This window comes from Brevibacterium sp. Lmc1, assembly GCF_057654315.1.
Genome location: NZ_CM172803.1, coordinates 401,058 through 458,728 on the forward strand (window position 1 = coordinate 401,058; position 57,671 = coordinate 458,728).

Below are 57,671 nucleotides of genomic sequence, written 5' to 3' on the forward strand. Positions count from 1 at the left end.
CGCCGAGCATAAGGGCGAGGTGCCCTCGGCCGCGGCCGTCCGGAAGTTCTACGGAAGCTGGAATTCAGCGCTCGCCGCGGTTGAGTGAGGTGCGGATCAGCGACCGTGCATCTTCCCGCCGACCGCTCACGCTATGCGACGCGAGGTCGACGGTAACTTGAGCGGTCGGTGGTCCAACACTCCCGGCATCATCGTCCGGCGGCGAAGGCCTCCAGCCGGTCGCACGCGGTGTTGATGGTTTCGTCCGACACCGCGAAAGTCAGGCGCAGGTACCCCTCGCCGGCCGGGCCGAAAGCCGAACCTGGAATCGTCGCGAGGTTGTGCTTCTCAAGCAGCTGGGACGCCAGCTCCCAGGAGTCCAGCCCCCACTCGGACACGTTCACCCAGGCATAGAACGTCGCCGCCGGGCGCAGCAGACTCAAGCCCTCGATGGCGTTGATGCGCTCGACCATGAGCTCACGCCGCCTGGCATACGAGGCGACCATCTCCTCGACCGCGGTCTGCGGTCCCTCGATTGCGGCGACCGCTGCCTCCTGGACGAACCCGGGCAGGCTCGAGGTCAGGCCCTCCTGCAGCAGTGCCATCGGCGCGATGAAATCCTGCGAACCGATGACGAAACCGCACCGCCAGCCGGTCATGGCATAGGTCTTCGAGAAGCTGCCGATGGCCAGGAACCGATCGAATTCAGCCCCCGCCTCGGCGGTGGGTGGCTTCACCTCGGCGATGGAGGTGAAGACAGCATCGTCGAAGACCATCTCGTCATAGACCTCATCGGAGATGACGGTGAACTCATGCTCATCGGCCAGCGCAGCGATCTGCGCGAGGTCGGCCCGATCCATGACCGAGCCCAAAGGGTTCGACGGACTGTTGATGATCACGGCCGCGGTCCTGTCCGTGATAGCGGCGCGGACATCCTCGGCGCGGAGCTTGAAATCGTTGTCCTCGGTGACAGGAACGGACACGGCAACCCCGCCGAGGCGGTGCACCTGACCCATGTAATTGGGGAAGCTCGGGTCGGGGATGATGACCTCATCCCCTGGGGTGACAGTGACGTCGAGGGCGAAGGTGAGCGCCTCCATCGCGCCGAAGGAGACCATGACGTTCTCGGGCGTGATGGTGCGATTCCACCGAGTCGAGTACTTCCGGGCGATCGCCTGCCGTAGTTCGGGGATGCCTGCATTGGCGACGTAGCGGGTGTTGTCGTTCTCGATCGCGCGGATGCCGGCGGCCTTGATGTGCTCCGGAGTGGTGAAGTCCGGTTCGCCGACGGTGAGCTTCACAGCATCGGGGAAGTCGAGGGCGAGGTTGAACATCTTGCGGATGCTCGACGCCGGGTAGGAAGCGGCCATGGGGGAGATGCGGCTGTGCGAACTCGTCATGGCCTCAGTCTGCCCCCGATCCTGCGGAAGCGACAGGAGTAGGCCGAAGCGTAAGACCGCGGTAGGGCCGTCGCGCCCGCTCGCGTAGACAGCAATAACTCTTAAAGCGTCTGTCGCTGAAAGGTCTAGGGCCGGATTTGCGGCCTACCTCTCAGGCGCGCGAGGATCCCAGAGCAGCGTAGAGGCACCCGCCTCATAGGCCTTCCCTTCGGGGAAACTCACGAGTTCGAACTGCATGCCCCAGGGTGAGAGGAAATAGACCCAGCGTTGGCCCCTGCTGGCACCGCCGCTGGCCGTCGGGTCGCCGAGGACTCGCACTCCCTTGCCCTGCAGCCAATCGACAGCCTCGTCGAGATCGGAGACGTAGAAAGCGAGATGATGGCCCCCGACATCCGAGTTGCGGGGCTGGACCTGGTTCTGATCAGGAGAGTCGTAGGAGAATACCTCGAAATTCGCTCCTGTTCGACAGCGATAGAAGCGGATCTCCTGCATCACTGCGCCGGGGTGCACGTTGAGCCGATTGACCATGAGCCCGCGATCGGCTGGGAACGGACCGAGCGAATAGACGTGGATACACCCGAGTATCTCGGTGAAGAACGTGTGCGCCTGCTCCATGTTCGGGACGGTGAAACCGACATGATCGGTGCCGACGAGACCGGGGATGCCCGCTTCTGTGCTCATTGAGTTGTCCTTTCGATGATCATTTCGTCGTCGTCACGCAGTCGTGAATACTTCGGGATGATGCTCGAGTGCCAAGCGCGTGCGTCGAATGTGGACGGCCATGAGGTCCTCGGCCGAGCGCACATCGCGGTCGGAGATGGCTTTGACGAGCAGATCGTGCTCCATGTGGGTCTCCCTCAGACCGGAATCCCAGACCAATTCCATAAATGCCCGACGGTAGTGCTGTGTCGAGTTCCAGAGCCTGTCGACCATCGAACGCAGACTATTGACCGAAGGCCCCTCGAATGTCGCCAAATGGAACCGCCGATCGAGGTCGAGGAAATCTTCGACAGAGTCCGCCGCGTTCGCCTCGGCAGCCAGTTCGCTCAGGCGTGTCAGAGAGTCCGGCGAATGCAAGGGAACTGCAAGTCCGAGAAGCAGAGGCTCGAGCCGCTCCCTGATGAGATAGCTCTCCTGCAGCTCCGCCAGATTCATCGAAGCGACCCAGGCTCCAGAGGAGGCGACGATCGTCACGAGACCGGCCGACTCGAGGATACGCAGAGACTCCCGGATAGGGATGCGGCTCACTCCGAACTCTTCTGCGATCTCTTCTTGGAAGATCCGCGTGCCGGGACCTAGGGCGCCGCTGAGAATCCGATCGCGGAGCGCATCCGCGATGCGCGCGCTCGATGCCGAAGACGATGTGGCCATTGCTGGTTCCTCTGTGGGTCGTAGGAGTTTCGGACAGTCAGTCAAGACTATCGAGTTCTCTTCGCTCCACTGAGTGTATACATAAAAGGGGTTAAGTGCGCGAAAAGCAGCATTATTCCGCTTGAATGTATACGTAGACTGGGTTAACGTGGTCCGCAACACAGTCCTCGCACCTCTGGAGCATCGATGCCCGTCAACCAAGAAATGTCTGCGCCGAACGCGGTCGAAGTCGTATCCACCACAACTGCTGACTGGGACGCCGCCGACCCGGAGCTTCTCGAATCTATGCTCGTCCACTCACACACGATCCGGATCTTCGAAGAGATCGTCCTCGGACTCGCCGGCAGCGGACTGGTCCACGGCCCGGCGCATTCGAGCATCGGACAGGAGGGCGCGGCGGTCGGCTCCGTCCTCGCGCTCCGAGCGGCCGATGGGGTCAACGGCACCCACCGCGGCCACCACCAGTTCCTCGCGAAGGGACTCTCATACCTGCGGCCGGAGGGGCTGAAGACCGTCGACGGGATCAAAGCCGATGAACTCACGGAATTCGTCCACCGCACCCTCGGCGAGATCCTCGGACTCAGCGTCGGCTTCAGCGGAGGCCGCGGCGGATCCATGCACCTGCAGTGGACCGAAGCCGGTGCCCTCGGCACGAACGCGATTGTCGGGGGAGGCGTCCCCCTGGCCGCCGGCAATGCGTGGGCTCAGCGCCACGACGCGCTCAGTGAGGCCTCGGCGACTGACTGCGAGGCGAGTCCCGATATGGGAGTGACGGTCACATACTTCGGCGACGGGGCCTCGAACATCGGTTCCACGCTGGAGACCTTCAACCTCGCCGCCGCCTGGAAGCTGCCTCTGTGTTTCTTCCTCGAGAACAATCTCTACGCGGTCTCGACCTCCGTCGACGACGTCACCAGCGAAAGTAATCTCGCGCTGCGCGGCCCGGGATTCGGCATCCGATCCTGGCAAGTCGACGGTATGGACCCGCTGGCCGTCTACCTCGCTCAGCAGGCCGCCGTCGAGCACATGCGCGCCGGTCACGGACCGACTCTCATCGAAGCACGCACCTACCGCTTCTTCCACCAGAACGGCCCGTTCCCCGGCTCCGCATTCGGCTACCGCTCCAAAGCCGAAGAAAAGGAATGGCGGGAGAAGGACCCCGTCGACAAGGTCGCCGGCGAAATGATCCGCCGCGGTCTCCTTACGGACAAGGACAACGAGGATCTTGCGGAGCGCATTCGCGAGGTCATCAACCGGATCGTCGGCGAGCTGACCGAAACCGCCCCGGAATCGACGAAGGGCGCCCAGCGGATCCGGCAGGCCGAATGGCCCGACACTGCCGAGGTGGACGCTCACATCCGCTCGTCGGCTGCACTCGGCGAGCTGCCTCCGGGAACCCACGGACCCGCATCCGAAGAAACGATCGAGCGGCGTTTCGTCGACGCGATCGCCGACACCCTCGAGCACAGGATGAGCACGGATGAGTCCGTCGTCGTCATGGGCGAGGACGTCCACCGGCTCAAGGGCGGTACGAACGGAGCGACGCGCGGGCTCGCGGAGGCCTTCCCTGACCGGGTGCTCGGAACACCCATCAGTGAGAACGCGTTCACCGGCCTGGCCGGTGGACTCTCGATGACCGGTTGCTACAGTCCCGTCGTCGAATTCATGTACTCCGACTTCATGTGGGTCGCTGCCGATCAGGTGTTCAACCAGATCGGCAAGGCTCGTCACATGTTCGGCGGCCAGTCCTCGATGCCGGTGGTGCTGCGGTCGAAGGTCGCAATGGGAGCGGGATACGGTTCCCAGCACTCGATGGATCCGGCAGGAGTCTTCGCCACGAATCCGGGGTGGAGGATCATCGCTCCCTCGAACGCCGAAGACTACATCGGGCTGATGAATACCGCGCTCGACCTCGATGATCCGGTGCTCGTCCTCGAACATGTCGATCTCTATGCGCGCAAGGACCAGATCCCGTCCGGCACCCCCGACTACCGGCTGCCGTTGGGCAAGGCAGCCGTCCGTCGGGCTGGCACCGATGTCACAGTCCTCAGCTACCTGAACATGGTCTCCCTCGCCCTTGACGAGGCGGAGGCGCGCACGGATCTCGACGCCGAGGTCATCGACCTGCGCTGGCTCGACCGAGCCAGCCTCGACTGGCAGACGATCGGCGACTCCATCCGGCGGACGAACAGCGTCCTCATTGTCGAGCAGGGACCGATCGGCACCTCCTACGGATCCTGGCTGGCCGACGAAATCCAGCGCAGGTTCTTCGACTACCTCGACCAGCCGGTCCAACGCGTGACCGGGCGTGAGGCGAGCCCGTCCATCTCGAAGGTCCTCGAATCCGCAGCAAACGCCGGTCCCGCCGAAGTCACCCGCGGCTTCGACCTCGTCGCCGACGGCCTGGGCCGCAACTGAGAGCAAGGAACAACACCATGGCACAGCTAGTCACCCTCCCCGCCATCGTCGCGGATGCCACTGACGCCGTCATCGAATCCTGGTTGGTCGAAACGGGCGCGGATATCAGCCACGGTCAGGCTCTGGCCGATATCGAGACTGAGAAGGCCACAGTCGAGCTCGAGGCCGAATCCTCCGGCACGCTCGCCCAGATCCTCGTCGCAGCCGGCACCACCGTCGAGGTGGGAGCCCCGATCGCGGTGCTCGCCGAGCCGGGCGACGGCGAAGCCGAGATCGACAGTCTTCTCGCGGACGTGAACGCAGAGACCGCGACCAGTTCGACGCCAGGCAGCGGCTTATCAGCAGAGGTCGAAAAGGATCAGCCAGCAGTCGAGGGTCTCGAACGCTCGAACGCTTCGAAGGCCGGCACCGCAGACGCCGCTGCCGACACTCCTACCGACACCGCCGAGGCCGCGACCTCCGATATGACCCGGGTGTTCGCCTCGCCGCTGGCCCGCCGTCGTGCCCGCGAACTCGGCATCGACGTCACCGGACTGAACGGCAGCGGTCCGGGAGGCCGGATCATCCGCTCTGACGTCGAGACCGCGGCCGAGGCCGCTGACAGCGGCTCGGCAAGCACCCCGAGGTCCGCACAGTCGTCGACCGTTCCCGCGGGAGACGCTGCAGGCACTGGCTATACCGATGTGCCGCTGACCGGGATGCGACGGGCGATCGCTCGCCGACTCACAGAGTCCAAGACCACCGTTCCTCACTTCTACCTCACCGGGGACATCTGCATGGACGCCCTGCTCGACTTCCGGAAGCAGATCAACGTCTCGCTGGAAAGGCAGGGGATCAAGGCGACGATCAACGACCTCGTCCTCAAAGCTCTCGGTCATGCCCTGCGCGAAGTGCCCGAGGCGAATGCGATCTGGAACGAGAGCTCCATCCGGACGTTCGACTCCGTGGACATCTCCATGGCGATCGCCACCGAGGGCGGCCTGCTGACCCCAGTCGTCCGTGATGTCACCAACCTGTCGATGGCCGCCCTGTGCCGGACGACCCAGGACCTCAAGGTCCGTGCCGGTGAGAAGGCCATACGACAGCAGGAGCTCGAAGGCGGTTCCTTCAGCCTCTCCAATCTCGGGATGTTCGGCACTCGTGAGTTCTCCGCGATCCTCAACCCGCCGCAGGCAGGCATCCTCGCCGTGGGAGCCACCGAGCAGAGAGCCGTCGTCAGCGACGGCGAACTCGCCGTCGCTTCGATGATAACCGTGACCTTTTCCGCTGATCATCGGGTTATCGACGGCGCTGTTGCGGGCAGGCTCCTGACCTCACTTCGGGATGCCCTCGAAGACCCGATGAGTCTGGTGCTCTGACCTCACCGAGTTCAGAGACCGCATGCAAACACAGATCGAAGGAGATTGATGGAAATGAGTTCCACAGACAGCGCACCCGTGCTCGCCGTGACCGGAGGCGCCTCGGGAATCGGTTGGGCCACCGTCGAAGCATGGTGTCGCGACGGCGGCGCTGCAGTCATCCTCGACTTCTCCCGGGAGAAGCTCGACGCGGCACTGGCGGGGGCACCCTCGGACTGGTCCCTGCGGGGGATCATCGTCGATGTCACTGACCGAGCCGCTATCGATGACGCATTCGCATCGCTCGCGGAGACTGAACAGCGACTCGACGCACTCGTCAACTGCGCCGGCAACGCCAAGCCCGTGCCGAGCGCCGAGATGAGCGACTCGGACTGGGAAGCCCTGCTCGAAGTGCACCTCACCGGGACGATGCGTGCCTGCCGTGCCGCCCACTCGCTGCTCAAGGACGACGGCGGAGCGATCGTCAACATCTCCTCGGTGGCAGGAGTGGCGGGCATGCCCAAACGCGCCAGCTACAACACCGTCAAACACGGCCTGATCGGATTGACGAAGAGCCTGGCAGTGGAATGGGCGTCCGACGGCATCCGAGTCAACGCAGTCGGACCGGGATACACCTGGACTCCATTCAACGCCGGGCTCGAAGAGCAGGGCCTGCTCGACCCCGCTCCGATCACCAAGCGGATCCCGCTGAACCGGTGGGCACAGCCGGAGGAGATCGCTGCCGGCATCACTTTCCTCGCCGGGCCCAAAGCATCCTTCATCACCGGCCACACCCTCATGATCGACGGCGGAATGACGATCGACGGCAACTGGTACGAGTGACCGCAGTCCCGGGACGCGCTAGCTGAAGGCGACTCCGGCATCTTCTAAACGAAAGGTAACAACCATGAACCCATTCGCCCCAGACCTCTTCTCCGGACGACGCGTGCTCATCACCGGCGCCGGGGGAGGAATCGGTTCGAAGAGCGCCGAGTACTTCGCGGCCGCTGGAGCCGAACTCGTCCTCGTCGACCTCGCGCCCGAGATGGTCGAGACTATTGCCGCAAAGCTGCCTGAAGGCACCTCGGTCTCTCAGCTCAGCGGTGACCTCACCGATGCCGATACGCTCGAAGAGCTGCGCCGCCGCGTCGAATCTGCCGGCGGCATCGATCATCTCGTGCTCGCTGCCGGTATCTACACCGAGCACGCGGTCGAGGAGATGAGCGACGAAGACTGGGACCGGACGATGAAGATCAATCTCGATAGCAGCTTCAAGCTGATCCGCGCGCTGATCCCGCACATGCGCGAGGGCGGCTCCATCGTCAACTTCGGTTCGATGGCCGGTTCGCGCGGCAGCCGCAATCACGCGCACTACGCGGCCACCAAGGGAGCGATTGTCTCCTTCGGCAGAAGCCTGACCTGGGAACTCGGGGAGCGGAACATCCGTGTCAATGCCGTCGCCCCCGGAATCATCGCGACCCGAATGACCGAAGGGCTCGTCGCCGCCGGCGGTGACGCCCTCCTTGCAGCGACGCCGCTGCACCGTTTCGGACGACCGGAGGAAGTCGCCTCGGCGGTAGTGTTCCTCTGCTCTCCGGCGGCGTCGTTCATCAACGGTGACACCCTTCACGTCAACGGCGGACTGCACATGGCCGGCTGACAAATCCGATCCGGCCGCGTCATCGCCGGCTTCACCGGGCCATGCGGGAAGCCGTCCCGAAGCACACGAATCACATTCGAAGGAGAAGACATGAGTGATACGAACGTTCCAACGCTGGCCGAACTCTTCGGCCCCAACCCACCGACGAACTGGGGCAAATGGGGCGCCGAGGACGAAATCGGAACTCTCAACTACCTCGGCCCGAAGGAGGCGCTCAAGGGCGTCGAGGAGGTGAAGACCGGCGAGAGCTACACCCTGCAGATCCAGATGGGGTGGGACGACGAACGCGGAGACCCGGTGTGGCCCGGTCGTCCCCAGATCGAACGCAAGAACGTGCGCGATGCCGAAGTGTGGGCGAGGGGAGAGACGGGACTCGATCCCTACCCGGGAGGGCTGACAGACGCCGACGACGTCGCGACCATCGCGCTGCAGGGTTCGACTCAGTACGATGCACTCGGCCACACGTGGTACGACGACCAGATCTGGAACGGCTACGATTCGCAGACGACTGCCGGTGCTCTGTCCAAGGCCTCCATTCTCCCGATCGCTGAGCACGGCATCGTCGGGCGCGGCGTGCTCATCGACATGGCGCGTCATCGCGGCAAGGACGTCCTCGACAAAGGGGAGACCTTCACTCATGAAGACGTCCTCGCCGCGGCTGAAGCCCAAGGTGTCGAGATCAGGCCGCGCGACATTCTCGTCATCCGAACCGGCTTCATCGGCTCCTGGTATTCACGCCGGCCCGAGGAGTTCTTCGCCGACTTCATCGAGCCTGGTCTCACGTACTCGCGGGAGCTCGTCGAGTGGTTCCGGTCGATGGAGATCGCCAATCTGGTGACCGACACCATCGCGAACGAAGTGACCACCGATCCAGAATCCGGAGTGCTGCTGCCTCTGCATGCGGCGTTCCTGCGCAATCTCGGACTGCTCATGACGGAGATGACGATCCTCGACGAGCTAGCGGAGGCCTGCGCCGCGGACGGCCGCTGGTCGTTCCTCTACACGGCTGCTCCTCTCAAGGTCGTCGGAGGAACCGGGGCACCGGTCAATCCAGTCGTCATTCGGTGAATCCGCCCGCCGCCGCAGTGGCCTCGTGAGGCAGGCCGCCTCGCACACCGCAGACGCGATGCCGTTGCGGCGGCCCTCGAACTCCGCCTCGAGACCGGTTCCATCCCACCCGCTCTTCACGAAAGGCCCGCCTTGTCCTCATCAACCACCGCTGCCGCAGCACCCGATGCTGCGGCCCAGCGCAGGAACGCTCGCAACGCTGCGACTTCGGGGTTCGTCGGAACCGCGCTCGAATACTACGACTTCTACATCTTCGCCACTGCTGCCGCCCTCTACCTGCAGCCGCTCTTCTTCCCCAGCGAGGGAGGACTCGGGCAGATCATGGCGCTCGCCACTGTCGGCGTCTCCTACGTCGCTCGCCCAGCCGGGGCGATCATCTGGGGATGGCTCGGTGATGTGCTCGGGCGCAAGACCGCGCTGATGTCCTGCATTGTTCTCATGGGCACCGCGACGTTCGTCATCGGGCTGGTGCCCGCGTACTCGACCATTGGCGTCTGGGCGCCGATCCTCATCGTCCTCATGCGTCTTCTGCAGGGGCTGTCCGCCGGCGGAGAATCGCCCGGATCGGCCTCGCTGTCGATGGAGACCGCGCCGGAGAACCGTCGCGGCTTCTATACCAGTTGGACCATCGCGGGTGCGACTGCCGGGCTTGTCCTGTCCTCTGCCGTGTTTATCCCGCTGAACATGCTTTCGCAGGACTTCATGCTAAGCATCGGCTGGCGGATCCCGTTCCTGCTGAGCATCGTCGTCACCGTCATCACTATCTATATGCGAGCACGACTGCAGGAGCCTGAGATCTTTGAAGAAGCGAAGGAGAACGACGAAACAGTCAAAGTCCCGCTGTTCCACTTGGTCAAGCACTACCCGTTGCAGATGATCCGAGTGGCGGGGATGGCCCTGTTCCTCCTTATGGTCGGCCTATTCAGCACCTTCTCCCTGGCCTATGGCACACAGGTCGCGGGAATCTCCAGCAGTGAAATGCTGGCACTGATCACGGTGTCGAACCTCGGCACCCTGTTCATGATCCCGTTCCTCGGGCATCTGTCGGACAGGATCGGACGTAAGCCTGTGTTCATTGCAGGCTGCATCGGAATGATCGTGCTCACCTTCGCCTACCTCGGTGCGCTGTCCCATGCCTCTCCGGGGCAGACAGGAGTCGTCTGGGTGCTGGGAATCCTGCTCATGTCCTTCGCCTACGCCGCAGCGAACGGGATCTATCCCGTCTATTTCCCCGAGCAGTTTCCTGCGAACATCCGGTACAGCGGAATGGCGATCAGCCTCATGCTCGGCCTGGTCCTCGGCGGGTTCTCTCCGGCCATCGCTCAGGCGATCAACGGCAATGACAATAACTGGGTCGGAGTCGCTCTCTTCGCCGCCGCCGGTATCGCCGTCTCCGCGATCTGCGCAGCCTTCAGCCCTGAAACCGCGAAGACGCCGACAGCCGAACTCGGTCTGAAGCGCGACTGACGCACGAGTCTTCAGCTTGGTGAACCGGCATCAGCTTGGTGCAGGTTCACCAAGCTGGTGGTGCATGCCAGCCCCCGCCCCGCCTACTCGTGCAACCCGGCCAAGCGGGATCCGAATCGGGCGAGCAGGCTCGTCTTCTTTGCCCCAGTCGCTGACTCCCAGGCATCGGCGAGGCCGAAGATCTTGTACATCGACCGGATGCCCAACCACCGAATCGGTTCGGGCTCCCACTGCCCGGAGAAGTGGTCGTTCCACGGCAGCGCTGTAAGAGGACTCGATGCCCCGGCAGCCCGATCGAGCAGGGTCTTCGCCGCCAGATGAGTAGCCGTCACCCCGTGTCCGGCATAGCCGCGGGCCACTCCGATGCGCTGTGTCGGGTCGAAGAAGATGCCGGCGCACCAGTCTCTGGTCACCCCGAGCGCACCGCGCCAGGCATGCGCAACCTCGAACTCGAGGCCGGGAAAGAGTGAGGACAGACGCCCGGCTAAGAGGTCGACCACCTCGGCGGGGACCTCACCGTCCCCGGGCAGACCCGACCGGAAAGCATAGGGCGCCCCACGGCCGCCGAGCGCGATCCGGCCATCGGCCGTGCGCTGGGCATAGATGAACGTGTGCGCCGTGTCGCCGAGGCATTCGCGCCCCTCCCAGCCGATCGACGCCCACGCGTCGTCCGACAGCGGCTCGGTTGCGATCATCGACGAGAACACCGGGATGACCTGCCGTCCCTGCAGGCCCGGCAGGTCGCCGCCGACCGTGTCCGAATACCCCTCGAGACACACGAAGATCGTGTCCGCGCGCACCGGCCCGCGGTCTGTGGCGACCGAATTCTTTCGGATATGCCTCGCCGAGGTGGCCTCACAGATGGTTACGCCCTGTTCCCTGAGTACGTGGCCGAGTCCCCGGGTGAGCAGTGCAGGATCGATGGCGGCGGTACCGGGGAAGTAGAGACTGCCGAGCGCCCCGTCGACATTGATGCGGGCGCGAGTCGCCTCGGCGTCGAGGAACTGCATATCCTCTGGCCCGTATCCGAACTGCTCATTGCCGGCCTCAAGATCGCGCAGCCGGGACAGGCCGGCCTCCGTTTGAGCGATGTCGATATGGCCGCCGCGGATTTGGTGGGCATCGATGCTTTCAGCTTTGCAGACGTCGAGGACCTCGTCGATGGAGTCGAAGAGTGCGGACTGAAAGGCGCTGACGCTGGCCACGCCGTCGAGACCTGTCGAGCCGACCGGTCCGGAGGGATCGTCCTTCCGGGCACGGTCGACCGCCTCGGCGAACTTGGTGCGATTGCCCGGCAGCAGGGTAGAGAGCCATCCGCCGTTGCGGCCGGAGGCGCCGTAGCCGATGTGGCGGGCCTCGATGATGGTGATCGCCCAATCGGGGTGGGCCTGCCGGGCGTAATAAGCCGACCACAGGCCGGTCAGTCCGCCGCCGACGATGACGAGATCTTGTCTCTCGCGCGGCAGCGGTGCGGGGTCGATGTCGTCGGCGGGGAAGGCCGCCAACCAGTGCGAGGCTTCACCATTGAAGTAGGACACGGATCATCTCCTGAACTCGAGGCGGACCATGCGGTCGCCTACGAAAACAGTTCTATCTCACGCTCAAGGTGAAGTAAATAGTTGCGCCGATTTGTATTGATTGCTGAAACGATCTCGACAGCCTACTGATTTCTTCGTCAGGGCGGCACTTGGGTAGCTGTACTGATTACACTGTTCGCATGAGCGCAATGGAGCCGATCAATACCCGCGAATTTCCACTCAGCCACGAACCGATCGAGGACTGGCAGATCATTCCGGCCGCCTTGGCGGGAGGACCCGACGCGGTTGGGCTGGTGGGGCTGGAAGGGGCGACATCCTCGGCGGGGGAGGCGTCTGTGACGACGGGATTCGCCGAACTCGGCACTATCGGCGGCGCCGATTTCGGGCTGTGGGAGATGAACGCCGGAGCGATGCGCGATATCGAAGGCGACGAGGTCTTCCTTGTCATCTCCGGGACCGGGCGCATCGAATTCGACGAACCCCGCCGTGACCCCATCGAACTGGTGCCGGGATCGCTGGTTCGCCTCGTTGATGGGATGAAGACGCGCTGGTATATCGACGGAACGCCGCTGCGGAAGCTGTTCATCGCGCCCGGTGAAGGGTGAGTTCCACGCTCGGGTGGGCAGGGGGCAGCGGGTAACGGATTACGACGCCGAGGGAGTCGGGAAAACGTCATGGGCGCGGATCCTCCTCGTTGAGTAGTGTCGAAGGCAGCCCGCTCGGACGAAAGGGATCGACGATGATCGACTTGGCCCACCCGCGCGACCTCGTCATGATCGGCGCGATCTTCGGACTCGCCGCATTCATCTGGTCAGGCTGGGCGCAGGAAACGCCGCCCAAAGCACTGGTCTGGCGACTCGTGCTCGCGGGGCTCGGACTCGCGGGACTCGCACTCGCAGTGCCGAGCATTCTCACCGCCATCGGCAACTGGTCGGAACCCAGCGCCTTCACCACCGGGACCTCCGCATTCACGCTCTACCTCATCGTGTTCTGGGCCGAGGTCATCATTGGCGCGGTGGCGAGCTTCTTCCTCATCCGCACCGGCCAGACCGAGAACATCGCTCCGCTCATCCTCGCGATCGTCGGAATCCACTTCTTCGCGCTCGCCGTCGTCTTCGGCCAGCCCGTCCTTCACGTGGCGGGGCTGCTGCTGACCATTGTCGCGGTGGTCGCGTTCATCCTGCCGCGCGAGACCGCGGCGCCGAGTTTCTGGTGCGGCATCCTCGGCGCTCCGGTGTTCTTCGGAATCGGTCTGTGGTGTCTGCTCGCCGGACGCAGCGCGCTCGCCGCCGGATGAAACTCGGACACCGCTGACAATCACTGGTCAGGTGCTCTATCGTGAGTGAACCGGTGCGCACCGTGGTCCGGGGACGGTTTCGTCCCGCGTTGCGCAGCACGCATGGACACCCCAGCACGGACACCTCAGTACTGCCCCGAAGAGATGGACCCCGAAGAAGGAGTCGACGATGAAGACTGCTCGCCGTTTGGACAACCTCGGCACCGAGACCGCTTTCCGCGTGGCCCAGGCCGCCGCCGAATGGAAGGCGAAGGGCAACGAGGTCTTCCCGTTCCACCTTGGCGATCTCAATTTCCCCTTGGCCGGGCATATCGTCGACGCAATGGAGCAGGCGATCCGCGACGGCAAGACCGGCTACTGCCCGGGACCGGGGATCCCCGAACTGCGGGAGGCGCTTGCCGATGACCTCGGCTCGCGACGAGGAATGAAGATCGACCCCGCCGAGGTGGTCGTGACCACCGGAGGCAAGCCCGTGATCACCAAATTCCTCCAAGCCGTGATGAACCCAGGTGAAGGCGTGCTCTACCCGAATCCGGGCTTCCCGATCTACGAATCCCAGATCGAATATCTCGGCGGTACGGCCCTGCCCTACCGATATGTTCCGACCTCCGACGGTTTCGCCATCGACCTCGACCACCTGCGGGCATCGATCGACGAGAACACCACCGCCATCATCTACAACGACCTGCAGAACCCGATCTCCGCAGAGTCGACTCCGGGCGAGCGTGAGGCCATCGCCGCGATCGCGCAGGAATTCGACCTGTGGGTGCTCTCCGACGAGGCGTACTTCGAGATGCGCTATCGCGGAAAGTCCCAGTCGATCGCCGCACTGCCGGGAATGCGGGAGCGCACCGTCATCCTCTACACGTTCTCGAAGAAGTACGCGATGACGGGTTCTCGGCTCGGCTGTGCGGTGGCACCGAAGGAGGTCGCCGAGGCGATCTCGCTGATGAACACCAACGACGAATCCTGCACGAACCAGTACGTGCAGTGGGCAGGGATCGCTGCGTTGCGCGGACCGCAGGGGCCGGTCGGCCAGATGCTGGAGGTGCTGCGCAAGAGACGTGATGCCACCTGTCGGCTCATCAACGAGATTCCCGGCATGTCCGTGGCGACGCCGGGCTCGACGTTCTACGTCTTCCCCGATGTCACCGAGGCGATGGAGGCGAAGGGAATCGCGACTCTGGCGGACTTCACCACCGAGGCTCTGCATGCCACCGGTGTCTCATTCTGCACTCGCGAGCACTTCGGGTCACCGCAGCCCGGTGAGGACCGGTCCTACATTCGGCTGGCCTATTCGGGTATCGACGAAACCGCGATCACGACGGGTCTCGGCCGCCTCAAGGAGTGGATCGAAGCGGGGCGGTAGTCCGTTTGGCGAGGTTGCTTGCAGTGGTGTCGGGTTGTGGCGCCGTGCCGACCACAGCTCGGTCCAGACGACAGCTCTGTTATGTCCAGCTGCTCCAGGCAGGCCGGCGGGTGCTCGGCAGCGCGTTGTCACGGCGCCAATCGTGGATCCAGTCGGGCAGTTCGGGTTCGTTCTCCGGCATCCCGAACGCCTCGATGAGGTCGTCCCTGGTGAGCGGCCGGTCCTCGGAGATCAGGCGGGTGGCGACATAGGCTCGGGCGAAGATCTCGCCGTCGACGACCATGCGCTGTTCGAAGAACACGGTGCGCTCGTCGATTCCGCAGACTTTGGTCTCGAGGTTGTAGCGCTGCCAGAGTTTCAGTGATTTGCGGAAGCTGATGGTCTCGGCGCTGACGACGCCGGTCCACCCGCGCTCACGCATCGCCTGCCATGCTCCGCTGCGTACCATCATGTCCAGTCGTCCCAGGTCCATGATGGAGAGGTACTTGCCGTTGTTGAGATGCATGAATATGTCGATCTCACCCAGGTGGACGCGCATAGGGAGGGAGTAGGTGTCCCAGATGTCGCGCGCGGAACGTCGGCGGGACCTCAGCAGGTGCAGGATCATGCGGAAGAAGTGCATGCAATCTATGTTACTTGACAGTAGTTTGATGGGCGACCATAACCCTGCCGGGTGAATGGGGCTCTGATTGATGAACGTAGACCCGACGGCGAATGCGCCCACGGAAGGGTGCGCATCCACGGACCCGGGGAGCCGCCTCGGCGAGGGTGGGTGTCAGTCCTTCGCGGTTTCGGGTTCGCGGCCGGGGATGAATGGTGATTCTTCGGGCTCGGGGTGGCGCTTCCACTGGATGAGCATGATCGCCACACCGAGAGCGACGGCGCCGATCGCGCCCCACACGTTGGTGCGCAGGCCGAGGATGACGAAGCTCGGATCGAGGCGGATGGACTCCCAGACGATGCGACCGGCGCCGTACCACATGAGATAGACAGCGAATAGGCGTCCCCACTGGAAGAAGACCTTGCGGCCGAGGTAGAGCAGGACGAGAGCGCCGAGGCTGTTCCAGATGACCTCGTAGAGGAACGTTGGATGGAAGAGGGTGCCGGGGGGAGTGCCCAGTGGGATTGCCGGATTGCCGGGATCGATCTCGAGTCCCCAAGGCAACGTGGTGGGCAGGCCGAAGAGCTCCTGGTTGAACCAGTTGCCGAAGCGACCGCAGGCCTGAGCGAGGATGAGGCCCGGTGCCAGGGCGTCGAGCAGAGTGGTGAGTTTGAGGCCGAGGCGGCGGCACATGATCCATGCACCCAGCGTGCCGCCGATGAGTGAACCGAAGATCGCGATGCCGCCCTCCCAGATCGCCCATACCGAGCCGGGTTCGAACGGGTTCCACGGGTTGCGGCCGGGACCGAAGTAATCGGTGTAGTGCGTGATGACGTGATAGATGCGGGCAAAGACGATGGCCATCGGTACGGCCAGAGTCGCGATGTCGAGCACCTGCCAGTCCTCGACACCGCGCCTGGTCAGGCGGCGGTTCGTCAGCACAATGGCGATGATGATGCCCACGAGGATGCACAGTGCATAGAAATGGATCGTCAGCGGTCCGAGTTGGAAGCTCGAGATGGACGGGCTGGGGATTGCCGCCGAGATGTCGTGTGGAATCGCGGTCGCGCTGGAAGTCACTAGGCCGAGGTGCATGGGGCCAGTCTATTTGCACCCGTCTGAGAATCTCTTATGCAGCGTCTGCTCTCTGACCGGCGAGGACCGTTTTCGGGCCGATTGCTGTGCCGCCTGCGCTCCGACTAGCGCGTAAACCCGAGTCCTGTGGGGTGAAGGCAGCCGCGACAAGGCCATTCGCGCTCACATCAGAATGGAGGCACAGCGGTGCCATTGAATGGCCATGCGCAGCTACGTGCCGAAGAGGCCGTTGATGATGTCGTCGGTGACGAATCGTGAGTGGAGGATGGGAGTGCGGGCGGGGTCGATGCTTTCGGGCGGTCGCCATGCCGGCCGTCCGTCGCCGAGCATGAACACTTCCCAGTCGGAGCGGTCCATGAGGTGGTGGTGGAAGGAGCAAAGCAGGCACATGTTGTTGATGTCTGTCTTGCCGCCCAGGGCGTGCGGCACAACATGGTTCACGTCGCACCACCCCGCTGGTGCGTCGCAGCCGGGGAACACGCATCCGCGATCCCTGGCGGTGACGATTGCGGTCTGCTTCTTGTTGGCGAAGCGCTGTTCCGTGCAGACTTCCACCGTGCGAGCCTTTTCGTCCATCAGGTGGAAGAAGACGGTGCCATCGAGGCCGCGTCGAGCGACGTCGCCCATCGGGAAGCGGCCGCCGGAGCCTGTGGTGGCTTCGCCGATGCCGTTGGCAATGTCGGACGCTTTGGCTGTGACGACCAGGGCGTAGGGCGAACCCTTGGCGGCTTCCTTCATGCTGATGCGCGAAATGAGAGTGGCGAAACGTTCGTAGATCCAGGCTTTCGCATTGGGCTGCTCGCTCATGAGATCGACGGCCGAACCATCGGCGCGGACCCCTTGACCGGCATGAACGGGGCGGTCGGCAGCGGAATCGGCCGTATCCGCACCGGCGTCACCGGCAGCTTCACTGTCGGCACTGGAATCGCTGGCGGCGTCTAAGACAGCCCATGGGGGAGCGTCATAACGATCGCCGGTGAGCACTGCGTCGATGGGTTCGAACTTCTCTTCGCCGGCAGCCTGACCGAGTCCGACGTTCGGGAAGAGCGCGGGAGCGTCGTCGGCCGCGGGGCGGGCCGCTTCAGTGTCGGTGGGGCGGACGTTGTTCGATGTGGTGTCGTCGCCCGATTCTGCAGTGTTCGACGGGTTGTCACCGGTGGGTTCTGCGATTGTCGAAGTGTTGTCTTTCGCGGATTGGATCCGCGAAGTCAGCAGTCCGTGCAATTCGGATCCCGCCACGGGATCGAGGACGCCTTCCAGCCTCCAGTCTCCATTGCGCTTGGGCCGGGCAGTGATGAAGTAGGCGGAACGATCGCTGGGGTCGAGCGGCTCGGCACCATCGGGGTCGATGAGAGCGAGCATCCGACGGAAGATGTCGCGGAGCTCGCTCACAGTCACCGATTTCGCGTACTTCACGAGGTCGGTCTCCACACGGGACTTCGTCTCGTGATCCACCCACGCGGGCAGTGCCTTGAGGCAGTCTTCGATGACAGTGAGGTGCTCCGCGGGCAGGGTGCCGAGGTGGAGCTGCTCGGCGACGAGCGGGTGTTCGGGCTCAAGCGATTGGCCGTCGAGCGCAACTCGTCCGCCGAGATTCTCTGCGAGCCTTGCCCGGCGGTTAGCTTCTCGCCCCGAGAGGTTGAGGCGTTCCTGGATGAGCGCCTTGGTCGACTTGGCACCACTGTCCTTAGGCGTGCCGACACGTTCGTAGACGGCCAGTGCCAGGGTGGACAGAGATTCACTGAGTCGACGCAGAGCCTCTGCTCCATCGATGACCTGCAGGGCCTCGTTCGGCCCCATCGGCCGGTCGAAGGCGCGAAGACCTCCGACCAGTTCGGTCAGTGACGAAATCGAGTCGGTGATTTCGGGAGCGCTCGCGGCAAGGTCGTTCCACGCCGCGTCGGTGAGGATCGGGTGCATCGAAGTCGGGCGTTGAGAATCAGTTCCAGCCTCGGGCTGAGCGGCGTCGGGGTCCTTCGTAGTGGCCGAGCTGGCAGGACCAGCGGATGTGGGCTGCGTGGTTGAGCGGGCCTGCTCGTTTGCCTCAAACAGTGCGGTCGGGTCTGGACCTGCGGTCGTGTCTGTCGGGCCGTTCGGCTCGTTCTCAGTGGATGTCGCTGATTCGACGCCTTCGCTCGACTGTTCGCAACCGACAGCCGTGCCGGCTGTGTTCGGTTGTCCAGCATCGACAGCCGACGTGTATTCGCCCAATTGTTCGTCGTCGGCTATCGGCGCGTTGTCAATCGCTGCGTCATCGTCGGTCGAAACCGGGTCAAGCGCTTCGAACACCTCGGCGAAGTGGTGGCCGCTGAGGTCGAGCCCGGCCGCCTTGAGCTGTTCGGACAGCGATGTGGGGCCCGATGTTTCTTCGGGTTGTGCTTGCGCGGTGTCCTCGGGTGCGTGGGCATTCTGAGATGTGGCGCCCACGAGATCTGCCGGTGTGGTGTTCGTTGGCGGTCTTCTGCTCGCCCCACCGCGCGAGTCAGTGGCAGCGCGGCGGTCGCGCTTTCCTGACTTGCGTCGCTTGCGGTCGGGGGTGAAGGTCATCGCTGTTGAGTTCCGTTCGTCATTGAAGGTCTCTTAGCTCAATTATAGGCAGCCAGAGAATAGAAGACAATAGAATCTTCGAAAAATATTCGACTGGAAATGACATACTAAAGTTAAATGTCGCTTTGGAGTTGTTTACTGGGATGTGAGTCAGTTTGAGCGCACTTTACTCGTCGGCACTGACTCGGGATCGGCGACGATTGAAGTGTCGGGAGGATTCTCGGAACGGGGTCCTACCCGGTAGAGGTGGGTGATCTGTGCGATGCTTGCCGTCCGGGAAGGGTTGGACTCTCCTGTCCGGGAAGGGTTGGAGCCTGGCCGCCTGGGAAGGGTTGACCGGTAGTGCTCGGATAGAGCCGCCTCGGCGAGGTTGGATCTGCACGCATCGCCATTGTCGGTGGGATGATGGGGAGCTATGGCCCTTGATTTCACCCTGGTGCAGCTGCGCTACTTCCAGGAGGTCGCCAGGCGGGAGAACATGACCGAGGCGGCGAAGCAGCTCAACGTCACTCAGTCGGCGATCTCGACGGCGATGGCCCAGCTCGAGCGGACCATCGGCCTCGACCTTTTCATCAGGCAGAAGAACCGATCGGTCGTGCTCTCTCCGGCAGGTAAGCGATTCCTGGCCGAAGTGACCAGCTTCCTCGAGGCTTCCGATGCGCTCGGAGAAACTGCGCAAGGGCTGTCCCGGTCTCTGAGCGGAAGCCTGACCGTCGGCGTGTTCTCGCCGATCGCGCCGACCCGACTGCCGCTGATCCACGACGAGTTCGCGAAGCGCTATCCGGACGTGCAGGTGACGTACCTCGAGGCCGACTTGGAAGAGCTGCAGAGGGCCGTCACGGCAGGCGATTGTGATCTGGCACTGACGTACATGCTCGGTCCGACGGGCCGATTCGGCACGTTCCTCCTCGACGTCGTCGAGCCTCACGTTCTGGTGTCCCGCAATCATCGCCTTGCCGGGGGTGGGCAGCCGAAACCGGTGCGCCTGAGTGAACTCGCCGACGAAGACTACATTCAGCTCGATCTGCCCTTCTCCAGGCAGTACTACGACGAACTGTTCCGTATCGCAGGGGTTGTGCCGAAGACGAGGCATTCGTTCTCCGGCTACGAGACGCTGCGGTCGTTCGTGGCGATGGGACACGGGTATTCGCTGCTGAGCCAAAGCGTGTCATCGGGTACCTATATCGGGCTGCAGACCGTGGATGTTCCTCTGCTCGACGACTTCCCGAGCATTGACCTCGCCGTGATCTGGCCCAGCGGCGTGCGCTTGAGCCGACGCGGGAAGGCATTCTGCGAAGTCAGCAAAGAGGTTCTGGGTGCTGCGGTGAAGTAGTGACGGTCCGGGCGCCGACCACGTCTGCTCTCATTGATTTAATTGATGACAATGTTCAAAAGTATCTGTTGGACTGATTCCGATTCGCTCATCACAATAAATGGCAGGCATCACACGGGCAGACGGTGATGCTTCCGCCCCATCAGGGTGACAGGCCCGTCATGGGACAGGCCCATCATGGGACAGAGCAAAGGAGCTTTGATGTCCACTCCCACCACCGACCAGGAGCACACGCCCACAGCCGACGGCCGTAGCCGGTCGACGAAGATGCAGCGGAAGGTGCTCCTCGGCGGCAGCATCGGCCAGTTCGTCGAGTTCTACGACTTCACGTTGTACGGTCTATCGGCAGTGATTCTGTCCGAGTACTTCTTCCCCGACGGCGACCGGATCACCGGTCTGCTGGTCATCTTCGCGACCTTCGGAGTCGCGTTCGTCATGCGCCCCCTCGGCGGACTGTTCTTCGGAGCTCTCGGCGACAAGGTCGGCAGGCGGCAGACCCTGACGATCACGATCTTCCTCGTCGGAGCCTGCACCGCACTCATCGGCATCCTCCCCGGGTTCGACACGATCGGCTGGTTCGCGCCGATCCTGCTCATCCTCGCCCGCCTCGGACAGGGCTTCTCCGCCGGCGGCGAATCCGTCGGCGGTCCGTCCTTCGTCTACGAGCACGCTCCTATTGCCAAGCGCGGACTCTGGATCAACATCACTCTGGCCGCGACCGCCCTGCCCTCGGTGTTCGCCGGCGGCCTCATCCTCCTGCTGTCGACTGTGATGAGTGACGCCTCTTTCGACTCATGGGGCTGGCGCGTTCCGTTCCTCCTGGCGCTGCCGTTGTCGGCCGTCGGGCTGTGGATCCGGTCGAAGACCGACGAATCCGAGCTGTTCAAGAAGACCGCCGCCGAACGGCCCAAAGAGTTCAGCCCGATCCGCGAAAGCTTCCGCGAGAACTGGGTCGGGATGCTCCAGGTCTTCTTCGTCCTCGGCGTCACCGCGCTCGGCTTCTACATGCTCTCGGCGTACTTCGTCACCTACATCCAGACCACCGGCGACCTCAGCCGCGAACAGTCGCTGCTGACAAACGCGATCGCGATGGCCAGCTACACGATCTTCCTGCCCATCGCCGGCCACCTCGGTGATCGATTCGGACGTCGGCCCATGCTCATCGCGGGTGCGATCCTGCTCGCGGTCACCTCGGTGCCGGCATTCGGGCTGGTCACCAGCGGCCACATGGGGCTGGCATTCCTCGGGCAGACGATCTTCGTCCTCGCGCTCTGCTGCTACGGCGGCGGCTGCTACACCTTCTTCTGTGAGCGATTCTCGACGAAGACGCGGTTCACCTCGGCGGCCATCAGCTACAACATCTCCTACGCGGCGCTCGGCGGAACCGCTCCGTTCGTGGGCACGTGGCTCGTCGACATCACCGGCGTCAACACCGCACCCGGCTATTACATGGCCGCTGCGGCCGCCGTGTGCCTCGTCCTCATCTTCGTCACGCGCCTCCCCGAGACCCGCGGACGGCTGGGGTAGGCGCGCCAATCTCACCACAGACCCGCGCGAACCGCACCACAGACCCGCGCAAACCACATCACCCACCAGAAAGCAGCGATCAGCAATGAACCATCAGGCACCCCCGTCCTCCGACGCGGCCTTCCTCGCAGACTTCCACTTCGTCGCCACCATCGGTGCTACCGACAACAACGGCGTCGACCGGCAGGCGCTGACGCCGGAGGACAAGCAGACGCGTGACTGGATGCGCGGCTGGGCGACCGACAAAGGCTTCGGGGTGCGGGTGGATGCGATCGGCAACATGTTCGCGTGCCTCGAGTTCGTTCCCGACGCCCCATATGTCCTCATCGGCTCCCACCTCGATTCGCAGCCGCTCGGCGGTCGCTTCGACGGAGCCTACGGCGTCATCGCCGCCCTCTTCGCGGCCCTGCGCGTCAAAGAGGAACTCTCCGAATCTGGCCTGAAACCCACCTTCAACCTCGCAGTCGTCAACTGGTTCAACGAAGAAGGCGGCCGCTTCGCTCCCTCGATCATGGGCAGCTCCGTCTACGCCGGACTCTTCGACCTCGACGAGATGCTCGCCGTCGCCGACCTCGAAGGCACCACCGTCGCGGAGGCGCTGGGCGCCATCGGCTACGCCGGCACCGACACCCCGCCCGAGGCGATCTCCTACGCCGAGATTCACATCGAACAGGGCCGCATCCTCGAACGCGAAACCACGGACATCGGCGTCGTCGAATCCAGCTGGTACACGCAGAAACTCGACATCGACGTCCTCGGCGAACAGTCCCACACGGGAGCCACAGCCATGGCCGACCGCCACGACGCGCTCGTCGCCGCGGCCAAGGTCGTCCTCGCCGTCGCCGAAGTGGTCGACGAGTTCGAGGAAGAAGCCCTCGTCTCCTCGGTCGGCCAGCACGTTGTCGAACCGAACTCGCCGATCGTCGTGCCCCGCCGCGTCCATATGGTCGCCGACCTCCGCTCCTCGGATCCTGCCATCGTCCAAGCCGCCCGCGACTCCCTCCGGGCTCAGATCGCCGAGATCGCCCGCGCACACGACATCACCATCAACGTCGAGGACTTCGACATCCGCGACAAGCGCCACTTCCCGACCGAAGGCGTCGAACTCGCCGAGAAGGCCGTGGCCAACGAGGGCCTGAGCATCCGCCGTCTCGAGACGATGGCCGGCCACGATTCCGTGGCGATGAATCACCGCGTACCCGCCGTGATGATGTTCGTTCCCAGCGTCGACGGCGTCTCCCATTGCGAGCGCGAGTTCACCACCGATGAGGACATGCTTCGCGGCGTCCGCGTGCTCACTTCGGTGGCCGGTGAACTCGTCCGCGGTGAGCTCGCCGATGTCCGCGACGGTGCCGTCTGGGTCGGTTCGTCCGTCGCCGAGGCGCGCGCATGAGCAACGTCGATCCGCGCCCCAGCGCCGCCACGGCCGCAGTCCCGACCAACTCGACCACCGAACCCTGGGCCCTGTCCGCCACCGAGGCGCTCATCGCCTTCCGGTCCAAGGAACTCTCCCCAGTCGACTACCTGACCTCCTTCATCGGCCGCATCACCGCCGAGGACGAGCGCATCAACGCGGTCACCGAAGTCGTCGAGGAGGCGGTCACCTCGGCGCGGGAAGCCGAGGACTTCTACGCGAACGCCACCAGCGATGACCTCGCCGAGGCGGCCGCCACCCGGCCCTTGCTCGGACTTCCCGTGATCGCCAAGGAGAAGCACGCGATCGCCGGCCGCGGCCTCACCCAAGGGCTGCTCCACGAACGCGACACCGTCGCCAGCCACGATGCCGCGATCATCGCCCGCATCCGCGCCGCCGGCGGCTACGTCCACGCTCGAGCCACCTCTCCGGAATTCAGCTGCGCGACCATCACACACTCACCGATGTGGGGCGTGACTCGCAATCCGTGGAACCCCGACCTCTCACCCGGTGGGTCCTCCGGCGGATCCGGTGCTGCGCTGGCGGCCGGGTTCTCGCCCCTGGCCACGGCCTCGGACATCGCCGGATCAACGAGGCTGCCCGCCGCCTTCACCGGCACCGTCGGGTACAAAGCCCCCTACGGCCGGATCCCCGGCGTCCAACCTCTGGCCGCGGACTGGTACCGCGGAGACGGGCCGATGTCGCGCACCGTCGCAGACGCCGCACTGCTCGCCAAGGTCATGGTCGGGGTCGATCCGAGCGATCATGCGACTATCTCCTCGCCCGGGTTTCTCGATGATTTCGACCCCGCCGAGGCGGCCGACCGACTTCGCGGACGCAGGGTCGCGCTGTGCATCCGGTTGGGAGATTTCCCCGTCGGGGAGGACATCGAGGCGAATACCCGGGCGGTCGCCTCGGCGCTGGAATCGGCCGGAGCGCATGTCGAGGAGATCGAACTGCCGTGGACAGCCGAGCGGATCTTCGAGACCGCGTTCACTCACTTCGGCAGCCTCCTCGCCCCTGCGATGCGCGCGGCCACTCGCGGCCATGAACACACTCTGGCCGAGTACACGGTGCGGTTCATGGCCGATGCGGAAGCGGTCGCCGCACGCCGTTCGCTCTTCGACGGGCTCGCCATGGAAGTGCAGATCCAGGCGGAGCTGGCGTCAGCGATGGACGGCTTCGATGTGCTCTTGGCGCCCACCTCGGCGGTGGCGGGTTTGGAGGCCGGAGCCAGCTACCTCGACGGGATCACGATCGGCGCCGACGGCGTCGGTCGCGAAGCGGCACATGCATTCGGGGCGGACGGTGCGTCCGACTCCGGCGAAAGCGACGGCGTGCGTCTCGACCACTACTGGCAGGCGCATATGACGATGCCGTTCAACATCTGCAACCGCGTGCCGATCGTCAACGTTCCCTCCGGCATGGCCGACTGCGGCATCCCCACCGGCGTCCAGGTCATCGCCCACCCCTATGACGACACCCGCGCCTTCGACGTGGCAGCCGCCATCGAAGCTCTGTGCCCGTGGACGGGGCTGGCGTCGACGGTTCGGATAGGCTCATCGGATGGATGAGCAGACCCTCGCCGAGGTGGAGCGGGCCGGAACGCAGTTCAACGCTGTCACAGCGATGACCGTCGACCGCGCGAATGCCCTCACCGCGGAATCGATCGGCCGCCGGGATTCCGGTCAGCCGCCTCGGCGATTGGAGGGGATTCCCTTCGCGATCAAAGACGTCATCGACCTCGTCGGGTACCCGACGACGATGGGATCGAACGTGCGCAGCGATGATCCCGTGACCGCCTCGGCGACGGTCGTGGACCGACTCGAAGCGGCGGGCGCGATCCCTGTGGCGAAGACGAACTGCCAGGAGTTCTCCTACGGAATCCTCGGCGACGAGTCGGCCTTCGGCCGCGTCGTCAATCCTGTCGATGCGGCACTGTGCACCGCCGGGTCGAGCTCCGGATCGGCCGCACTCGTTGCCGCCGGGGTGGTGCCGTTGGCTCTGGGCACCGACACGGCCGGGTCCGTGCGCGTGCCGGCGGCCTGCCAAGGCGTGCTCGGGTTCAAACCGACCTTCGGCGTCGTGCCCGTCGACGGAGTCTTCCCGCTTTCGCCGGCCTTCGACACCGTCGGACTCTTCGCCTCCGACCTCGGCGTGCTGACCACGGCTTTCGACGTGATCGCGGGAGCCGGTTCGGGTGATGACCGAGGGAACAGTGCACACACCATCGATGTCAGTCTCCTCGGTGATGGGTCGAACCTGGCGCTGGACCTGTTCGCTGGCGTTCCCGCCCCCACGATCACCTCGGCGAATGGGCCTGCCCTGGACGAACTCCTCGACGACCTCGCACCGATATACGATTACGTCCGCCTCTATGAGGCTTTCGAGGTCCACAGAGACCTCTTCGCCGAGCGTGCCGCGGACTACCAGCCGGGCGTGGCCACGAAGATCGAGGCGGGACGGGGCCTCGAGCTGGCCGAATACCGGACGCAGCTGGACGCGCTCGCCGAACTGCGGGAACGGTCTCTCGTGGTCTTCGGCGGCACCGATTTCCTGCTCACTCCGGCCATCGAGGGACCCGTGGTCGGCTGGGATGAGATCGACTCCGGGACGGCGGCGAAGTTCATGCGCTATTCGATGCCATTCAACGTTCTCGGCTGGCCGGCATTGACGATCCCGCTGCCCGGGGTCGGAGCCAGCGAAGGGCCGCAGGCGGTGCAGCTGGTCGGCCGCCCCGGCGGCGACCGCGACCTGCTTGCTTTCGCCTCGCGGCTGGTCTGACTAGACCCGTGGCCGGTGTGACTTGAGGATCAGTTCGATTGACTCGGGGATGCCTGGTCTGACTCGGTGCCACCGGTCCGATTCGGAGATCGGACGAGTCGAGTCCACCCTCGACTAGGCTGAACTCGAGCAGCCGCCGCGTCGAACGAACCGGAGCCGGGCCGATGAGACCCACGCACAGTCAGATGCTCACTCTCTCCGACGACTCGCGCGCAAATATCGCGGGAGTCCCTGCGCTCATCGTCAGCGGCATCCTCGTGTTCGGATTCGACTTCGACCCGCTGGGCTCCGGCCCGAGCATGGCTGCATCGCTGGCCTTGCCGCACGAGGTCATCAACCTCTTCCTCGTCTTCTGGCCGCTCTTCGCGCTGACCTATCTGCTGTGGACCCATGCGGGACTGAGAGACCTCGACGAAACCGAGCTCATCGTCCATTCCCGCTGGTCAGTGGCGAACCGCCGACGATGGTGGTCGCGGTGGTTCGGGATGGGCGGAGCAGTGTCTTGGGCGACCATGGCTGCCTACCTCGCATTCATCTTCAACATCTTCCTCGTCACCTCTGGCTCGGGCGGAGACATCGTCATCTCGGCCGGGCTCGGCATTGCGAATGTCATCGCCTCGTGGGCGGTGCTCGTGTATTCGTTCGCGCTCGAATTCATGCGTCTCGACCTCAGCGGCGGCGGCAGCCCGGGGGAGCGGCAACTCGAATTCGAGATGGAAGGCCCACGCGAGTTCGGCGACTACCTGACCTTCTCCGTGCTGTCATCGACGATGACGGCCGCGCTCCCCGGCCGAGCGGTGTCGCGGAAAGCCTGGCGATTGGTGCGCACGAACGTCATCGTCGCCTTCGCCTTCAACTCCGTCGTCGTCGCGACCCTCGTCTCGATGATCCTCTCCTACGTCATGTGACCGTCACCGGCACAGCCCAACCTCGTGAATATCGCCGAGGCGGCCCACCCCGTTCAGGGTGGACCGCCTCGGTGAGGACGGAACCCTCAACCGGGCGGGCCACCTCGGTGAGGACAGAATCCTCAACCGGGTGGGCCGCCTCGGTGAGGTGGGAGGTCACAGCCTCCAGCAGCTGTCGAGCGGAGCCTTGCCTGCGAACGTGCGGGTGGTGAAGGTCTCGATGCGCGGCAGCGCGGCGACGTAGCCGCCGACATGCGTGGGCCCGAGGTTGTCCTCGAACGCCACCTTGTGGCCGGCTCGGCACCACGTCGAGGCGAGTTCCTTGCCCTGATCGAACGAGATGACGTCGTCGAGGCGGCTGTGGTTGACCAGCAGCGGAACATCCGGAACCTCGGCCTTGCCCAACCGCTGCCGGTCAACGATGTCCGTGAAGTTCTCGTCGATGATGTCGGTGAATGACTCGCCGTTCTTCGTCAGCGACTTCCCATCCGTGAAGGCTGTCGAGAGCAGGGCTTCGACGGTGCACTTGTCCGCTGTTTCGGCCACCATCTTCTGCCCCTTCTCGTTGAGGAAGTCGCTTGTATCGATGTCGGCCTGCTCGGCGAACCCGACGACACCGTAGAGCGCGAATGCCGTGTAGACGCTCGAGAGCCCGGACACCGTCTTGTGCAGATCGACGGGCACTGCGCCGGCCGAAGCCGAGGCGATGTTGAGCTCGGGTGCCCACTCCTTCTGGAGTTCCAGGGCAGCCGTCGTGGCATGACCGCCCTGCGAGTAGCCGCGCAGCTGGAGTTTGGTGTCCTCATCGATCTCGCTGCCATCGACCTGCTGGACGGCACGTGCCGCATCGAGGACAGACCGACCCTCTTCGACGCGATCGACGAAGTGGTGAGTGCCCTCGGTGCCGAGGCCCATGTAGTCGACGACGACGACAGGATGCTTCGCGGCCAGGGCCGAGGCGACTGAGATCCCCTCGTACTCGGTTCCCATGCCCAGCTGACGGCTGGGAGCGCACTTATCGGCGATGCCCTGAGTGCCCGGCGAGATGACGACGGCATCGTCGGCATGGCCGCTCGCGCCGTTCGGAGTGAGCAGGGTGGCGGTCGCGGCTCGGGCCTGGCCCTTCTCATCAGTGGTCTTATACATGAAGACCGTCGACTTCGCGTCATGCTTGATGAGTTTCACCGGATCGAGGTAGAACTCCGAGTCGGCCTGCTTGAGCACTGTTCCGTCCTCGCTCGGCAGCGAGTCCGGGGTCTGATAGAAATCTCCGGGGACTCCTGATGCCGGCAGGTCTTCCTGCGCGGCTGCGTATTCGACGTCGGCGGGCGTGAGCTCGTCGGTCTTCTCGACGGCTTTCTTCGCCTGTTCGACGCTGATGCCCTCGGGGACTGATTCGCGGTCGAGTGTGCTCGGATCCTCTGCCGCACGGTCATCGAGGAACTGTTCGGCCTCGGCATCGGTCTGCGGAACGAGTTCGGCGGCGTGGGCCGGCGCGGTGGTCGTGCACAACGTGAGTGCGAGGCCGACGACGGTTGCGGCGCTCAGGGCCTGGAGGCGACGACGGGGCCCGTGTGAGGAGGTGGTCGGCAGTGCTGTAGTTGGCGTGCTCATAGGCGGTGGTCCTGTTCTGCCATGTCTCTCGGCATTGAGAAGGTGCGGGACAGTAGTGTCGGTGCAGATCGCGGTGGAGTGCACCGTGACGGTGAGGTCAGTGTGGTGACGGGGTGCCGTCGGCCAGAGTGTTCACCGTTGGACGCCCTGATTGTGACGGGCACCACACACATTACTTGATAGTAGAACTGAGTGGTAGTTAAGTGGCTGATTCGGTCTGTTGCCTGGTCGGGGCGGGTGTGTTCGGGTCGGAGCTGGTCGGCGCTGGATCAGGTCGGATCTGATCAGGCGAGATGAGAGCGAACGACTTCGGCGATGACGAGGAGCGCGCCGATGATCGAAGAGCCGACGGCGAGGCGGTAGAGGAGTCGGCGGTCGGCGCGTCGGATGACGAAGTTCGACAGCCACAGTCCGATGAGCATGAACGGCAGCAGGACCGCCGCCGCGATGAGGTGTCTGGTGCCGACTTCGCCGCCGATGGTCAGTCCCGTCAGAGACAGGATGCTGCCGAGGGTGAAGTAGGCGCTCATCGTCGAGCGCATCGATGACGGATCGAGCGAGCGCATGATGAGGCTGATCGGGGGTCCGCCGATGCTCGTGGCCGTGCCGAAGATCCCCGAGACCGACGACGCGAAGAACATATTGCGATGCGAGGCCGCCGGTGACCAACCGACCAGGCTGAATGCGGCGCCGGCGAGGACTGTGATCGCGAGCATCAGAGACAGTCCGGAATCCGGCAGCAGCACCACGGCGGCGGTGCCGATAGCGATGCCGGGCAGCCGTCCGAGAGCGCCCCAGCCGACGAGCTTCCAATCGACGTCCTGACGCTCACGGGTGAATGCCGTGAATGAGGTGAGGGTGGCCAGCAGCAGAAGGGCGGACGGCAGCAGGTCGGGGCGCAGGAGGGCGAGCACGGGCGCGGTGATCATGCCGAGGCCGAATCCTATGGAGCCCTGCAGGCAGGCTGAACCCAGCACCACGATCCCGATGATCAGGTACTGGACGATCTCCATCGACTCCTCATTCCTCCGCTGTGGGCGCCGCGGTCGGATACCTGCGGGCCGCCGGTCAGACGGCACTCGCCGCTCACGACACTGGGCCGCGCGGCGCAGATTGCGCGTTCTGAGCACCTATTCTATGCGCAAACCGAACAACTCACCATCTTCTTCGCGAAAACATTTGCGCACAACACGCATGAATGGGCTAGTCTTTACGAAGATCGCGCACGATGATGACGCGCCTCCACCGCTGCATCAATCGCCGGGCGATCACCCAGTTGTCCATCTACACATGGGAGTGCAGCCATGGCCGCCGACGTCCATAGCGTGAAACGCAGCTCTGTCTCTTCGATGCCCGCGCAGAATCCGCTGCCGCGCGGTCTCGGCCTCGTCACCTCGGTCGGCCCCGGCCTCGTGCTGGCCATGTCCTTCCTGGGCACCGGCGACCTCGTCAGCTCCTCGGTCTCGGGCGCCTCCTACGGGTATGCGCTGCTGTGGACGCTCATCCTCTCGCTCGTCGCCCGCACGTTCATCATCTCGTCCATCGCGAAGTACACGCTGATGAACAAGCACGGAGACACGCAGATCCTCGACGGATTCGCCCGGCTGTCGCCGGTGCTGCCGGGGATCATGGCCGCGGTCGTCCTCATCGCCGGCTTCATCACCCAGGCCACCTTCCTCCTCGCCGCTGCCGTCGGCCTCCACGAACTCACCGGCGGTGAGTGGGGAGGCTCCTGGGGCAGATTTTTCTGCGCGATCATCATCGTCGCTCTCACCCTGTCGCTGGTGATGCTGCGCAAACAGTTCGTCGTTCTCGAATACTTCGCCCGCTTCGCCTCGGTCGCGATGATCATCGCCTTCGTCTACGCGCTCATCAAGATCGGCACCTTCGACATCGCCGGCTTCGTCCAGGGCATGGCCTTCGAAATCCCGAAGGAGCAGAACACCTCGGCATTCGCCCCCATCGTCATCGCCTCGGCGACCATCGGCACGATCGCCGGCAATATGCCCAACCTGCTCTATTCCGGGTTCATGCGCGACAAGGGCTGGGTCGGGCCGAAATACCGGAGGATTCAGCAGTTCGACCTCATCGCCGGCATGGCCCCGCTGCTCATCATCAACCTGCTGTTCTGGATCGTCGCCGCCGAATTCAGTGCCGCCCACCCCGGCTTCTCCATCGCCGACGAATTCGACCTCTCCCACATGCTCTCGGTCGCCGTCGGCCCGGTCGGTCCGTATCTGCTGTGGATGTGCATCTACTTCGCCGCGATGACGAGCTTCCCACCGCAGTCGCGTGGCTTCTCCCAGCTGGCCATCAACGGCATCAACCACACCGTGCCGTCGATGCGGAAGTTCCTCGGCCGCGATGAGGAGAACCCCGCCTTCCGGTGGATCCAGGCGATCGTCTTCATCATCCTGCCTCTGGCCTCGACAATCCCCGGCGCCCCAGACCTCATCTCGCTCAACATCGTCGGCACCGCGATCTCCACAGTGCTCAGCCTCCCGATCATCGTCGTGTGCATCCTGCTGCTGACTTCGCGGAAGAAGCACATGCACTCGTACGCGGTGAACCGGAAATGGCAGACCGGCCTGTTACTCCTCCTCGGCATCATCGCCATCGTCGTCGGCGTCCAGATCGCCATGCAGATCCCCGCGATGTTCCAGACCGCGTTCGGATGATGAGTCCGGACCGTCGGTCCGGGGATTCCCTCGCCGAGGCGGCCCACACATGCCGTGCGAACGATCCCGCCGAGGCGGCCCACCCTTACGTACCCTGATTCCGTTGCCAAGACATGGAGGAGACACCCATGACACTGCTGTCCCAGCCCGCACTCGAACGAGTTCCCGCACCGTCGGCTGACGGCCGGCTCCGCTTCTTCGAGGACGACGGTTCCGCGGCCGCGGTGATCCCGACCGATCGGCGCTCGAACCACGCGCCGTCGATCCTGTCCCTGCCCGGCGGAGGACTCCTGGCCGCCTGGTTCGGCGGCAGCGATGAGGGCAACAAGGACATCGACATCCTCGTCTCCCGGTTCGACGTCGATACGGGACGGTGGACCGCCTCGGCGGCGGTGAACCACGATGAGATCCGATCCGACCAGAACCCCGGTCTCTTCGCCGCCCCCGACGGGACGATCTGGCTCGTCTATACCTCCCAGCTGTCGCGACAGTCCGGGGTCCCCGAGACCTTCAACCTCCAGCACACCTCCGTGGTCAAAGTGATCCGTTCGACCGACGACGGAGTGAGCTGGAGCGAACCGGAGACGCTCTTCGACCGGGAGGGGACGTTCTGCCGGCAGCCCATCCAGGTCCTTGAGGACGGGACGTGGGTGCACACTCAGTGGCTGTGCCTCGACGACGATTCGAAAAACGGCTCCGACCGACCGGTCGTCCAGATCTCCACGGATCAGGGATCGATCTGGAGACAGGTCGAGTTCCCCGAGGCAGCCGGTCGGGTCCACCCGAACGTCGTCGAGCTCGAACCGGGACGCCTCGTCAGCCTCTTCCGCTCACGCTTCGCCGACTGGGTCTACCTCAGCCGATCCGACGACGGAGGAGAGACCTGGTCGGTGCCCGAGGCCACCGAGGTGCCGAACAACAATGCCGGTATCAGCGCCTTCCGTCTGCCCTCGGGCATGCTCGCTCTCGTCTCGAACGAACACCAGGTCGCCACGGAACCCGGCGAGGTGGTCTGGCCGTACGAACGGATGCGGATCGTCATCGCAGTGTCGAACGATGAGGGCCGCACCTGGCCGGTGCGTCGAGTCATCGAGCCCGGTGACGGGTTCTCCGGTGACGGCAACCTACGCAGCAATCGCCGTCAGGAGTATCCGCATGGCATCGTCGATGCCGACGGGCTCATCCACGTCGTCTACGCCTTCAGCTCCCGACGGGCGATCCGGCACGTCGTCTTCGACGAAGCGTGGATCTCCGGAGTCGAGGACCAGGTCCACACCGACTGCAAACTCTGGGGCTGAGCCCCCGGGGCTTCTATATGCTCGCGTGCCGTCAGTTGTGTACGGCATTGCCCATCTGGTCGACACGGACGACGGCGATTCCGCGCTCTTCGAACGGTGTGATCTGCGCCGGATCGGCCGAATCGTCGGTGACGAGCGTCCATCCGCTGCCGAGGTCGGCCCAGGCATGGAAGGGCCGCTGGCCGAGCTTCTCAGCGTGCGCGACGACGAAGACGTGGGTGGCGCGGCGGCTCATCAGTTCCTTGAGGCGGACCTGTTCGGGCAGGGCTTCGCACACACCGTCCTCAGCGTTGACGGCATCGGCGCCGAGGAAGGCGAAGTCGAACGTGAACTTCTCCAGCCCCGCCTCGGTGATGGGGCCGATGAAGCCCTGGCTGACGGGACGATATCTGCCGCCGAGAAGGGTGAACTCGACCCCCTCGAGATCAGCCATCTGCTGCAGCGATGTCAACCCGGTCGACACGACCGACAGCGGGGACGTCTCGCGCAGTCCGCGCGCAACCTGCGCGGTTGTCGTGCCTGCGTCGAGGAGCACATGTGAGCCCGCCGGCACCTGCTTGGCACACCAGGAACCGATCGCGCGTTTGACCTCGGGGGCTTCGTGCGACCGTTCAGCCAGAGTGGTCTCCGCCTCGGTGGGCACAGCGATGACACCGCCGTAGGTGCGGGCCAATTCGCCGGAATCGGTGAGCTTCGCCAGGTCCCGGCGGATGGTCGACGCGGTGACTCCGAGCATCTCCGACAGAGTCTCGACACTCATCTCACCTTGGGTGCGCGCCAGCTGAAGGATCTCCTCGCGACGTTCGCCTGCGTTCATGTCTCTCCTGTCGGATTGCCGTTGATCGCCACTGTATCGCGGATTATCGCGCGAACCGCGCAGAACTCAGACAATGGTGACGCGCGGATCGCACTACCGCCTTGGCGCTGGTACGGTGTTCCGTTGTGCGGACCGCACCTCGCCTCCGCCGGATGACCTTCCGAACTCAGACGACGGCGAGAGCCGCAGCCTGACGCATCGCCTCGCTCATCGACTCGGTGTCGACCTTGCCGGTGCCGGCGATGTCGAACGCGGTGCCGTGATCGACCGAGGTGCGGATGACCGGCAGGCCGACGGTGATGTTGACGCCGGCATCGATGCCGAGGACCTTGATGGGGCCGTGCCCCTGATCGTGGTACATCGCGACGATGAGGTCGTAGTCGCCGCGCCCGGCGAGGAAGAAGGCGGTGTCGGCAGACAGGGGCCCGACGGCGTCGATGCCGTCGGCCCGCAGCTTCGTGATCGCCGGAGTGATCTTCTCCTCCTCTTCGCCGTAGCCGAAGAGCCCGTTCTCACCGGCGTGCGGGTTGATCGCGCACACCCCGATGTGCGGTCGTTCCAGTCCGGCCCGGACGAGAGCATCGTGGCCGCGGCGGACGGTGCGCTCAACGAGGCCGGGTTCAATCTTCGCCACGGCGTCGATGAGTCCGATGTGGGTGGTCACGTGGATGACACGCAGCTTGGGGGAGGAGAGCATCATCGAGACTTCCTCGGTGCCCGTGAGCGAAGCGAGCATCTCGGTGTGCCCCGGGTACTTGTGCCCAGCGGAGTGGAGGGCCTCCTTGTTGAGCGGCGCCGTGCAGATCGCCTGCACCTCACCGGACATCGCCAGCTGCGCGGCGCGTTCGATGTAGCGGAACGCGGCGTCTCCGGCGACGGGGGAGAGTTCGCCCCAGGGCAGATCGCCCGGAAGGAGGGCGAGGTCGATGACGTTGATGACTCCGGGCACGTGTTCGGCCTCAGAGGGGGAGTCGACTCGGCGGACCTCGACCGCGGTGCCGAGCACCTGCGCGGCCTGCTCGAGCCGTGCGGCATCCCCGATGACGACGGGCGCAGCGACCGCGAGTACCGAGGGGTCGAGGCAGGCGGCGATGCAGATCTCGGGGCCGACGCCGGCCCCATCGCCCATGGTCACTGCGACTGTGGGAAGCGCGTTCATTGACTCTCCTTCGTGGTTCGCGACGATGGCCGCGGTGGTCGTGGTGGGCTCACCGGTGGTCAGAGCCGCGTGGATGAGGGTGAGGGAATCGGGTCCGCCCTGGCCGCCGGGCCGGGTGACGACGGCGGCGAGGTCGACGTCGTCGGCAATGCTCGCCGAGGCGGTTCCGACCGTGGACAGCACCGCCCCCGGGTGGATTTCGCGGATCGCTTCGATCCGGTGCACGCCGAGGCGGTCGAACACGGCTCGTGCCGTCTCGCCGCCGGCGGCTGCGAGGGCGATGGGACCGAATCCGGACAGTGCACGGGTGGTGAGTTCGGCGAGGAGCCCCGGCAGTGGCCGAGGGTCGACGGAGGCTCCCGTGTCGGTGAGTCGGACGACGAGGTGGGACTCGGTCAGCGCCGCGCGTACACGTACGGCGGAATCGTCGAGACGGCGCGGATCGTCGGCCCACGCGGCTACCTCTGTGGCGGGAAAGTCGAGTACACGAGTGTCCGAGTGGTCAAGCAGGTGAGCGATCTGCGCCTCGATCCTCTCTGCCGCGGTGCCGAGGAGAGTGAGCACCCGTGCGGGCGTGCGCGGAAATGATGAGGGCTCGGGCCGTTCAGCTGCAGCGTCACCCACATCGGCCAGGGCAGATGCGTCGCTTGGCGCAGGGAGTTCACGTCGTCGACGCTCGGCCAGGGCGCGCGCGAGTGCGGAAGTGCCGACGAGGATGGCCGAGGTCGCCTCGGCGAGAGCGACGATACGGGTGAGATCCTCCATCGTCTCGGCGTCGGCGGTGATGAGGCGCTCGCCGCCGAAGCCGACATTCGAGACGTCGACACTGGCTTCCGAACTGGCAGCGGTGTCGCGGCTGTCAGCGGCGTTGTCAAAGACGTCGGCAGCATCGGTGCTGGGGAGAGACCGCAGTTCGTCGAGACCCAAATGGCGGGCGGGGACGGGGCACAGATCCGAAAGCAACTCCGGTGCGCTGCCGTCCTCGAGGCTCCAGGCGCGGGTGCTGCTCAGCCGAATTCCGTTGTCGAAGGGCACTCCGCCGACGACCGTGCGGGCCTGCTGCGGAAGCGCCGGAGCGAAGAACACGGGGCCGGTCGCGTGGCCGACGGTCGCAGCGAGCGCGGCGCGGATGTTGCCGCGCAGCAGGGAATCGACCTTGATGAGTGTGGCGCGTGACGAGCCGAAGTCACGAAGCGCAGCCGAAGTGCGGGCGCCGGCCGACTCGGCCGGCAGATAACGGCAGTCGAGATCGACGACAAGGTTCCGGGGACCGGTGTGGGCCGCCTCGGTGAAGGGCCGATCGGATTCTGCGCCGGCGTTCGCCTCGGCGATGGAGTCATCTGAGCTGGTCGCGGACTCTGCACTCGACGGGGTGAGAACGATCGGGGTGCCCGGATCGAGCGTGGCGGCGACCTCGGCGGCGCCGCTGAGATCGTCGGCGATGACCAGGACACCGGATTCGCCTGCTGACATGGCACTCCTTTGCGTCCGGTCCGGCTGAACACCCTCTACACTGACATGTGTGCGCGGAATGCGCAAGCTGTTGCACGATCCACGCACAAATGGGAAGATCGGTGTATCGACGATCTGCCCCACTCAACGAGGAGACTCCCTTGACCACAGACTCGACCATCACGCTCGACGGAGTCTCCGTCCCCCTGTCCCGGCTGGTGCTCGGCACGATGACCTTCGGCGACACCGTGACCGAAGCGGCAGCGCACGAGGTCTTCGAAGCAGCCGTTGCGGCCGGGATCACCGGCATCGACACCGCCAACGGATATGCGAAGTCGACGACCGAGAGCCTGATCTCGCCGCTGGTGAAGAAGCACCGCGACCGGATCGTGCTCGCGACGAAGGCAGGAATGCCCCACGCCGACGCCGGCGAGCATTCGCCGCTGTCCGCAGCCGGCCTGCGCGCGAGCGTGGAAGGATCGCTGCGACGCCTCGACGTCGAATCGATCGACCTCTTCTATCTCCACCAGCCCGACCGTGCGGCCTCGCTCGACGAGACGCTCGAGACCATCGCCGCCCTGCGCGCCGAAGGCAAGATCACCGCGCTGGGCATCTCGAACTTCGCCGCCTGGCAGGCAGTCGACGTCATCGCCGCCGCCGAGCGCGCGGGCGCTCCAAGCCCCGTCGTGGCGCAGAACGTCTACAGCGTCCTGGCCCGCCGGATCGAGGACGAATGGCTCGAATGCGGACAGTCCCACGGCATCGCAACGATGGCCTACAACCCGCTGGCCGGGGGCCTGCTCGCCCGCCGCCCGTCGACCGACGGAACGGGGGACCGTTTCTCGGGATCCGTGCTGGCAGAGATGTACTCGCAGCGCTACCTCTCCGACTCCGTCCTCGCCTCGGTCGAGGCCTTTGCCGTCGTCGCCGACGATTCCGGGATCCCGCAGGCCGAGCTCGCCCTGCGCTGGGTCGCCGAGGCACCCGGAATCTCCGCCCTGCTGCTCGGAGCCAGCCGCGTCTCCCAGCTCGAGGGCAATATCGCCGCAATCGCCAAAGGCCCGCTGCCGGCAGATGTGCTCACCGCCGTCGATGACGCCACCGCCGCAATCCGCGGTTCCCAGCCGAAGTACAACCGCTGACTCACGAATCAAGAGCTGTCGGCAGAGCTGCCGGCCCGCATCCGTCTCCACCGATTTCGCAACCCTGCACAGGCTCGGCTGCACCAACCGTTCGAAGGGAAATCATGTCATCCATCTCAGGAATCCTCGCCGCTATCGCCACCCCGTTCGACGGGGATGAGAACCTCGTCGAGTCCGCTCTGCGAGCCCATGTCCGCCGTCAGCTCGACGCCGGCATCCATGGCATCTTCGCCCTCGGCACCAACGGTGAGTTCTACGCTCAGTCCGCCGATGAACGCGCCGAGGCCGCGCGGATCGTCATCGACGAGGTGGCCGGCGCCGTCCCCGTCGTCATCGGTGCCGGAGCCGCAACGACCCGGGAGACCATCGCGATCGCCGCCGATGCCGCTGCGGCCGGTGCCGACGCGCTGTCGATCATCACCCCGTACTTCGCGGCCGCCTCGCAGGTCGAGATCGAGAATCACTTCCGGGCCGTGGCCGACTCCGTCGACGTTCCGGTCATCGTCTACAACATTCCCGCACGCACCGGCAATGTCGTGGCACCGGCGACGCTCGAAAAGCTCGCAGCCGTGGACAACATCACCGCAGTCAAGGACTCGAGCGGGAACTTCGACACAATCCTGCAGTACCTCGAGCGCACCGATCGCGAGACCTTCGACGTCATCTCCGGCAATGACTCCCTCATTCTCTGGACCCTGCTGGCAGGAGGTGCCGGAGGGATCAGCGGCATCGCGAACATCTACCCGCAGACGATGGCCTCGATCTACGACCTGTTCGTCGCCGGCGACACCGATGCTGCGCGCACTGCACAGGACAGCATTCGCCCGATCCGCAACTGTCTCGCGCTCGGCAACCCGAACACCGTCGTCAAGGCAGCTGCGAACGAACGCGGATTCGGCCTCGGCCCGGCCAGGGCGCCGTTCAACGCGCTCTCGGATGAAGCGAAGAAGCAGGTCGCTGCGACAGTGGCCGCGGACGTGGAGCGCGGCCTGGCCTGAGACAGGCTGACCTGATCCGCCCGTTCCGTGGCGATTACAACCGCCAGAATCCTTCACTCAACAGATTGTGGCGATTATAATCGCCACCATGGGTCAGATCGACCTGTGCGGCGATTGTGATCGCCACAGTGAGGGGGTAGTGCGATGTCTATCGTCGACAGGCCGAAGTATCTCGAGAAGCTCGAATCGTTCATCGACGCTCCGGTCGTCAAAGTGCTCACCGGATTGCGCCGGTCCGGCAAATCGCGGCTCCTCGACCTCGTCGTCGAGCGGCTGATCGCGCGTGGCATCGACCCCGAACGCATCGTGCATCTCAACTTCGATTCCCTCGAACATGCGTCGTTGGCATCGGCTCAAGCGCTCAATGCGCACCTCAAGGATGTGCTCCCGAGCGAGGGCCGCACCTACGTCCTCCTCGATGAGATCCAAGAAGTCACCGAGTGGGAGCGCCTGGTCAATTCGCTTCTTGCCGAGGGGAGGACTGATCTCTACATCACTGGGTCGAACTCGCGACTGCTGTCCGGCGAACTCGCGACCTACATCGCCGGGCGGTACGTGACGATCGAAGTATGGCCACTGTCCTTCCGCGAATACCTGTCGTTCCGAGAGGCGTTCGCCGCCGACGACATGGGGGGCACAGATGCCGAGTTCACACGCTATCTGCGCCTCGGCGGATTCCCCGGTGTGCACATGCTGCCACTCGACGAGGTCGACGCTCGCTCGATGATCATGGACATCTACAGGTCCACGCTCGTCCGGGATGTGCTCGCGAGGAATCGGATCCGTGACGCTGATATGTTCGAACGCGTCGCCGCGTTCGCGGTCGACAATGTCGGCAATCCGTTCTCCGCTCGACGTGTCGCCGACTTCATGAAGTCTCAGCGCCGGTCGATCGGCCATGAGACCGTGCTCAACTATCTGACGGCACTGTCCGAAGCCTTCGTGATCGCACGAGTTCCTCGGTTCGATCTGCACGGCAGGGCCATCCTCGCGACAGATGAGAAGCACTTCGTCGGCGATCATGGCATCGTCAATGCCCTGTTCGGCTACTCGGACCAGCGTCTGCCGGGAGTGCTGGAGAACATCGTGTGGATGGAGCTGCGTCGACGCGGCTACGAGGTCACCATCGGTCGGATCGGAACAGCCGAAGTCGATTTTGTGGCTCAGCGTGCCGACGAGGTCGTCTACATCCAGGTGGCCACGACGATCGCGACTGAGGATACCCGCCACCGAGAACATCGGCCGCTCGAAGCGATTGCGGACAACCATCCGAAATACCTGCTGACACTCGACCCTCTTGTCGGAGGAAACGTGAATGGAATCAAACATCGCAGACTCCCTGAGTTCCTGCTCGCCAACGAAATCTGAATCAGCGCTTGGACGCGCCGGAGCCGACAGCCGAGCCGGCAGAGGGGAACTGAGCTGATCGACGTATCGGTCAGGCGACGGGGAAGCGGGGCTCTTCGCCCTGCAGCACCCGGACGACGTCTTCGACGGCCCAGGTTCCCATGTTCGCGTTCGCAATATCCGAGTAGGCGCCGATGTGCGGGGTGGCGATGAGATTCGGCGCGGAGAGCAGCGGATCGTCCGCCGCCGGCGGTTCCGTGGCGAAGGCGTCCAGGGCGGCGAATGACAGCCGCCCGGACTCAAGAGCCGTGGCCAGAGCTGCCTCGTCGACGAGCCCGCCACGGGCCGCGTTGATGAGCCCGGCACCCTTGGGCATCGTGGCGAGAAGCTCGGCATCGAGCAGCGGCTCGTCGCCACCGGGCAGGTGGAGGGTGAGGAAATCGGACCCTGCGACCACCTCGGCGAGGTTCTGGGGCTCGGCCCCCGTCTCGGCGATGGCCTCATCGGGGACGTACGGATCGTATGCGGCGATGCTCAGGCCGAATCCTGCGGCACGCTTCGCGACCTCCCGCCCGATGCGGCCGAAGCCGAGGATGCCGAGGCGTTTGCCGCTCAGCTGCGAACCGAAGAATACGCCCCACTCGCCGGTGCGCAGCGAATCCTCGGCGGCGCGAATCCGGCGGGCGCCCATAATGAGGAGCCCGAGCGTGAGGTCGGCGACGGACTCGGCATTCGCTCCGGGAGTGTTGACGACCCTGACTCCGGCGGCAGCGGCGGCGTCCAGGTCGATGTTGTCGACTCCGGCTCCGTGCTTCGCGACGACCTTGAGGTCGGGACAGGCGGCGAGCACCTCGGCGTTGATCCGATCGAGACCGACGAGGACCGCCTCGGCGCCGGAGATCGTCTCGATGAGGTCGGACCCGGATTTGGGATGATTCTCGGTCCGGTAGTCGAGGTCGAGGCCGAGCTCGTCTGCGCGAGCGCGAGGGGTATTCGACTGCTTGCCGAAAGACGGGGTGAGGACGGTGAGGCGCATCAGGCTCCGATCTCGATTCCGAAGGTCTCGAACACGGTGTAGATGCCCAGCAGGCCGATCGCCAGGGAGGCGAAGACGAGCATCACCGTGAAGAAGTGGTTGGACTTGAACTCGGCCGGCACCTCTCGGGAGCGAAGGTACCAGACGGCGATGACGACGGCGACGAGGAAGACGCCGCTGGCCACACCGCCGATCTGGACCATGATCACCGGGGACTGGATGATGAGGTAGCTCAGTGCCCAGATGATCGGGAAGACCACGGTGAGCACACGGATGATGCGGCCACGGGTGAGGGTGTTCTCCCATTCGAAGAGGCCGAGGATGGACACCGTGTTCGTCCACAGCCGGGGCACGCTCGCGGTCGAGGCGATGAAGGTCGAGAAGAGGACGGCGAAGGCGCCGATGAGGAAGATCCAGTGTCCGGCTTCACCCATCGTCGAGGAGTACATCGACGACAGCGTGGTGATCATGTCGTTGCCCTCGGGCACGAGGTTCTGCGGGTGGAGGATGGCCGCGCCGATGACGTAGAAGGACATCGTGCACACGGTCGAGACGATCCAGGAGACGAGCACGTCCGTGCGCATCACCGAGATCCAGCCGCGGGCGCGGCGGGCGCGTTCCGCGGTGCCGTCGTTCGGACCGGTGTAGCGGGCGTAGCCCTTTTCGAGGCACCAGTAAGTGTATGTCGTCATCTCGTCGGCGCCGACGCCGGTGATGCCGAACATCGCGACCGCGAAGCCCAGGGTGCCGGCGGGAATGGCGAAGGTCAGTCCACTCATGACGTCCGCCGAGGTGTAGGCGAAGTCGGTGAAGGGCAGCGATACTGCGAGTCCGACGGTGGAGACCGTGAAGATGATGACCGCGCCGACGGAGAACTTCTCGACGATGCTGTACCTGTTCGTCACGAGCAGGGCGATGACGACCGCAAGCGAGACGACCGTCCAGAAGACGAGAGACGGAGTCGAGAGCGGCTCGCCGAAGACGGGCAGCATGATGCTCAGTGCAGCGACGGCACCGCCGATGATGCCGCCGCGCTGGAGGACCTTCGCGAAGTCCATGAGGATCCACAGCAGGTTGATCCACCCGGCACGCCCGATGAGGCGGGGACCGACGTGGCCGTAGCCTTCGAGCGCGGGCTTGCCGGAGAGGATGGTCCACTGCGCGAGCTCGAGCTGGACCCAGACCTTGACCGCGGTGGAGATGATGACGAGCCAGAGGAGGACGAATCCGGCTTTGGCCCCGAGCGCCGTGGTGGTGATGAGTTCGCCGGAGCCGATGACCGCGGCCGAGATGACAAGACCGGGACCGAGGTACTTGAGCTTGCCCGCAAAGGTCGTGGGCGGTTCGAGCACGTCCTTGGGGTCGAGATGGTAGGGGTCGACGGCGGCGTCGGCGCCTGCGCGGTCGTCCCGGTCGATGTTCTGCGCGGTCATACTCGGCTTCCTTGCACGAAGGTGGATCTGTCCAGTGATCGTGCCGGTGTCTCGGGGCGAATCGAAGGACGACGGCCCGGTCGGCACGGCTCATGCAAGTGTGCCATCAAATGCGCGATTTGCGCAACAATAGTGCATGAACTGCGCAGGAGGGGTGGGTTTGACGATGATCGATTGCTCGTTGTGAGCGTGAAGTGGCGATCTGATTGGGGAGAGCTTTCGGCGACTGATCTGCCGCGCTGCGGGAACCGTTGATGTCCCCTGCGGGTGGATCCGCCCTGATTTCCATGCAGGTTTCGAGGTGGATCCACCCGCAGGAGACACGACAACGGCCGCCGGTCGGCAGCGAAGCACGCTGCCGGCCGACGGCCGTTGGAGGAGCGGAACCACCCCGCCGAGGTCAGCTGTCCGGTTGGGGCAGCGCCGCCTCGGTGAGGGTGGGGCTCACTTGCGCTCGAGTTCCTCGAGGCTGGGGTAGATCGTCTCCTTCGGGGCGACTCCGTGGTTGCGGATGAGCACGAAGTAGAGGACGAAGGTGACGACGATGCCCACGAGCCACGAGATGTCCGCGCCGCCGAGTTTGGCGACCAGCGGTCCGGTGTAGAAGGACTGAGCGAGGAACGGGATCTGGATGACGACGCCGATCCCATAGGCGACCAGCGCACGCCAGTTCCAGTTGCCGTAGCGACCGTGGCGGTCGTAGAACGCGGGGATGTCGAAGCGGTCCTTCGAGATGAGGTAGTAGTCGGTGAGGTTGATGACGCTCCAGGGCGTGAACACCATGAGCAGCGCGAGCACGAAGTTCTTGAAGTTCGCGAGGAAGTCCGCCGAGGCCAGCAGCGCCACAAGCACGGTGAGGGTGACGATGCCGATGACGAAGACCGCGCGGGTCCAGCGACGGATCGTCGCCTTGTTGCCGAAGGAGGTGAGGATCGTCAGCGTGCACATGAACGCACCGTAGGCGTTGAGCGTGTTGACGGTGAGCTTGCCCAGCAGGATGACGATGAAGATGAGGAGCGCGAAGACGCCGCCGCCGACGATGTCACCGACGTAGGCGACCTGGTTCTCGACGAATTCGTTGCCGGATTCCGTCATGGCGGCGGCCCCGATGAGCGCGCCGAGGGTCATCGACCACTGCGATCCGATGACCGATCCGCCGAAGGTGAACCAGAAGGTCTTCGACGACGGTGTCGACCGCGGCAGGTATCGCGAATAGTCGGCGACGTAAGGGCCGTAGGTCAGCTGCCAGCCCACGGACAGGGCGATCGCGGAGAGGAAGGCGGGGAAGGCGAACGACGAACCTGAGATCGTTCCGGGAACGTCGACCTGCGTGAGCACGCAGTAGGTGATGAAGAGGAACCCGAGCAGACCCGTCACCGAGGAGATCCGACCGAGCACATGGATGTACTTGTATCCCAGCAGGGCCACCAGGGCGGTGAGCGCGCCGAAGATGACGATGCCGATCCACGGGGTCTGCACGCCGATGATGAGGTTGACTGCCTGACCGGACAGGACCGCGCCGGTCGAGGCGAAGCCGATGTACATGAGCACGACGAGCACGAGCGGGATGATCGCACCGATGATGCCGAACTGGGCACGCGAGGAGATCATCTGCGGCAGTCCCAGCTGCGGACCCTGCGCCGAGTGCAGCGCCATGACGATTCCGCCGATGATGTTGCCGATGAGCAGGCCGATGATGGCCCACAGCGCGTCGGCACCGAAGACGACGGCCAGAGCCCCGTCGACGATCGCAGTGATCTGAGTGTTGGCGCCGAACCACAGAGTGAACTGGGAACGTGGCGTTCCGTGACGCTCGGCGTCAGGCACCATCTCGATGGACCGCTTCTCGATCCCCGAATTGGTCGTACTAGCCATGATTGTCTCCTTTGAACTGATGGACCTGGTTCAGTGTGGCACCACTGCACAACACCCGACGAGGTCCAGATCACACTTTCTGTCCGAAATATCGGAAAATCTCGCCGAGGCGGCCCGGAACGTCCGGACAGCGGAGCGGGGGTCCGAGGAGCGACCGACTCGCCCTCAGATACCGTGCCGATCGTAGACTCCGACACGTTTCGGTGCTGTTTCGCGCCCGGTCTCCCGGCCGCACCGGCCGCTATTTCGACAGAGAGCGCGCGATGATTGTGCGCTGGATCTCCGACGAGCCTTCGTAGATGCGGTAGATTCGGGCATCTCGAACGTAGCGTTCGAGCGGAAAGTCCCGGGTGAAGCCGTAGCCGCCGTGGATCTGCAGGGCTTCATCGGCTATGTACGCGGCCGCCTCGGAGGCGGCGAGCTTTGCCGTGGCCGAAGACCGGGTGAAATCGACCCCCGAATCGCGCTGTTCGGCGGCGTCCATCGTCAGCAGCCACGCCGACCGGTACTTCGTGTACATGTCCGCGAGCTTGAACGCGATGCCCTGCAGGCGGCCCAGCGGTTTCCCGCTGATCTTGCGCTCGCCCGCCCAATCCACGGCGGCGTCGAGAGCGGCCTTGCCGATTCCCAGGCTCATCGCCGCGACCTCGATGCGACCACGGTCGAGCACGCGCATCGCCGTGGTGAAGCCCTCGCCTGCGTTCCCGAGGAGGGCATCCTCGGGAACGACCGTGTCGATGACGAATTCGAAGACCGGGCTGCCGCGCAGGCCCATCGTCTTCTCCGGGGGATTGAAATCCAGCCCCGCCGAGGCGGCCGCGGTGTCGACGATGAATGCGCTGATGCCCTTGTGGCCGGCATCGACGTCGGTCTTCGCATAGACGATGATGAAGTCCGCGAAGCCGGCGTTGGTGATGAAGCACTTCGTGCCCTTGAGATGCCAACCACCGTCGACCCGTGTGGCCTTCGTCGACATCTCCGCCGGGTTCGAACCGGCACCCGGCTCGGTGAGCCCGAAAGCGCCGATGACCTCGCCGGCAGCGGCACGTGGCAGCCACGCTTCGCGTTGGGCATCGGTGCCGCCGAGGAGGATCGAGTCGGTGGCGAGGAACTGCGCGGTGACGATCGACGCGGTCGATGCGCACGCCTCGGTGATGGCGGCGACCATCTGGCTCATCGCCACCGAACCGACGCCGGGCCCGCCGAATTCCTCGGGCAGGTTGAGCCCCATAACCCCCACCTCGGCGAGGGTCTTCAGGGTTTCGTCGGAGACGCGTTCGTTCGCGTCGGCGGCCGCGGCCTGTGGGACGAGGACGTCCTTGCTGATCGAGACGACGGCGTCGACGAGTTCCTGTTCATCGGCGGTGATGTCGAAGGCCATAAGAGTGCTCCTTTGCAATGGGGATCGGTTCGATGGAATTGGACGGGGTCCCGACCAGGAGGATCGGGGAATCCTGACTGAGAGGCCAGGGGATTCGTGCGGAGTGCGCCGCCTCGGCGAGGTCGGCGCCAGCCGGTCAGGTCAGAGTGCGTCGGTGGGTGCGGCGAAGTCGGCGTTGTGTTCACCGAGGCGGGGCGCCGGAAGCGTGGACGCGGGGCGGGCGCCGTCGACAAGGAGCGGGTGGCCGAGGAAGGCGTGCCCGGACCGGGGATCGGTGGCAGTGAGATCGCGATCGGAGCCGATGGGGCCGGTGAGCGCCTCGGCGAAATCGAGGACGGGAGAGTTCGGGATTCCGGCGGCATCGAAGATCTCGCACAGCTCGGTAACGGTGCGCCCGGTGGTGAATTCTTCGATCTCGATGCGCAGCGCGTCGTCGTTGTCCGACCGATGAGCGTCGGTGGCGAAGCGCGGATCGGTGGCCAGCTCCGGCTTGCCGAGGGTCTGGGCAAGAGTACCGAAGAGCCGGTCGTTGGCCACGGCGATGACGAGGAGTCCGTCGGCGGCGCGATAGGTGTCGAACGGTGCCGAAACGGGGTGGCGGTTGCCGACCCGGGTGGGGGCGGATCCAGCGGAGTGGAGGGAAGCGTTCGTCGGCTGCATGGCGAGCATGACGTCGAGCATCGGAATGTCGATATGGGCGCCCTCGCCGGTCGTCTGACGGTGGAAGAGCGCCGAGGAGACGCCGAAGGCGGCGAAGACTCCGGCGGAGACGTCGGCGATGGATTCGCCGACCCGGGTGGGAGAGCCGCCGGGGAAGCCGGTCGAGGCCATGAGCCCGCTCAGGGCTTGAATGACGGTGTCGTAGGCGGGGCGTTTTGCTTGGGCGCCGTGCTGTCCGAAGCCGGAGATCGACGCGTAGATGATATCGGGTTTGACGGCCTTGAGGTCCTCATAGGACAGGCCGAGCTTCGCGGCGACGCCGGGCCGGAAGTTCTCGACGACGACATCGCAGCTCGCGATGAGATCGAGCAGTCGAGCGTGGTCTTCCGGGTCCTTGAGATCGGCCTCGATCGAGCGCTTTCCGCGGTTGAGTCCGGTGAAGTAAGTCGACCCGGAATCTGTGAAGGGTCCGAGATGTCGGGAATCGTCCCCGTGGCCGGGCATCTCGATCTTGATGACCTCGGCGCCCTGATCGGCGAGCATCGCCGTGGCGTAGGGACCGGCGAGGACTCGGGAGAAATCGGCGACCCGAACCCCGGTCAGCAGCTGCTTCGTTGCGTTCATGTTCCTCATCCTCGGCGCTGACCTGGGCAAAGACAACGGGGTCTCCGCGGAATTCGTCCGAGGTGTCGGACTGGATCGAGCGCTGACGGGCGGTCCGTCCCTGGGGTGGCTTGAGTCGGCGTGAAGGGCCGCCCGCGACAGACGCGGACGGCCCTTCACTCGGCCTGCGGTGAGCTGCTGGCTCCGCGAGTCGATCAGCCTCAGGCGAGGCCGTCCTGTCAGGCCACGCGTTCGAAGACGGCTGCCATGCCCTGACCGCCGCCGATGCACATGGTCTCGAGGCCGTAGCGCGATTCGCGGCGATCCATCTCGCGCAGCAGGGTGGCGAGAATGCGTCCACCGGTGGCGCCGACCGGGTGGCCGAGTGAGATGCCCGAGCCGTTGACGTTGAGACGCTCGGCGAAGTCGGATTCGGACAGCTTCCATTCGGTCGTGCAGGCGAGCACCTGCGCCGCGAATGCCTCGTTGAGTTCGATGAGGTCGATGTCGCCGAGTTCGAGACCCGCCTGCTGCAGTGCCTTCGCGGTCGCGGGGACCGGGCCGATGCCCATGGTCTTCGGCGGCACTCCGGCCACCGCCCAGCTGCGCATGCGGGCGAAGACCCGCAGACCGAGCTCGGCGGCCTTGGATGCGGTGGTGACGATGCACAGCGCGGCACCATCGTTCTGGCCCGAGGCATTGCCGGCGGTCACCGTGGCCTCATCGTCGGACTTCCCGAGCATCGGCTTGAGCTTCGCGAGCTTCTCGACCGTCGATCCGGGACGGATGTGCTCGTCGGTCGTGATGACCTGTTCGGGGGTCTTCCTGGTGGCCGGCAGCGTGATCGGCACGATCTCTTCGGCGAACTTCCCTTCTTCCGTCGCCGAGGCGGCCCGACGATGCGATTCAACGGCGTAGGCGTCCTGGTCCTCCCGCGAGATCTTGTACTCCCGACGCAGGTTCTCCGCGGTTTCGATCATTCCTCCGGGCACTGGGTAATCGTTGCCGCCGGCGGTGAGACGGCCGCGGACGAGACCGTCCTTGAGTTCGATGTTGCCGCCCTTGACGCCCCACCGGATCTCCTCGTTGAAGAACGGTGCGCGGCTCATCGACTCGACGCCGCCGGCAACGACGAGGTCGGCGAAACCGGATGAGATCATCGCGTGGGCGTCGGCGATCGCCTGCAGGCCGGAGCCGCAGCGACGGTCGACCTGGCGGCCGGGAACGGTGATCGGCAGTCCCGCATTGAGGGCGACGACGCGGCCGATCGCCGGAGTCTCCATGTGCGGATAGCAGTTGCCGAGGACGACATCCTCAATGGCCTCGCCCGGCAGGTTGGTCTTCTCCAGCAGAGCTGCGAGGACCTGTCGGCCGAGCTCCTCATGCGGAACGTTCTTGAACTGTCCGCCGAATCCGCCCACGGGGGAGCGGAGAGGTTCGCAGATGACGATGTCTTCGGACACAGAGTCTCCCTTTGGGTTGTGATCGAGCCGTCCTGCTGCGGCGGTGAGGCATCGATCCCTTCGGCATCACTGCCGATGCTGATATCAATACATTCTGATTTATGAACATATCCGAATAGATCGCGAGAGACAAGAGGTCATCTCAATGAATGGGCATCCGACGCCCCCGATGGCGGATGTGCCGACGGCGGACGCGTGCGCGGTGAACGATGGTGGGGTCGGTCGCGTGGGTGGCGGGTGTGGAGGTTTTCCGAACGGCGGTGAGACCGGCCGAGCTCAGCGGACTGTCGGCAGGACCGCCTCGGCGACATCGAGGACCGTGCTCAGGGCTGCGTCCTGTTGGTCGAGGCGGTATGCGAGGTGAAGCTGGGTAGCTTCGTTCGGGAGATCGAGCGGCACGGCGGTGATCCGCGAGTCGTAGCCGGCGGCGACGGAGTCGAACGTGATCGTCACACCCATTCCGGCGGCCACGAGCGCAGAGATCGACTGCGAATCGGGGGCCTCCTGGACCGTGCGCGGGCTGAACCCGGCATCGAGGCACAGGCGCATGGCGGTCTCGCGCAGGTTCGAATTCGGGCGCGCGGGCAGGAGGACGAAAGGCTCATCGGCGAGCTCTGCGACGTCGATCTTCTTCCGATTCGCCAGGAGATGTGAACTCGGCAAGGCGACACATGGGCGCTCGATCGCCACTGGGCGACCCGCGATGAGCGGAGGCCGCCGACGCCAGCGGACCAGCGCGAGGTCGAGAGTGCCGTCCATGATCCTCTCGAGGCCTTCGTCGGCATAGACCGTCGACTCGAGGTGGAAGGCGATGCCCGGATTGCGTTCGTGCGAGGCTGCCACGAGGGTGGCGGCGAGGTCCCGGGAGGATGGATGCGAGTAGCCGAAGCGCACGCGTCCGACCTCGCCGCTGGAGGAGCGGTGGACGGATTCGATGGCGGCCTGCTGGGTGGCGAGCATGTGTTTGGCCGGTTCGAGCAGAGCCTCACCGGCGGGGGAGAGGCTGACTGAGCGCGTCGTGCGTTGGAACAGTGAGGCGCCGAGTTCGGTCTCCAGGGAGCGGATGGTGCGGCTCAGCGGGGGCTGGGCCATGCCGAGGCGTTCGGCGGCGCGGCCGAAGTGGAGTTCCTCGGCGACGGCGACGAAGGCGCGGATCTGCTGCAGCTCCACTGTGTTCTCCTGTATCAGGCGGTCCGGGCGAATGTCTTAATTATTGCATGAATTGACAATAATCACAGAGATATTTTGCGGATTTCGGTAATTGCTATAGCCTGCGAACCATGCACAGTGACACAGTCGTCAGTCTGCCTGAGGCCATCGAACGCTACGTCGAGGACGGGGCCACGGTGGCGCTCGAGGGGTTCTCCCACCTTATCCCGTTCGCCGCCGGACACGAGATAATCCGACAGGGAATCTCCGGACTCACCTTCTGCCGGCTCACCCCCGATCTGCTCAGTGACATGATGATCGCCGCCGACTGCGTCGATCGCCTTGTCTGCTCCTTCTTCGCCTCCGGTTCGGCCGGCAGCCTCTACGAGGTGCGGCGCCGCATCGAATCGGCTGACCCGCGGCCGCTCGCGGTCGAAGAGTACTCACACCACGCGATGACCCTGCGCTATCACGCCGGAGCCGCTCGCCTGCCGTTTGCTCCGATCGGCTCCTTCGTCGGCTCCGACATCCCCGGCATCAACCCGGACATCCGCTCCGTCGTCGACCCGTATTCGGGCAAGAAGACGTACGTCGTGCCGCCGCTCAACCCCGATGTCACGATCATCCACGCCCAGCGCGCCGACCGTCATGGCAACGTCCAGATCTGGGGCATCACCGGCACTCAGCAGGAAGCCGTCTACGCGGCCGGCCATGTCATCGTCACCGTCGAGGAGATCGTCGACGACGAGGTCGTCCGCTCCGACCCGAACCGCACTCTCATCCCGGCTCACGCCGTCGACGCGGTGTGCGAAGTGCGAACCGGGGCGCACCCGTCCTATGTGCAGGGCTCCTACGATCGCGACAATGCCTTCTATCGCGAATGGACCGCGATCTCGAAGGACCCCGCCCGGCTGCAGGAGTGGCTCGACGTCCATGTGCGCAGTACCCGCGATCATACCGAGTACCTCGAATCGATCGGTCACGATCGTCTCCGCGGTCTGCTCGTGGATCCGCGCCCCTCGGGCGTGGTCGATTACGGACGCCGGACGCAACCGAGCGAAGGGAGCCTGAAGTGAGCACCGCCTCGGCGAAGGACTTCACCGAAACCGAACTCATCGTCTGTGCGGCTGCGAAGATGCTCGCCCGCAGCCGCACCGTCTTCGCCGGCGTCGGGCTGCCCACGCTGGCCGTCGACCTCGCCCACCGCACGGTGAATCCGAACATCCAGCTCATCTACGAATCCGGGGTCGCCGGCGCGCACCCCGAATCGATGGCCGAAGGCATCGCGGACTCCGTCGTCGTCTCCGGCGCCGAGGCGGTCGTCAGCATGCATGCCCTCTTCGGCTACGTCCTCCAAGGTGGGAACGTCGATGTGGGATTCCTCGGCGCGGCTCAGGTGGACCGGTTCGGTTCGCTCAACACCACCGTCATCGGCGACTGGGAATCTCCGAAAGTGCGCCTGCCCGGTTCGGGCGGCGCCGCCGACATCATGGCCAATGCCGGAGAGGTCTTCGTCGTCCTCCGCCGCCATGACCCGGCCGCCTTCCCCGCCGAACTCGACTTCGTCACCTCGGCCTCGCCCGTGCGCGCGGCGGAGCAGCCGGACTTCATCCAACCGCGCGGATTCGGCGTCTCCACCGTCATCACCCCACTGGGGATCCTGCGGCGGCGTGAGCGCCTCGGCGAGCTCGAACTCACCGAGGTCCACCCGGGAGTGACCGTCGAGCAGGTGCAGGAAGCGACCGGCTGGGACCTCGCCGTCGCCGAGGATGTCACGCAGACCCAGGCGCCGACGGCCGAAGAAGTGCGCCTGCTCCGTGACGAGATCGACACGGTCCGCCTCTACCTGCGCTGAGGCGGGTGCGGGTGCGGGAGTCGGCAGAGGTTGGTCGGCCGGCCCCAGCCCCGCTGCGCCAGCCCGAGGGCACCAGCGCCACGGCACTGTCTACGACGAATAGCACGGGTTGCAACCAGTGCTATTCGTCGTAGACAGTGCCGTCAGCTGTTGGCTGCGGGAGTGGAATGTCGAGACGGTACACTTTTCTCTCAATTGCCCACCGAGGAACGTGAGCAGTTCAGAGCAGACAGTACCTCAACGTTGCTTGCCATGAAGTTGTTGACGTGTCTTGGGAGGTGCGGTGCAGACCGGTACGATGAGCCGTATGTCGAGCCCCGAATCGGACACTCAGGGGCTGTCGGTCACGCCGTCAGCCCCTCACTTTCGCTGAACCCCTATCGCTGCTGCCCAGTGCTGCACGCAGCTCGATTCTCGGATGATTCTTTGGGCGCTGACCGTGGTGACGAGACGTTCTCTTGTTCGTACTCTCGCTTCGGAGCTGAATCGATGCCTTTCGTTCTCTATCTTCTTGCCCTGGTGGTCTTCGCCATGGGTACTTCCGAATTCATGCTTGCCGGCCTCGTGCCCGACCTCTCGACCTATTTCGGCATTTCCGTGGGAACCGCCGGTCTCCTGACATCGGCGTTCGCCGTAGGGATGGTGATCGGTGCACCTGCGATGGCAGCGCTCACTCGTCGCCTCCCAGTGAAAGCGACACTCTTGGGCTGCGTAGTCGTGTTCGCGTTGTCCCATGCCGTCGGAGCACTCACGCCGGACTTCACCGTTCTGTTCATTGCGCGCGTGATCGCCGCGGTCGTCAATGCTGGCTTCTTGGCTGTCGCACTGGTCGCAGCGGCGAAACTCGTAGCGCCCGATGCCAAAGGTCGGGCCGTGGCGATTCTGCTGGCGGGGACCACCGTCGCAACCGTCGCCGGCGTACCTGCGGGGGCTCTGTTCGGTACGGCAGTCGGTTGGCAGTCGACGTTCTGGGCGATCGCCTTTCTCTGCGTCCCCGCTGCCGTCGGCATTGCCACGGGCTTCACTGCTCAACCTGACGACTCGTCAAAGGAGGAGCCGTCCTCGATTTCGCTGCGGGCGGAGCTGTCGCAGCTTGCCTCCCCTCGCCTCGTCTTGACGATGCTGCTAGCTGCCCTGGTGAATGCCGGAACCTTTTCCACGCTGACTTTCCTGGCGCCGATCGTTACTGATACCGCCGACCTGGACCAGTGGTGGGTGTCGGTGGCTCTTGTGCTCTTTGGTGTTGGCTCCTTCATCGGCGTCACAGTTGCAGGACGGTTCTCAGACTCCCGACCCCGAATCGTCATCGTGGGCGGTGGAAGCGTTCTTGTGCTCGGGTGGATCTCGTTGGCAATATTCGCGACGAACCTCGTCGCTCTGCTCGGGCTCATCTTCGCTCAGGGAGTTTTGGGGTTCGCTGTCGGGAGCACGCTGATCACGCGAGTGCTCTATGCGGCGGCGGGTGCGCCCACCATGGCGGGGTCGTATGCGACAGCGGCACTCAACATGGGCGCAGCCGTCGGCCCCGTCCTTGCCGCTGTGGCACTCAGCGTCATGCCAGGTGCTCTCGGACCTGTTTGGGTTGCCGTCGTCGCGACCGCAACGGCATTGCTGGTCGCAGTTCCACTTCTTCGGCTGATTGCCCCCGTCGATAGCGTCCTGACCTCTGACACCTAGTAGACCGCGCAAAGCGATGCGGCCCCGAGCCCATCAGGAGACTCGGGACCGCATGGTTATCGAGGCAGGGGCCTCATCGTTGTTGAGGCCATCGTTATCGTGGCCGGGGCCTCATCGTCGTCGAGGCGAAGTCCTCAGGGAGTGACGGGAGCGCGCGCCGGTGCAGGTTCTGAGTCCGCGCCTGTGGCGTCGGCGGCCGACACGGAATCGCTCGTGCCGACCGCGTCCGCGGAGCCGGCGGCCGGTGCGGAACCGGCGGCCGGTGCGGAACCGGCGGCCGGTGCGGAACCGGCGGCCGGCGTGGAACCGGCGGCCGCTGATACGGAACCGGTCGCGCCAGGCGCACCCTTCGAGTCGGCGTCGCGCTCGGCCTTCTCGGCGGCGAGGGCTGCGGCGAACTCCGCCTCGTCGGCGGCCTCGGCCTTCGAATTCTCGCTGGCCGTCCAGCCGGTCTTGTTGAGCAGGATGAGCGTGCAGACGAGGGAGACGAGTGCATAGCCGGCGCTGAGGATCGCCACCGGAACGATGGATCCCGAGCTCGTGTACATCCACTGTGCTGCCGCAGCGGTGCCGCCGCCCACGGTCATCGAACACAGCTGGTAGGCCAGCGAGATTCCCGTGTACCGGACCCGCGTGGGGAACGCCCGGGCGATGATGCCGCCGATGCCGGCGTAGAACAGCGAGTGCGGAACGGTCGCAGCGGCCATGGCTGCCAGCGCGATGCCGGGATGGCCCAATTCGATCGCGAAGAACATGAGCGGCATGAGGACGAACTCCGGCAGGATGATCCAGAAGATCGCCTTGCGCATGTCCTTGACCCGGTCGAGGATGATCGCGCCGAAGGGCTGGACGATGAACTGCACCACGAGCGCGAGCGTGACGACGGCGAGGAACGTCGACGAGCTGTACGCCCAAGAGTGAGAGGTGTCCGTGGCCCAGGCCGTGGCGAACGTCGTCTTGAGGTAGGTGACCTGGATGAGCGGCAGCGCACCGGCGCCGAGGAGGATGAGCACCCAGTGCTTCCTGATCGCCTCGAAGGCGGGAACCTTGGCGACGGCGTCCTTCTTCTTCACGACCTTCATGTTCTCCGGCTCTTCGAGCTTGAGGCGGATGACGAGGCCGATGACGATGAGGAAGATCGAGGCGAGGAACGCGATCCTCCAGCCGTAGAGGAGGAACTGCGGGGTCGGCAGGAGCGCGAGGAGGAAGAACATGCCGGAGGAGATGAGATTTCCTGCCGGTGATCCCTGCTGGGCGAAGGCCGAGTAGAGGACTCCCTTGCCCTTCGGGGCGTTCTCGCTGGCGATGAGCACGGATCCGCCCCATTCGCCGCCGACCGCGATGCCCTGCAGGATGCGCAGGCAGGTGAGGATGATCGGAGCGGCGATGCCGATGGTCGCATATCCGGGCAGCAGACCGACGAGGAACGATGCCGCGCCCATCAGCACGAGCGTGACGACGAGGGTCTTCTTCCGGCCGTACTTGTCACCGAAGTGACCGAAGATGATGCCGCCGAGCGGACGAGCGAGGAAGCCCGCCCACAGCGTGACGAAGGAGAGCAGAGTGCCGACGCCGGCAGGCAGGGTGTCGGGGAAGAAGACATGCCCGAAGACCAGCGCCGAGGCGGTTCCGTAGATGTAGAAGTCGTACCACTCGATGGTGGTTCCGATGAATGATGCGATTCCGGCTTTGCGAGCGCGTTTCGCGGTGTTGACCGAATCAGACATGCGATTCCTCTCAGGTGGAGCGTCATTGCGCCGACCGATGCCAGGCGTCTCTGACGTGGCATGGGTGCTCGTTCACCGTAAGTTGCCCTTGTGGGCCGCGCAAACACTTTTTAGTTATACCGTCATAACTTAGAGTGATGCTACAGCCGGATTCCCTTATGTTCTGCGGCTTACCGGGCCGTAGGACGCGAGGAGAGAATTTCTGCTGATACTGGCACAGGTAGTCGAGTAACGGATTGTTGCGCGATGTGTATCAGAGTGCGGCCATGCCCTCTCCGAGGCGGCTGTGCCCACGCGTGAAGCGAAGCGGATGCGCTCGCTCGCCGTTGCGGTGCCGGGCGGGGTGGGGCCGCCCGGTTCCAGCCGGGCCGGAGTGTCCGTGCGGCGAGGCTCGGTTCCTCAGTCGGCGACCGGGTCGGCGAGTGATTCCGAGGCGATGACGAGGTCGAGGGCGAGGTCGCCGATGAGTGTCGACTGATCCTCCCGGCGGACGGTGATCCACGCCTGCGGGGCATTCGGGCGAGTGCCGACCCGAGTGAAGATCAGTCGCTCATCGCCGTGGTAGCTGCGGGCCACCGGTGAGGGGACAAGCGAGACGCCGAGTCCGTGGGCGACCATCTCGACGGCGGCCGACCAGCTGGCTGTCCGATGGTGGATCTGCGGTTCGAAGCCGTGCGTGCGGCAGATGCCGACGACGGTGTCGTGATAGATCGGGGACGCGCTCTTGCGGAAGATGACGAACGGGGAATCGACCGCCTCGGCGATGGTGGTGATCGGTGAGCCCGCTGGAGCGCACAGCCAGAACGATTCCCGGGCAGCCGGAGTGCAGACGACGCCGGGATGTTGGAGGGGCATGTGTCCGCAGGCGATGTCGATGTTGTGGCCGAGCAGCATGTCCGACTGCGCCGCCGAGGTGGCCTCCTCGGTGGTGACGAGGATGTCCGGGTGCGCTGCGGAGAAGTCCGTGATCGTCTGCGGCAGGCCGCGATGGAGGAAGGTGGCCACTGTGCCGATCGAGATCGACGTCGGCGCCCCCGTGTTCACGGCCGCCGCATATTCGTTGAAACGGTGGGCGGCTCCGACGGCGGACTTCGCATAGGGCAGCAGCGCCTCTCCGGCGGCGGTCAGCTTCGTCACGGGACTGCGGTGGAACAGCGGTTTGCCGACGAAGTCCTCGAGTCTCTTGAGTTCGGCGCTCAGCGCCGGCTGTGAGATGTTCACCGCGTCGGCGGCGAGCTGGAACTTGCCGTGCTCTGCCAAGGCGATGAAGTACTGGAGGCGCTTGAGACTCGGTTCAGCCATAACCGAAGATTATCAGGGATAAGAGAAATGTCTTTGTCAGTCCCAGGTTCTCGGGCATACGGTCGAAGAAACCATCAAAGGAGATTATCTTGCGTGAGACTGCTTCGTCGCCCGATACGACCATGACCCCCGTTCCGGACAGCTACGGCATCGACCGCTTCGCCGACGACCGGTCGCTGAAGGACCTCCTGCCGCTCTACCTCGACGAGAAGCTGCTCGCGCACCTCCGGCCGGTGTTCGAGGACCTCGGGCCCCGCCTCGGCGGAGAGCTCGACGACCTCGCTCACGATGCCGACGTCAACCCTCCGGTGCTCAAGCACCGCACCCGCAACGGTGCCGATCAGCAGTCGATCGAGATCCATCCGGCCTACCGGCGCCTGCAGGAAGTCGCCTTCGGCGAACTCGGACTGGCCGCAATGAGCCACCGGCCGGGTGTCCTCGATTGGGACGAACCGATGCCGCCGATCGTCAAATACCTCCTCGTCTACCTGTTCACGCAGGCGGAATTCGGGCTGCTGTGCCCGGTGAACATGACCGACTCGCTCACCCGCACCCTGCGCAAGTACGGTTCACCCGAACTCGTCGAGCGCTTCATCGGCGGACTGACGAGCACCGATGTCGACACCCTGACCCAGGGCGCGATGTTCATGACCGAACAGGACGCCGGCTCCGACGTCGGCCGGGCGACGACCACGGCCGTCGACAACGGCGACGGCACCTGGGCGCTGACCGGTGAGAAGTGGTTCTGCTCGAACGCCGACGCCGAACTCGCCATGGTCCTCGCCCGCCCCGAGGGTGCACGGCCCGGAATCAAAGGCATCGGACTCTTCCTCTTACCGCGCACTCTTGAGGACGGTTCGCCGAACTCCATGCGCATCGTCCGCCTCAAGGACAAGCTCGGTACCCGATCGATGCCCAGCGGCGAGATGAGCCTGCAGGGAGCGACGGCCTACCTCGTCGGCGATATCGGACGCGGATTCGTGCAGATGGCCGATATGGTCAACTCCTCCCGCCTGTCCAATGCCGTGCGCGCGGCCGGCCTCATGCGGCGGGCCTTCGGTGAGTCGAAGTTCATCTGCCGCAATCGCGAAGCCTTCGGTTCGACGTTGAGCAAGCTGCCCCTGCAGCGTCGCCAGCTCGCGAAGATCATGACGACCACGGAACAGGCGCTGTCGATCTCCCTGCACACGGCGGACGTCTTCGCCCGGGCCGATGCCGGTGACGCCGAAGCCGCCTCGGTTCTGCGCATCCTCACCCCGCTCATCAAGTTCCGCGCCACCCGCGACGCCCGCAAGGTCACCGCGGACGCGATGGAGATCCGCGGCGGAGTCGGCTACATCGAGGAATACGGCGACGCCCGCGTCTTCCGCGATTCCCAGCTCGGATCGATCTGGGAAGGCACCTCGAACATCGTCGCCCTCGACGTCATCCGCGCCGCCCACCGGGCGGGCACACTCAAACCGCTGTTCCTGCACCTGGAGACGCTCATCGCCGAGGCGGCCGACCTCCCGGCCACGTTCCGCAGCCAGATCCAATCGCTGAGCTCGACGCTGCTGCACGCGCTCGAGTCCACGCCCGAAGGTGTTGAGCAGGCACGGGTGCGTCAGCTCGCGACCGCGACCTACAACCTCGTGTGCGCGTCCATCATGGCCTCGGAAGGCGCGCGGATCGGAGACAGCCGCGGCGACTGGTCGCGCATCGTCATCGCCGCACTGGTACTGCGCCACAAGCTGATGCCGCAGAACCCGCTCGTCCCGGTCGTCGAAGACGACGCCTTACTCGACGCCCTCATCGACGGTGTCGGTATGGGCCGGGACGAAGCGTTCGCGGCTGTCGAGGAGATCCTCGGCGAAGGTGGAGCAGCTCAGTCCGCCGAGGATGGAACTGCGCGT

General features: G+C 64.9%; 45 protein-coding genes (2 of these 45 cut by a window edge). 25 read left to right on the plus strand and 20 right to left on the minus strand.

The window, feature by feature from the left end:
* Positions 1 to 88: the end of a homing endonuclease associated repeat-containing protein gene (locus AC239G_RS01810; RefSeq protein ID WP_487489679.1), read on the plus strand. It extends 563 nt beyond the left edge of the window; only the last 88 of its 651 coding nucleotides appear in the window; the start codon falls outside the window, past its left edge; it ends in the stop codon at positions 86 to 88.
* Between the two features lie 100 nt (positions 89 to 188).
* On the opposite strand, the gene AC239G_RS01815 is transcribed toward AC239G_RS01810, so the two are convergent.
* From AC239G_RS01815 to AC239G_RS01825, 3 genes are all read right to left on the minus strand, one after another.
* On the minus strand, positions 189 to 1,379 hold the full coding sequence (locus AC239G_RS01815) for a pyridoxal phosphate-dependent aminotransferase (protein ID WP_487489680.1): 1,191 nt from the start codon (positions 1,377 to 1,379) through the stop codon (positions 189 to 191).
* 144 nt (positions 1,380 to 1,523) lie between these two features.
* Complete coding sequence (locus AC239G_RS01820; protein WP_487489681.1) at positions 1,524 to 2,060, minus strand: VOC family protein; 537 nt, start codon at positions 2,058 to 2,060, stop codon at positions 1,524 to 1,526.
* A gap of 33 nt (positions 2,061 to 2,093) precedes the next feature.
* The gene (locus AC239G_RS01825; RefSeq protein WP_487489682.1) at positions 2,094 to 2,750 is read right to left on the minus strand and encodes a GntR family transcriptional regulator; all 657 of its coding nucleotides are present in this window, start codon (positions 2,748 to 2,750) and stop codon (positions 2,094 to 2,096) included.
* A gap of 186 nt (positions 2,751 to 2,936) precedes the next feature.
* Between AC239G_RS01825 and AC239G_RS01830 the strand changes: the two genes are divergently transcribed.
* The 6 genes from AC239G_RS01830 to AC239G_RS01855 all read left to right on the plus strand — a co-directional run bounded on the left by AC239G_RS01830 (position 2,937) and on the right by AC239G_RS01855 (position 10,700).
* Positions 2,937 to 5,168: an alpha-ketoacid dehydrogenase subunit alpha/beta gene (locus tag AC239G_RS01830; RefSeq protein WP_487489683.1), complete on the plus strand. Its 2,232-nt coding sequence runs from the start codon at positions 2,937 to 2,939 to the stop codon at positions 5,166 to 5,168.
* Between the two features lie 17 nt (positions 5,169 to 5,185).
* Entirely contained in the window at positions 5,186 to 6,526 is a 1,341-nt protein-coding gene (locus tag AC239G_RS01835) for a dihydrolipoamide acetyltransferase family protein (protein WP_487489684.1), read from the plus strand.
* Positions 6,527 to 6,580: 54 nt separating this feature from the next.
* Positions 6,581 to 7,348, plus strand: coding sequence for an SDR family NAD(P)-dependent oxidoreductase (locus tag AC239G_RS01840; protein ID WP_487489685.1), 768 nt, complete (start codon positions 6,581 to 6,583; stop codon positions 7,346 to 7,348).
* 64 nt (positions 7,349 to 7,412) lie between these two features.
* On the plus strand, positions 7,413 to 8,165 hold the full coding sequence (locus AC239G_RS01845) for an SDR family NAD(P)-dependent oxidoreductase (RefSeq protein ID WP_487489686.1): 753 nt from the start codon (positions 7,413 to 7,415) through the stop codon (positions 8,163 to 8,165).
* Positions 8,166 to 8,255: 90 nt separating this feature from the next.
* On the plus strand, positions 8,256 to 9,233 hold the full coding sequence (locus AC239G_RS01850) for a cyclase family protein (RefSeq protein ID WP_487489687.1): 978 nt from the start codon (positions 8,256 to 8,258) through the stop codon (positions 9,231 to 9,233).
* A gap of 132 nt (positions 9,234 to 9,365) precedes the next feature.
* Positions 9,366 to 10,700 carry an MFS transporter gene (locus AC239G_RS01855; RefSeq protein WP_487489688.1) on the plus strand — a complete coding sequence of 445 codons (1,335 nt, stop codon included), beginning with the start codon at positions 9,366 to 9,368 and terminating at the stop codon, positions 10,698 to 10,700.
* Between the two features lie 83 nt (positions 10,701 to 10,783).
* Here AC239G_RS01855 and AC239G_RS01860 read toward each other — a convergent pair whose 3' ends face one another.
* Positions 10,784 to 12,238 carry an NAD(P)/FAD-dependent oxidoreductase gene (locus tag AC239G_RS01860; protein WP_487489689.1) on the minus strand — a complete coding sequence of 485 codons (1,455 nt, stop codon included), beginning with the start codon at positions 12,236 to 12,238 and terminating at the stop codon, positions 10,784 to 10,786.
* A gap of 179 nt (positions 12,239 to 12,417) precedes the next feature.
* On the opposite strand from AC239G_RS01860, the gene AC239G_RS01865 reads away from it, so the two are divergent.
* From AC239G_RS01865 to AC239G_RS01875, 3 genes are all read left to right on the plus strand, one after another.
* A complete protein-coding gene (locus tag AC239G_RS01865; RefSeq protein WP_487489690.1) occupies positions 12,418 to 12,843 on the plus strand; it encodes a cupin domain-containing protein in 426 nt (141 codons plus the stop codon).
* 134 nt (positions 12,844 to 12,977) lie between these two features.
* Positions 12,978 to 13,535 carry a hypothetical protein gene (locus AC239G_RS01870; protein ID WP_487489691.1) on the plus strand — a complete coding sequence of 186 codons (558 nt, stop codon included), beginning with the start codon at positions 12,978 to 12,980 and terminating at the stop codon, positions 13,533 to 13,535.
* A gap of 169 nt (positions 13,536 to 13,704) precedes the next feature.
* Positions 13,705 to 14,904 (plus strand): pyridoxal phosphate-dependent aminotransferase, encoded by a 1,200-nt coding sequence (locus AC239G_RS01875; RefSeq protein WP_376904948.1) that lies wholly within the window; start codon positions 13,705 to 13,707, stop codon positions 14,902 to 14,904.
* Between the two features lie 79 nt (positions 14,905 to 14,983).
* On the opposite strand, the gene AC239G_RS01880 is transcribed toward AC239G_RS01875, so the two are convergent.
* The 3 genes from AC239G_RS01880 to AC239G_RS01890 form a co-directional block, all read right to left on the minus strand.
* A complete protein-coding gene (locus AC239G_RS01880; RefSeq protein ID WP_172172573.1) occupies positions 14,984 to 15,526 on the minus strand; it encodes an acyl-CoA thioesterase in 543 nt (180 codons plus the stop codon).
* Between the two features lie 153 nt (positions 15,527 to 15,679).
* Positions 15,680 to 16,600: a prolipoprotein diacylglyceryl transferase gene (gene lgt / locus AC239G_RS01885; RefSeq protein WP_172172571.1), complete on the minus strand. Its 921-nt coding sequence runs from the start codon at positions 16,598 to 16,600 to the stop codon at positions 15,680 to 15,682.
* A gap of 210 nt (positions 16,601 to 16,810) precedes the next feature.
* A complete protein-coding gene (locus AC239G_RS01890; protein WP_487489692.1) occupies positions 16,811 to 19,147 on the minus strand; it encodes a DUF222 domain-containing protein in 2,337 nt (778 codons plus the stop codon).
* A 415-nt stretch (positions 19,148 to 19,562) separates the two neighbouring features.
* Between AC239G_RS01890 and AC239G_RS01895 the strand changes: the two genes are divergently transcribed.
* The 6 genes from AC239G_RS01895 to AC239G_RS01920 all read left to right on the plus strand — a co-directional run bounded on the left by AC239G_RS01895 (position 19,563) and on the right by AC239G_RS01920 (position 27,113).
* The gene (locus AC239G_RS01895) at positions 19,563 to 20,480 is read left to right on the plus strand and encodes a LysR family transcriptional regulator (RefSeq protein ID WP_376904946.1); all 918 of its coding nucleotides are present in this window, start codon (positions 19,563 to 19,565) and stop codon (positions 20,478 to 20,480) included.
* A 201-nt stretch (positions 20,481 to 20,681) separates the two neighbouring features.
* Entirely contained in the window at positions 20,682 to 22,007 is a 1,326-nt protein-coding gene (locus AC239G_RS01900; protein WP_376904945.1) for an MFS transporter, read from the plus strand.
* An 85-nt stretch (positions 22,008 to 22,092) separates the two neighbouring features.
* Entirely contained in the window at positions 22,093 to 23,400 is a 1,308-nt protein-coding gene (locus AC239G_RS01905) for a M20 family metallo-hydrolase (protein WP_139469468.1), read from the plus strand.
* The gene (locus AC239G_RS01910; protein ID WP_139469467.1) at positions 23,397 to 24,995 is read left to right on the plus strand and encodes an amidase; all 1,599 of its coding nucleotides are present in this window, start codon (positions 23,397 to 23,399) and stop codon (positions 24,993 to 24,995) included. Before AC239G_RS01905 ends, AC239G_RS01910 begins: the two co-directional genes overlap by 4 nt.
* Positions 24,988 to 26,205: an amidase gene (locus AC239G_RS01915; RefSeq protein WP_139469466.1), complete on the plus strand. Its 1,218-nt coding sequence runs from the start codon at positions 24,988 to 24,990 to the stop codon at positions 26,203 to 26,205. Before AC239G_RS01910 ends, AC239G_RS01915 begins: the two co-directional genes overlap by 8 nt.
* Positions 26,206 to 26,369: 164 nt before the next feature.
* A complete protein-coding gene (locus AC239G_RS01920) occupies positions 26,370 to 27,113 on the plus strand; it encodes a DUF1345 domain-containing protein (RefSeq protein WP_248284037.1) in 744 nt (247 codons plus the stop codon).
* A 156-nt stretch (positions 27,114 to 27,269) separates the two neighbouring features.
* Here AC239G_RS01920 and AC239G_RS01925 read toward each other — a convergent pair whose 3' ends face one another.
* Both AC239G_RS01925 and AC239G_RS01930 read right to left on the minus strand, forming a co-directional pair.
* Positions 27,270 to 28,727, minus strand: a complete 1,458-nt coding sequence (locus AC239G_RS01925) for a lipase family protein (RefSeq protein WP_487489693.1) — start codon at positions 28,725 to 28,727, stop codon at positions 27,270 to 27,272.
* Between the two features lie 284 nt (positions 28,728 to 29,011).
* Complete coding sequence (locus tag AC239G_RS01930; RefSeq protein WP_139469464.1) at positions 29,012 to 29,740, minus strand: sulfite exporter TauE/SafE family protein; 729 nt, start codon at positions 29,738 to 29,740, stop codon at positions 29,012 to 29,014.
* Positions 29,741 to 30,052: 312 nt separating this feature from the next.
* Here AC239G_RS01930 and AC239G_RS01935 point away from each other — a divergent pair, with 312 nt between their 5' ends.
* Complete coding sequence (locus AC239G_RS01935; RefSeq protein WP_180345658.1) at positions 30,053 to 31,405, plus strand: Nramp family divalent metal transporter; 1,353 nt, start codon at positions 30,053 to 30,055, stop codon at positions 31,403 to 31,405.
* Between the two features lie 128 nt (positions 31,406 to 31,533).
* Entirely contained in the window at positions 31,534 to 32,703 is a 1,170-nt protein-coding gene (locus tag AC239G_RS01940) for a sialidase family protein (protein WP_487489694.1), read from the plus strand.
* Between the two features lie 31 nt (positions 32,704 to 32,734).
* On the opposite strand, the gene AC239G_RS01945 is transcribed toward AC239G_RS01940, so the two are convergent.
* On the minus strand, positions 32,735 to 33,520 hold the full coding sequence (locus AC239G_RS01945) for a DeoR/GlpR family DNA-binding transcription regulator (protein ID WP_139469461.1): 786 nt from the start codon (positions 33,518 to 33,520) through the stop codon (positions 32,735 to 32,737).
* Positions 33,521 to 33,686: 166 nt separating this feature from the next.
* Positions 33,687 to 36,152, minus strand: coding sequence for a 4-hydroxythreonine-4-phosphate dehydrogenase PdxA (pdxA, locus tag AC239G_RS01950; protein ID WP_139469460.1), 2,466 nt, complete (start codon positions 36,150 to 36,152; stop codon positions 33,687 to 33,689).
* A gap of 140 nt (positions 36,153 to 36,292) precedes the next feature.
* On the opposite strand from pdxA, the gene AC239G_RS01955 reads away from it, so the two are divergent.
* From AC239G_RS01955 to AC239G_RS01965, 3 genes are all read left to right on the plus strand, one after another.
* The gene (locus AC239G_RS01955) at positions 36,293 to 37,273 is read left to right on the plus strand and encodes an aldo/keto reductase (RefSeq protein ID WP_487489695.1); all 981 of its coding nucleotides are present in this window, start codon (positions 36,293 to 36,295) and stop codon (positions 37,271 to 37,273) included.
* Positions 37,274 to 37,377: 104 nt separating this feature from the next.
* Entirely contained in the window at positions 37,378 to 38,271 is an 894-nt protein-coding gene (locus AC239G_RS01960; protein ID WP_139469458.1) for a dihydrodipicolinate synthase family protein, read from the plus strand.
* Between the two features lie 144 nt (positions 38,272 to 38,415).
* Entirely contained in the window at positions 38,416 to 39,639 is a 1,224-nt protein-coding gene (locus AC239G_RS01965) for an ATP-binding protein (RefSeq protein WP_139469457.1), read from the plus strand.
* A gap of 70 nt (positions 39,640 to 39,709) precedes the next feature.
* On the opposite strand, the gene AC239G_RS01970 is transcribed toward AC239G_RS01965, so the two are convergent.
* From AC239G_RS01970 to AC239G_RS02000, 7 genes are all read right to left on the minus strand, one after another.
* On the minus strand, positions 39,710 to 40,654 hold the full coding sequence (locus tag AC239G_RS01970) for a phosphoglycerate dehydrogenase (protein ID WP_139469456.1): 945 nt from the start codon (positions 40,652 to 40,654) through the stop codon (positions 39,710 to 39,712).
* On the minus strand, positions 40,654 to 42,087 hold the full coding sequence (locus tag AC239G_RS01975) for an Nramp family divalent metal transporter (protein ID WP_180345656.1): 1,434 nt from the start codon (positions 42,085 to 42,087) through the stop codon (positions 40,654 to 40,656). Before AC239G_RS01975 ends, AC239G_RS01970 begins: the two co-directional genes overlap by 1 nt.
* A 444-nt stretch (positions 42,088 to 42,531) precedes the next feature.
* Complete coding sequence (locus AC239G_RS01980; protein WP_139469455.1) at positions 42,532 to 43,962, minus strand: purine-cytosine permease family protein; 1,431 nt, start codon at positions 43,960 to 43,962, stop codon at positions 42,532 to 42,534.
* A gap of 241 nt (positions 43,963 to 44,203) precedes the next feature.
* Positions 44,204 to 45,343: an acyl-CoA dehydrogenase family protein gene (locus AC239G_RS01985; protein ID WP_139469454.1), complete on the minus strand. Its 1,140-nt coding sequence runs from the start codon at positions 45,341 to 45,343 to the stop codon at positions 44,204 to 44,206.
* A gap of 141 nt (positions 45,344 to 45,484) precedes the next feature.
* Positions 45,485 to 46,627 carry a CaiB/BaiF CoA transferase family protein gene (locus AC239G_RS01990; RefSeq protein WP_487489696.1) on the minus strand — a complete coding sequence of 381 codons (1,143 nt, stop codon included), beginning with the start codon at positions 46,625 to 46,627 and terminating at the stop codon, positions 45,485 to 45,487.
* Between the two features lie 218 nt (positions 46,628 to 46,845).
* Complete coding sequence (locus AC239G_RS01995; RefSeq protein ID WP_487489697.1) at positions 46,846 to 48,069, minus strand: acetyl-CoA C-acetyltransferase; 1,224 nt, start codon at positions 48,067 to 48,069, stop codon at positions 46,846 to 46,848.
* Positions 48,070 to 48,345: 276 nt separating this feature from the next.
* A complete protein-coding gene (locus AC239G_RS02000; RefSeq protein ID WP_172172549.1) occupies positions 48,346 to 49,239 on the minus strand; it encodes a LysR family transcriptional regulator in 894 nt (297 codons plus the stop codon).
* 110 nt (positions 49,240 to 49,349) lie between these two features.
* Here AC239G_RS02000 and AC239G_RS02005 point away from each other — a divergent pair, with 110 nt between their 5' ends.
* The 3 genes from AC239G_RS02005 (at position 49,350) to AC239G_RS02015 (ending at position 52,750) form a co-directional block, all read left to right on the plus strand.
* A complete protein-coding gene (locus AC239G_RS02005) occupies positions 49,350 to 50,294 on the plus strand; it encodes a CoA transferase subunit A (RefSeq protein WP_487489698.1) in 945 nt (314 codons plus the stop codon).
* Positions 50,291 to 51,073 (plus strand): CoA-transferase subunit beta, encoded by a 783-nt coding sequence (locus AC239G_RS02010; RefSeq protein ID WP_458310540.1) that lies wholly within the window; start codon positions 50,291 to 50,293, stop codon positions 51,071 to 51,073. Before AC239G_RS02005 ends, AC239G_RS02010 begins: the two co-directional genes overlap by 4 nt.
* Before the next feature lie 489 nt (positions 51,074 to 51,562).
* Positions 51,563 to 52,750, plus strand: coding sequence for a Cmx/CmrA family chloramphenicol efflux MFS transporter (locus AC239G_RS02015; protein ID WP_487490132.1), 1,188 nt, complete (start codon positions 51,563 to 51,565; stop codon positions 52,748 to 52,750).
* 134 nt (positions 52,751 to 52,884) lie between these two features.
* Here the strand turns inward: AC239G_RS02015 and AC239G_RS02020 are convergent, their stop codons facing one another.
* Positions 52,885 to 54,477 carry an MFS transporter gene (locus AC239G_RS02020; protein WP_487489699.1) on the minus strand — a complete coding sequence of 531 codons (1,593 nt, stop codon included), beginning with the start codon at positions 54,475 to 54,477 and terminating at the stop codon, positions 52,885 to 52,887.
* Between the two features lie 399 nt (positions 54,478 to 54,876).
* Positions 54,877 to 55,779, minus strand: a complete 903-nt coding sequence (locus AC239G_RS02025; RefSeq protein ID WP_139469448.1) for a LysR family transcriptional regulator — start codon at positions 55,777 to 55,779, stop codon at positions 54,877 to 54,879.
* Between the two features lie 89 nt (positions 55,780 to 55,868).
* On the opposite strand from AC239G_RS02025, the gene AC239G_RS02030 reads away from it, so the two are divergent.
* A protein-coding gene (locus tag AC239G_RS02030) for an acyl-CoA dehydrogenase family protein (protein WP_229664048.1) crosses the window boundary here: on the plus strand, positions 55,869 to 57,671 show its 5' portion. Its footprint extends 21 nt past the window's final position; the window shows 1,803 of its 1,824 coding nt (coding positions 1-1,803); its start codon is at positions 55,869 to 55,871; the stop codon falls past the right edge of the window.

Excerpts from the sequence above, each read along its gene's own strand:
- AC239G_RS01900 (WP_376904945.1), top strand. The coding sequence starts at position 20,682 with ATGTCCACTCCCACCACCGACCAGGAGCACACGCCCACAGCCGACGGC.
- AC239G_RS01835 (WP_487489684.1), top strand. The coding sequence starts at position 5,186 with ATGGCACAGCTAGTCACCCTCCCCGCCATCGTCGCGGATGCCACTGAC.
- AC239G_RS02025 (WP_139469448.1), bottom strand. The coding sequence starts at position 55,779 with ATGGCTGAACCGAGTCTCAAGCGCCTCCAGTACTTCATCGCCTTGGCA.
- AC239G_RS01880 (WP_172172573.1), bottom strand. The coding sequence starts at position 15,526 with ATGCACTTCTTCCGCATGATCCTGCACCTGCTGAGGTCCCGCCGACGT.
- AC239G_RS01990 (WP_487489696.1), bottom strand. The coding sequence starts at position 46,627 with ATGAACGCAACGAAGCAGCTGCTGACCGGGGTTCGGGTCGCCGATTTC.
- AC239G_RS01840 (WP_487489685.1), top strand. The coding sequence starts at position 6,581 with ATGAGTTCCACAGACAGCGCACCCGTGCTCGCCGTGACCGGAGGCGCC.
- AC239G_RS01850 (WP_487489687.1), top strand. The coding sequence starts at position 8,256 with ATGAGTGATACGAACGTTCCAACGCTGGCCGAACTCTTCGGCCCCAAC.
- AC239G_RS01905 (WP_139469468.1), top strand. The coding sequence starts at position 22,093 with ATGAACCATCAGGCACCCCCGTCCTCCGACGCGGCCTTCCTCGCAGAC.
- AC239G_RS01830 (WP_487489683.1), top strand. The coding sequence starts at position 2,937 with ATGCCCGTCAACCAAGAAATGTCTGCGCCGAACGCGGTCGAAGTCGTA.
- AC239G_RS01985 (WP_139469454.1), bottom strand. The coding sequence starts at position 45,343 with ATGGCCTTCGACATCACCGCCGATGAACAGGAACTCGTCGACGCCGTC.
- AC239G_RS01895 (WP_376904946.1), top strand. The coding sequence starts at position 19,563 with ATGGCCCTTGATTTCACCCTGGTGCAGCTGCGCTACTTCCAGGAGGTC.
- AC239G_RS01945 (WP_139469461.1), bottom strand. The coding sequence starts at position 33,520 with ATGAACGCAGGCGAACGTCGCGAGGAGATCCTTCAGCTGGCGCGCACC.
- AC239G_RS01820 (WP_487489681.1), bottom strand. The coding sequence starts at position 2,060 with ATGAGCACAGAAGCGGGCATCCCCGGTCTCGTCGGCACCGATCATGTC.
- AC239G_RS01970 (WP_139469456.1), bottom strand. The coding sequence starts at position 40,654 with ATGCGCCTCACCGTCCTCACCCCGTCTTTCGGCAAGCAGTCGAATACC.
- AC239G_RS01865 (WP_487489690.1), top strand. The coding sequence starts at position 12,418 with ATGAGCGCAATGGAGCCGATCAATACCCGCGAATTTCCACTCAGCCAC.
- AC239G_RS02015 (WP_487490132.1), top strand. The coding sequence starts at position 51,563 with ATGCCTTTCGTTCTCTATCTTCTTGCCCTGGTGGTCTTCGCCATGGGT.
- AC239G_RS01910 (WP_139469467.1), top strand. The coding sequence starts at position 23,397 with ATGAGCAACGTCGATCCGCGCCCCAGCGCCGCCACGGCCGCAGTCCCG.
- AC239G_RS02020 (WP_487489699.1), bottom strand. The coding sequence starts at position 54,477 with ATGTCTGATTCGGTCAACACCGCGAAACGCGCTCGCAAAGCCGGAATC.
- AC239G_RS01980 (WP_139469455.1), bottom strand. The coding sequence starts at position 43,962 with ATGGCTAGTACGACCAATTCGGGGATCGAGAAGCGGTCCATCGAGATG.
- AC239G_RS01845 (WP_487489686.1), top strand. The coding sequence starts at position 7,413 with ATGAACCCATTCGCCCCAGACCTCTTCTCCGGACGACGCGTGCTCATC.
- AC239G_RS01875 (WP_376904948.1), top strand. The coding sequence starts at position 13,705 with ATGAAGACTGCTCGCCGTTTGGACAACCTCGGCACCGAGACCGCTTTC.
- AC239G_RS01960 (WP_139469458.1), top strand. The coding sequence starts at position 37,378 with ATGTCATCCATCTCAGGAATCCTCGCCGCTATCGCCACCCCGTTCGAC.
- AC239G_RS01930 (WP_139469464.1), bottom strand. The coding sequence starts at position 29,740 with ATGGAGATCGTCCAGTACCTGATCATCGGGATCGTGGTGCTGGGTTCA.
- lgt (WP_172172571.1), bottom strand. The coding sequence starts at position 16,600 with ATGCACCTCGGCCTAGTGACTTCCAGCGCGACCGCGATTCCACACGAC.
- AC239G_RS01965 (WP_139469457.1), top strand. The coding sequence starts at position 38,416 with ATGTCTATCGTCGACAGGCCGAAGTATCTCGAGAAGCTCGAATCGTTC.
- AC239G_RS01915 (WP_139469466.1), top strand. The coding sequence starts at position 24,988 with ATGGATGAGCAGACCCTCGCCGAGGTGGAGCGGGCCGGAACGCAGTTC.
- AC239G_RS01890 (WP_487489692.1), bottom strand. The coding sequence starts at position 19,147 with ATGACCTTCACCCCCGACCGCAAGCGACGCAAGTCAGGAAAGCGCGAC.
- AC239G_RS01925 (WP_487489693.1), bottom strand. The coding sequence starts at position 28,727 with ATGAGCACGCCAACTACAGCACTGCCGACCACCTCCTCACACGGGCCC.
- AC239G_RS01940 (WP_487489694.1), top strand. The coding sequence starts at position 31,534 with ATGACACTGCTGTCCCAGCCCGCACTCGAACGAGTTCCCGCACCGTCG.
- AC239G_RS02005 (WP_487489698.1), top strand. The coding sequence starts at position 49,350 with ATGCACAGTGACACAGTCGTCAGTCTGCCTGAGGCCATCGAACGCTAC.
- pdxA (WP_139469460.1), bottom strand. The coding sequence starts at position 36,152 with ATGTCAGCAGGCGAATCCGGTGTCCTGGTCATCGCCGACGATCTCAGC.
- AC239G_RS01920 (WP_248284037.1), top strand. The coding sequence starts at position 26,370 with ATGAGACCCACGCACAGTCAGATGCTCACTCTCTCCGACGACTCGCGC.
- AC239G_RS01825 (WP_487489682.1), bottom strand. The coding sequence starts at position 2,750 with ATGGCCACATCGTCTTCGGCATCGAGCGCGCGCATCGCGGATGCGCTC.
- AC239G_RS01815 (WP_487489680.1), bottom strand. The coding sequence starts at position 1,379 with ATGACGAGTTCGCACAGCCGCATCTCCCCCATGGCCGCTTCCTACCCG.
- AC239G_RS01870 (WP_487489691.1), top strand. The coding sequence starts at position 12,978 with ATGATCGACTTGGCCCACCCGCGCGACCTCGTCATGATCGGCGCGATC.
- AC239G_RS01975 (WP_180345656.1), bottom strand. The coding sequence starts at position 42,087 with ATGACCGCGCAGAACATCGACCGGGACGACCGCGCAGGCGCCGACGCC.